57 protein-coding genes (1 of these 57 cut by a window edge) are annotated in these 56599 nt (G+C 72.2%); 37 read left to right on the top strand and 20 right to left on the bottom strand.

The features are described 5' to 3' along the window. The 6 genes from whiA to ACFYPH_RS29175 form a co-directional block, all read left to right on the top strand. Positions 1-230 carry the 3' portion of a DNA-binding protein WhiA gene (whiA, locus tag ACFYPH_RS29200; RefSeq protein WP_354860370.1) on the top strand. 751 nt of this gene lie to the left of the window's left edge, so only the last 230 of its 981 coding nucleotides appear in the window; its start codon lies beyond the left edge, outside the window; its stop codon occupies positions 228-230. A 261-nt stretch (positions 231-491) separates the two neighbouring features. Next, a complete protein-coding gene (gap, locus tag ACFYPH_RS29195) occupies positions 492-1496 on the top strand; it encodes a type I glyceraldehyde-3-phosphate dehydrogenase (protein ID WP_354860371.1) in 1005 nt (334 codons plus the stop codon). Next, a complete protein-coding gene (locus tag ACFYPH_RS29190; RefSeq protein ID WP_354860373.1) occupies positions 1493-2716 on the top strand; it encodes a phosphoglycerate kinase in 1224 nt (407 codons plus the stop codon). The genes gap and ACFYPH_RS29190 overlap by 4 nt, the downstream gene beginning before the upstream one ends. Before the next feature lie 2 nt (positions 2717-2718). After that, the gene (gene tpiA / locus ACFYPH_RS29185; RefSeq protein ID WP_354860375.1) at positions 2719-3510 is read left to right on the top strand and encodes a triose-phosphate isomerase; all 792 of its coding nucleotides are present in this window, start codon (positions 2719-2721) and stop codon (positions 3508-3510) included. A gap of 95 nt (positions 3511-3605) precedes the next feature. Next, positions 3606-3866: a preprotein translocase subunit SecG gene (gene secG / locus ACFYPH_RS29180; RefSeq protein ID WP_354860376.1), complete on the top strand. Its 261-nt coding sequence runs from the start codon at positions 3606-3608 to the stop codon at positions 3864-3866. Positions 3867-4005: 139 nt separating this feature from the next. Then, the gene (locus ACFYPH_RS29175; RefSeq protein ID WP_354860378.1) at positions 4006-4350 is read left to right on the top strand and encodes an RNA polymerase-binding protein RbpA; all 345 of its coding nucleotides are present in this window, start codon (positions 4006-4008) and stop codon (positions 4348-4350) included. 33 nt (positions 4351-4383) lie between these two features. On the opposite strand, the gene pgl is transcribed toward ACFYPH_RS29175, so the two are convergent. The 6 genes from pgl to tkt form a co-directional block, all read right to left on the bottom strand. Further along, on the bottom strand, positions 4384-5154 hold the full coding sequence (gene pgl, locus ACFYPH_RS29170) for a 6-phosphogluconolactonase (RefSeq protein ID WP_387186251.1): 771 nt from the start codon (positions 5152-5154) through the stop codon (positions 4384-4386). Positions 5155-5288: 134 nt separating this feature from the next. Continuing rightward, entirely contained in the window at positions 5289-6305 is a 1017-nt protein-coding gene (locus ACFYPH_RS29165; RefSeq protein ID WP_354860381.1) for a glucose-6-phosphate dehydrogenase assembly protein OpcA, read from the bottom strand. Next, positions 6302-7852 (bottom strand): glucose-6-phosphate dehydrogenase, encoded by a 1551-nt coding sequence (gene zwf / locus ACFYPH_RS29160; protein WP_354860403.1) that lies wholly within the window; start codon positions 7850-7852, stop codon positions 6302-6304. Before zwf ends, ACFYPH_RS29165 begins: the two co-directional genes overlap by 4 nt. A gap of 63 nt (positions 7853-7915) precedes the next feature. Then, complete coding sequence (locus ACFYPH_RS29155; RefSeq protein WP_387186248.1) at positions 7916-9565, bottom strand: glucose-6-phosphate isomerase; 1650 nt, start codon at positions 9563-9565, stop codon at positions 7916-7918. A 37-nt stretch (positions 9566-9602) separates the two neighbouring features. Further along, complete coding sequence (gene tal, locus ACFYPH_RS29150; RefSeq protein ID WP_354860385.1) at positions 9603-10778, bottom strand: transaldolase; 1176 nt, start codon at positions 10776-10778, stop codon at positions 9603-9605. Positions 10779-10793: 15 nt separating this feature from the next. Continuing rightward, positions 10794-12932, bottom strand: a complete 2139-nt coding sequence (gene tkt / locus ACFYPH_RS29145) for a transketolase (protein ID WP_355067608.1) — start codon at positions 12930-12932, stop codon at positions 10794-10796. Positions 12933-13197: 265 nt separating this feature from the next. Between tkt and ACFYPH_RS29140 the strand changes: the two genes are divergently transcribed. The 3 genes from ACFYPH_RS29140 to ACFYPH_RS29130 all read left to right on the top strand — a co-directional run bounded on the left by ACFYPH_RS29140 (position 13198) and on the right by ACFYPH_RS29130 (position 15707). Further along, positions 13198-14151, top strand: a complete 954-nt coding sequence (locus tag ACFYPH_RS29140) for a heme o synthase (protein ID WP_363939308.1) — start codon at positions 13198-13200, stop codon at positions 14149-14151. Between the two features lie 285 nt (positions 14152-14436). Then, on the top strand, positions 14437-14772 hold the full coding sequence (locus tag ACFYPH_RS29135; protein WP_354860389.1) for a hypothetical protein: 336 nt from the start codon (positions 14437-14439) through the stop codon (positions 14770-14772). A gap of 14 nt (positions 14773-14786) precedes the next feature. Next, the gene (locus ACFYPH_RS29130) at positions 14787-15707 is read left to right on the top strand and encodes a RimK family alpha-L-glutamate ligase (protein ID WP_387186245.1); all 921 of its coding nucleotides are present in this window, start codon (positions 14787-14789) and stop codon (positions 15705-15707) included. 142 nt (positions 15708-15849) lie between these two features. Here the strand turns inward: ACFYPH_RS29130 and ACFYPH_RS29125 are convergent, their stop codons facing one another. After that, on the bottom strand, positions 15850-16812 hold the full coding sequence (locus ACFYPH_RS29125; RefSeq protein ID WP_354860391.1) for a COX15/CtaA family protein: 963 nt from the start codon (positions 16810-16812) through the stop codon (positions 15850-15852). A 194-nt stretch (positions 16813-17006) separates the two neighbouring features. Between ACFYPH_RS29125 and ACFYPH_RS29120 the strand changes: the two genes are divergently transcribed. The 10 genes from ACFYPH_RS29120 to ACFYPH_RS29075 all read left to right on the top strand — a co-directional run bounded on the left by ACFYPH_RS29120 (position 17007) and on the right by ACFYPH_RS29075 (position 25600). Continuing rightward, complete coding sequence (locus ACFYPH_RS29120) at positions 17007-17708, top strand: transcriptional regulator (protein WP_354860404.1); 702 nt, start codon at positions 17007-17009, stop codon at positions 17706-17708. Next, on the top strand, positions 17705-19135 hold the full coding sequence (sufB, locus tag ACFYPH_RS29115) for a Fe-S cluster assembly protein SufB (protein ID WP_354860393.1): 1431 nt from the start codon (positions 17705-17707) through the stop codon (positions 19133-19135). Before ACFYPH_RS29120 ends, sufB begins: the two co-directional genes overlap by 4 nt. A 97-nt stretch (positions 19136-19232) precedes the next feature. Further along, complete coding sequence (gene sufD / locus ACFYPH_RS29110; RefSeq protein WP_354860395.1) at positions 19233-20375, top strand: Fe-S cluster assembly protein SufD; 1143 nt, start codon at positions 19233-19235, stop codon at positions 20373-20375. After that, positions 20375-20701, top strand: coding sequence for a non-heme iron oxygenase ferredoxin subunit (locus ACFYPH_RS29105; RefSeq protein WP_234588432.1), 327 nt, complete (start codon positions 20375-20377; stop codon positions 20699-20701). Before sufD ends, ACFYPH_RS29105 begins: the two co-directional genes overlap by 1 nt. Continuing rightward, entirely contained in the window at positions 20701-21474 is a 774-nt protein-coding gene (gene sufC, locus ACFYPH_RS29100) for a Fe-S cluster assembly ATPase SufC (protein ID WP_354860398.1), read from the top strand. Before ACFYPH_RS29105 ends, sufC begins: the two co-directional genes overlap by 1 nt. 20 nt (positions 21475-21494) lie before the next feature. After that, positions 21495-22799 carry a cysteine desulfurase gene (locus ACFYPH_RS29095; RefSeq protein WP_387186242.1) on the top strand — a complete coding sequence of 435 codons (1305 nt, stop codon included), beginning with the start codon at positions 21495-21497 and terminating at the stop codon, positions 22797-22799. A gap of 2 nt (positions 22800-22801) precedes the next feature. Further along, positions 22802-23275, top strand: a complete 474-nt coding sequence (sufU, locus tag ACFYPH_RS29090; RefSeq protein WP_355067651.1) for a Fe-S cluster assembly sulfur transfer protein SufU — start codon at positions 22802-22804, stop codon at positions 23273-23275. Positions 23276-23348: 73 nt separating this feature from the next. Further along, positions 23349-23858 (top strand): metal-sulfur cluster assembly factor, encoded by a 510-nt coding sequence (locus tag ACFYPH_RS29085; RefSeq protein WP_387186241.1) that lies wholly within the window; start codon positions 23349-23351, stop codon positions 23856-23858. Between the two features lie 340 nt (positions 23859-24198). Beyond that, positions 24199-24825, top strand: coding sequence for a LysE family transporter (locus ACFYPH_RS29080; RefSeq protein ID WP_354861723.1), 627 nt, complete (start codon positions 24199-24201; stop codon positions 24823-24825). A 106-nt stretch (positions 24826-24931) separates the two neighbouring features. Further along, positions 24932-25600 (top strand): acVLRF1 family peptidyl-tRNA hydrolase, encoded by a 669-nt coding sequence (locus ACFYPH_RS29075; protein ID WP_354861725.1) that lies wholly within the window; start codon positions 24932-24934, stop codon positions 25598-25600. Between the two features lie 68 nt (positions 25601-25668). On the opposite strand, the gene ACFYPH_RS29070 is transcribed toward ACFYPH_RS29075, so the two are convergent. Next, positions 25669-26583 (bottom strand): neutral zinc metallopeptidase, encoded by a 915-nt coding sequence (locus tag ACFYPH_RS29070; protein ID WP_354861727.1) that lies wholly within the window; start codon positions 26581-26583, stop codon positions 25669-25671. Positions 26584-26829: 246 nt separating this feature from the next. On the opposite strand from ACFYPH_RS29070, the gene ACFYPH_RS29065 reads away from it, so the two are divergent. Next, complete coding sequence (locus ACFYPH_RS29065; RefSeq protein WP_354861729.1) at positions 26830-28434, top strand: ABC-F family ATP-binding cassette domain-containing protein; 1605 nt, start codon at positions 26830-26832, stop codon at positions 28432-28434. A 45-nt stretch (positions 28435-28479) separates the two neighbouring features. On the opposite strand, the gene ACFYPH_RS29060 is transcribed toward ACFYPH_RS29065, so the two are convergent. Continuing rightward, a complete protein-coding gene (locus ACFYPH_RS29060; protein WP_387186236.1) occupies positions 28480-29079 on the bottom strand; it encodes a cadmium resistance transporter in 600 nt (199 codons plus the stop codon). Between the two features lie 212 nt (positions 29080-29291). Here ACFYPH_RS29060 and ACFYPH_RS29055 point away from each other — a divergent pair, with 212 nt between their 5' ends. From ACFYPH_RS29055 to ACFYPH_RS29045, 3 genes are all read left to right on the top strand, one after another. Continuing rightward, the gene (locus tag ACFYPH_RS29055; RefSeq protein ID WP_007462679.1) at positions 29292-29519 is read left to right on the top strand and encodes a helix-turn-helix domain-containing protein; all 228 of its coding nucleotides are present in this window, start codon (positions 29292-29294) and stop codon (positions 29517-29519) included. Between the two features lie 46 nt (positions 29520-29565). Then, the gene (locus tag ACFYPH_RS29050) at positions 29566-30333 is read left to right on the top strand and encodes an enoyl-CoA hydratase/isomerase family protein (protein WP_354861732.1); all 768 of its coding nucleotides are present in this window, start codon (positions 29566-29568) and stop codon (positions 30331-30333) included. A 114-nt stretch (positions 30334-30447) separates the two neighbouring features. Next, entirely contained in the window at positions 30448-32424 is a 1977-nt protein-coding gene (locus ACFYPH_RS29045) for an ABC transporter ATP-binding protein (protein WP_354861747.1), read from the top strand. A 4-nt stretch (positions 32425-32428) separates the two neighbouring features. Here ACFYPH_RS29045 and ACFYPH_RS29040 read toward each other — a convergent pair whose 3' ends face one another. The 7 genes from ACFYPH_RS29040 to ACFYPH_RS29010 form a co-directional block, all read right to left on the bottom strand. Beyond that, positions 32429-32917 (bottom strand): hypothetical protein, encoded by a 489-nt coding sequence (locus tag ACFYPH_RS29040; protein WP_387186233.1) that lies wholly within the window; start codon positions 32915-32917, stop codon positions 32429-32431. A 209-nt stretch (positions 32918-33126) separates the two neighbouring features. After that, positions 33127-33726, bottom strand: a complete 600-nt coding sequence (gene mug, locus ACFYPH_RS29035) for a G/U mismatch-specific DNA glycosylase (protein ID WP_387186229.1) — start codon at positions 33724-33726, stop codon at positions 33127-33129. 152 nt (positions 33727-33878) lie between these two features. Further along, positions 33879-34640 (bottom strand): SDR family oxidoreductase, encoded by a 762-nt coding sequence (locus tag ACFYPH_RS29030; protein ID WP_363936009.1) that lies wholly within the window; start codon positions 34638-34640, stop codon positions 33879-33881. Then, on the bottom strand, positions 34625-35149 hold the full coding sequence (locus ACFYPH_RS29025; protein ID WP_387186226.1) for a hypothetical protein: 525 nt from the start codon (positions 35147-35149) through the stop codon (positions 34625-34627). The genes ACFYPH_RS29030 and ACFYPH_RS29025 overlap by 16 nt, the downstream gene beginning before the upstream one ends. Next, entirely contained in the window at positions 35146-35964 is an 819-nt protein-coding gene (locus ACFYPH_RS29020; RefSeq protein ID WP_354861741.1) for a DUF692 domain-containing protein, read from the bottom strand. The genes ACFYPH_RS29025 and ACFYPH_RS29020 overlap by 4 nt, the downstream gene beginning before the upstream one ends. Then, entirely contained in the window at positions 35961-36893 is a 933-nt protein-coding gene (locus tag ACFYPH_RS29015; RefSeq protein WP_387186223.1) for a TIGR04222 domain-containing membrane protein, read from the bottom strand. Before ACFYPH_RS29015 ends, ACFYPH_RS29020 begins: the two co-directional genes overlap by 4 nt. A gap of 133 nt (positions 36894-37026) precedes the next feature. Beyond that, positions 37027-37599 (bottom strand): TetR/AcrR family transcriptional regulator, encoded by a 573-nt coding sequence (locus ACFYPH_RS29010; RefSeq protein WP_234591495.1) that lies wholly within the window; start codon positions 37597-37599, stop codon positions 37027-37029. A 77-nt stretch (positions 37600-37676) separates the two neighbouring features. Between ACFYPH_RS29010 and ACFYPH_RS29005 the strand changes: the two genes are divergently transcribed. The 3 genes from ACFYPH_RS29005 to ACFYPH_RS28995 all read left to right on the top strand — a co-directional run bounded on the left by ACFYPH_RS29005 (position 37677) and on the right by ACFYPH_RS28995 (position 40388). After that, entirely contained in the window at positions 37677-38537 is an 861-nt protein-coding gene (locus tag ACFYPH_RS29005) for a carbon-nitrogen hydrolase family protein (protein ID WP_355067633.1), read from the top strand. Positions 38538-38602: 65 nt separating this feature from the next. After that, positions 38603-39247, top strand: a complete 645-nt coding sequence (locus ACFYPH_RS29000; RefSeq protein WP_354829501.1) for an HAD family hydrolase — start codon at positions 38603-38605, stop codon at positions 39245-39247. 208 nt (positions 39248-39455) lie between these two features. Then, positions 39456-40388, top strand: a complete 933-nt coding sequence (locus ACFYPH_RS28995) for an RIO1 family regulatory kinase/ATPase (RefSeq protein WP_354861745.1) — start codon at positions 39456-39458, stop codon at positions 40386-40388. Between the two features lie 49 nt (positions 40389-40437). Here the strand turns inward: ACFYPH_RS28995 and ACFYPH_RS28990 are convergent, their stop codons facing one another. Then, positions 40438-40686, bottom strand: coding sequence for a DUF2630 family protein (locus ACFYPH_RS28990; protein WP_354861771.1), 249 nt, complete (start codon positions 40684-40686; stop codon positions 40438-40440). A 465-nt stretch (positions 40687-41151) separates the two neighbouring features. Here ACFYPH_RS28990 and ACFYPH_RS28985 point away from each other — a divergent pair, with 465 nt between their 5' ends. From ACFYPH_RS28985 to ACFYPH_RS28945, 9 genes are all read left to right on the top strand, one after another. Further along, the gene (locus ACFYPH_RS28985) at positions 41152-42489 is read left to right on the top strand and encodes a cytochrome P450 (RefSeq protein ID WP_354861786.1); all 1338 of its coding nucleotides are present in this window, start codon (positions 41152-41154) and stop codon (positions 42487-42489) included. After that, a complete protein-coding gene (locus tag ACFYPH_RS28980; protein ID WP_363936001.1) occupies positions 42486-43403 on the top strand; it encodes a terpene synthase family protein in 918 nt (305 codons plus the stop codon). Before ACFYPH_RS28985 ends, ACFYPH_RS28980 begins: the two co-directional genes overlap by 4 nt. Continuing rightward, positions 43396-45000: a prenyltransferase/squalene oxidase repeat-containing protein gene (locus ACFYPH_RS28975; RefSeq protein ID WP_387186216.1), complete on the top strand. Its 1605-nt coding sequence runs from the start codon at positions 43396-43398 to the stop codon at positions 44998-45000. The genes ACFYPH_RS28980 and ACFYPH_RS28975 overlap by 8 nt, the downstream gene beginning before the upstream one ends. A gap of 123 nt (positions 45001-45123) precedes the next feature. Then, positions 45124-47730 (top strand): nitrate- and nitrite sensing domain-containing protein, encoded by a 2607-nt coding sequence (locus ACFYPH_RS28970; RefSeq protein ID WP_387186213.1) that lies wholly within the window; start codon positions 45124-45126, stop codon positions 47728-47730. A gap of 91 nt (positions 47731-47821) precedes the next feature. Beyond that, positions 47822-48244, top strand: a complete 423-nt coding sequence (locus ACFYPH_RS28965) for a roadblock/LC7 domain-containing protein (RefSeq protein WP_354861787.1) — start codon at positions 47822-47824, stop codon at positions 48242-48244. Between the two features lie 5 nt (positions 48245-48249). After that, complete coding sequence (locus tag ACFYPH_RS28960; protein ID WP_007462630.1) at positions 48250-48636, top strand: DUF742 domain-containing protein; 387 nt, start codon at positions 48250-48252, stop codon at positions 48634-48636. Further along, entirely contained in the window at positions 48617-49228 is a 612-nt protein-coding gene (locus tag ACFYPH_RS28955; protein ID WP_354861778.1) for an ATP/GTP-binding protein, read from the top strand. Before ACFYPH_RS28960 ends, ACFYPH_RS28955 begins: the two co-directional genes overlap by 20 nt. Before the next feature lie 104 nt (positions 49229-49332). Next, positions 49333-49659: a YciI family protein gene (locus ACFYPH_RS28950; RefSeq protein WP_354861789.1), complete on the top strand. Its 327-nt coding sequence runs from the start codon at positions 49333-49335 to the stop codon at positions 49657-49659. 4 nt (positions 49660-49663) lie between these two features. Continuing rightward, positions 49664-50923: an RNA polymerase sigma factor gene (locus ACFYPH_RS28945; protein ID WP_387186210.1), complete on the top strand. Its 1260-nt coding sequence runs from the start codon at positions 49664-49666 to the stop codon at positions 50921-50923. 14 nt (positions 50924-50937) lie between these two features. On the opposite strand, the gene ACFYPH_RS28940 is transcribed toward ACFYPH_RS28945, so the two are convergent. Both ACFYPH_RS28940 and ACFYPH_RS28935 read right to left on the bottom strand, forming a co-directional pair. After that, complete coding sequence (locus ACFYPH_RS28940; protein ID WP_210917330.1) at positions 50938-51126, bottom strand: DUF397 domain-containing protein; 189 nt, start codon at positions 51124-51126, stop codon at positions 50938-50940. Beyond that, complete coding sequence (locus tag ACFYPH_RS28935; RefSeq protein WP_363935990.1) at positions 51117-51884, bottom strand: helix-turn-helix transcriptional regulator; 768 nt, start codon at positions 51882-51884, stop codon at positions 51117-51119. The genes ACFYPH_RS28940 and ACFYPH_RS28935 overlap by 10 nt, the downstream gene beginning before the upstream one ends. 114 nt (positions 51885-51998) lie before the next feature. Between ACFYPH_RS28935 and ACFYPH_RS28930 the strand changes: the two genes are divergently transcribed. After that, the gene (locus ACFYPH_RS28930) at positions 51999-52445 is read left to right on the top strand and encodes a hypothetical protein (protein ID WP_387186207.1); all 447 of its coding nucleotides are present in this window, start codon (positions 51999-52001) and stop codon (positions 52443-52445) included. Between the two features lie 212 nt (positions 52446-52657). On the opposite strand, the gene ACFYPH_RS28925 is transcribed toward ACFYPH_RS28930, so the two are convergent. After that, complete coding sequence (locus ACFYPH_RS28925) at positions 52658-55510, bottom strand: aconitate hydratase (protein WP_387186204.1); 2853 nt, start codon at positions 55508-55510, stop codon at positions 52658-52660. A 283-nt stretch (positions 55511-55793) separates the two neighbouring features. Between ACFYPH_RS28925 and ACFYPH_RS28920 the strand changes: the two genes are divergently transcribed. After that, positions 55794-56450, top strand: coding sequence for a DedA family protein (locus ACFYPH_RS28920; RefSeq protein ID WP_363942367.1), 657 nt, complete (start codon positions 55794-55796; stop codon positions 56448-56450). Positions 56451-56599: the final 149 nt, after the last annotated feature.

Below are 56599 nucleotides of genomic sequence, written 5' to 3'. Positions count from 1 at the left end.
AGATCCTGGCCGAGGAGGCGCCCAACCACCTGACCGACGCCGGGCGGCTGCGCCTGGAGCACCGGCAGGCGTCGCTGGAGGAGCTGGGCGCGCTGGCCGAGCCTCCGCTGACCAAGGACGCCATCGCCGGACGGATCCGCCGTCTGCTGGCGCTGGCCGACAAGCGGGCCCGGGACCTCGGCATCCCGGATACCGAAGCGGCCGTCACGCCCGACATGCTCGTGGTCTGATAGGACGGTGGGGCCGTACGGTGCGCCGGGAGCACGACCCGGCGCGGCGTGGTCTCACGCGCTCGGATAAGGTCGCTGAGTACGGCAAGGGGGCCGACACGGGCACTCCTCGTCGTGCTTACCGCCTCGGGCGGTCAGGTCCTCAGACCGCGGCGGGGTGCCGAGACGAACCGTCAACGGCCGGCTCCAACGGTCGGCGCACACCACTCCGCCGGCCCGTTGTCTGAAGCCGGCAGACCAGAACGCGAGGAGATGGGACCTGTGACCATCCGGGTTGGCATCAACGGCTTCGGCCGAATCGGCCGGAACTTCTTCCGGGCAGTGCTGGCGTCCGACGCCGACATCGAGGTCGTGGCGGTGAACGACCTGACCGACAACGGCACGCTCGCCCACCTGCTCAAGTACGACAGCATCCTCGGTCGCCTGCCGTTCGAGGTCAAGGCCACCGCCGACGAGATCACCGTCGGTGGCAAGACCATCAAGGCGTACGCCGAGAAGGACCCGGCGGCGCTGCCGTGGGGTGAGGTCGGCGCGGACGTCGTCATCGAGTCGACCGGCTTCTTCACCGACGCCACCAAGGCCAAGGCGCACGTCGACGGCGGCGCCAAGAAGGTCATCATCTCCGCTCCGGCGAAGAACGAGGACGTCACCGTCGTCATGGGTGTCAACCACGACACCTACGACCCGGCGAAGCACACCATCATCTCCAACGCCTCGTGCACCACCAACTGCCTCGCGCCGATGGCGAAGGTCCTGCACGACACGTTCGGCATCCAGCACGGTCTGATGACGACGATCCACGCGTACACCCAGGACCAGAACCTGCAGGACGCCCCGCACTCCGACCTGCGCCGCGCCCGGGCCGCCGCGCTGAACATCGTGCCGACCTCGACCGGTGCCGCGAAGGCCATCGGCCTGGTGCTGCCGGACCTGAAGGGCAAGCTCGACGGGTACGCGCTGCGGGTGCCGATCCCGACCGGCTCGGTCACCGACCTCACCGTCACCGTGGGTCGTGAGACCACCGTGGACGAGGTCAACGCCGCGCTGAAGGCCGCCGCGGACGGCCCGCTCAAGGGCATCCTCGTCTACAACGAGGACCCGATCGTCTCCACCGACATCGTCACCGACCCGGCGTCGTGCATCTTCGACGCGCCGCTGACCAAGGTCGTCGGCAACCAGGTCAAGGTCGTCGGCTGGTACGACAACGAGTGGGGCTACTCCAACCGCCTGGTCGACCTGGTCAAGCTGGTCGGTTCGTCGCTGTGAGCATCCGGACCCTCGACGACCTGCTCGCCGAGGGGGTGTCGGGTCGGCGCGTGCTGGTGCGCGCCGACCTGAACGTCCCGCTCGACAAGCAGACCGGTGCGATCACTGATGACGGACGCATCCGCGCGGTGCTGCCGACGCTCGGCGCGCTGGTCGAGGCCGGCGCGAAGGTGGTCGTCTGCTCGCACCTGGGCCGCCCGAAGGGCACGCCGGACCCGCAGTTCAGCCTGAGCCCGGTCGCCGGGCGGCTCGGTGAGCTGCTCGGCGCTCCGGTGCACTTCGCCACCGACACGGTCGGCGACTCGGCCCGCTCCACCGTCGCGGGCCTGGCCGACGGCCAGGTCGCCCTGCTGGAGAACCTGCGTTTCAACGCCGGTGAGACCAGCAAGGACGAGGCCGAGCGGGGCGCCTTCGCCGACCAGCTCGCCGCGTTCGGCGACGCGTACGTCGACGACGCGTTCGGCGCCGTGCACCGCAAGCACGCCAGCGTGTACGACGTGCCGGCGCGGCTGCCGCACGTGGCCGGCCGGCTGGTGCTGCGCGAGGTCGAGGTGCTCGGCAAGCTGGCCGGCGACCCGGAGCGCCCGTACGTGGTGGTGCTGGGCGGTTCCAAGGTCTCCGACAAGCTGGCGGTGATCGAGGCGCTGCTGCCGAAGGTCGACCGGCTGCTCATCGGCGGCGGGATGTGCTTCACCTTCCTCAAGGCCCAGGGCCACGAGGTGGGCACCTCGCTGCTGGAGGAGGAGATGGTGGAGACCTGCCGCAACCTCCTGGAGCGCTCCGAGGGCAAGATCATGCTGCCGGTCGACGTGGTGGCCGCGACCGCCTTCTCCCCGGACGCCGATCACGACGTCTTCCCGGCGGACGGCATCCCGAGCCACCGGATCGGGCTGGACATCGGCCCGGAAACGGTCGCCGGCTTCGCCGCCGCCCTGAAGACCTCCGCGTGTGGAGATCCCGGGAACGCGCGGACGATCTTCTGGAACGGGCCGATGGGCGTGTTCGAGATGGCGCCCTTCGCCGCGGGCACCCGGGGCGTCGCCGAGGCCATCGCCGATTCCGACGCGTTCAGCGTGGTCGGCGGCGGTGACTCGGCGGCCGCGATCCGGCTCCTCGGCCTGGATGAGAAGGCGTTCGGGCACATCTCCACCGGCGGTGGCGCCTCCCTGGAGTACCTGGAGGGCAAGACCCTCCCCGGCATCGCGGCCCTGGAGAACTGAGCATGGCGAGCACGACCCGCCGGCCGTTGATGGCCGGCAACTGGAAGATGAACCTCAACCACCTCGAGGCCAACCTGCTCGTGCAGAAGCTGGCCGCGAGCCTCACCGAGAAGCAGCTCACCGAGGTCGAGACGGTCGTGCTGCCGCCGTTCACCGCCCTGCGCACCGTGCAGACGGCGGTGGACGGCGACAAGCTGCTGATCGGCTACGGCGGGCAGGACCTCTCCCCGCACACGGCGGGCGCGTACACCGGGGACATCTCCGGCGTGATGCTCGCCAAGCTCGGCTGCACGTACGTGGTGGTCGGGCACTCCGAGCGGCGGGCCTACCACCACGAGGACGACGGGTTGGTCAACGCGAAGGTGAAGGCGGCGCTCACGCACGGCCTGACCCCGATCCTCTGCGTGGGGGAGGGGCTGGACATCCGCGAGCAGGGCACCCACGTGGCGCACTGCGCCGACCAGCTCGACGGGGGCCTCGCCGGGCTCACCGCCGAGCAGGTGCGCCAGGTCGTCATCGCGTACGAGCCGGTCTGGGCGATCGGCACTGGCAAGACCGCGACGCCCGAGGACGCCCAGGAGGTCTGCGGTGCGGTCCGCCAGCGGCTGGCGGAGCGCTTCGACGCCGAGACCGCCGACGCGGTTCGGATCCTCTACGGCGGGTCGGTCAAGGCGTCCAACGTCGCCTCGATCATGGCTCAGCCGGACGTGGACGGGGGCCTGGTGGGCGGCGCCAGCCTGGACGCGGAAGAATTCGCGCAGATCTGCCGGTTCCCCGAGCACATCGCTCGCTGATCGCTCGCTATCCTGGACACCGCCCGTCCACCGGCCGGTGCCACCGTGCCCGACCTGTCCGGGCGAGGATCGCTACGAGAGGACTCCCCCCAGCCATGCCGATCTGGTTCGCATACACGTTGATCGTGTTGCTGGTCATCACGAGCATCCTGCTCACCATGCTCATCCTGCTGCACCGCGGTAAGGGTGGCGGGTTGTCGAGCATGTTCGGCGGTGGCGTCAGCTCCAGCCTCGCCGGCTCCTCGGTGGCCGAGAAGAACCTGGACCGTTACACCGTTCTGGTGGGTGTCGTCTGGTTCGCGGCGATCGTCGGGCTGGGGCTCTGGCTCCGTCTCCAGTTGAACAGCGGCTCCTGAGCAGGCCCGCGAAGTCGTACAATCTGCGCGCGGTCCGTCACTCGACGGGCCGCGCGCAGTCTTTTCTCCGCTGCACCGCGTCGCCCGCCGCCCATCCCCGACGGCGGCGGGTCCCCTCCGACGACAGGAGCGAGCAGCCGTGCCCAGTGGCAACGTCATCCGCGGCGCCCGCGTCGGGTCCGCACCCATGCGCCCGGACGAGCGGCACCAACCCGCACCCCGACAGGACGTCACCTACTGGTGTCGCAACGACCACCAGACCGACATCCGGATCGCGGCCGACGCCACGGCGCCGCCGCTGTGGGACTGCCCCCGCTGCGGGCTCCCCGCCGGTCTGGACGCGCAGAACCCGCCCGGACGGGTCCGCGCCGAGCCCTACAAGAGCCACCTGGCGTACGTGAAGGAGCGGCGTACCGCCGAGGAGGGCGAGGCGCTGCTGGCGGAGGCGCTCGCCGCGCTGCGCCGCCGCCGGGGCGAAAGTTAGGCAAGGGCCCCGCGTGGGGGCCCTTCCCGTCGTTCAGCGCAGGCTACGCAGCCGGGCGGGCACGTCAGCGGCCGCCGCGCGGTCCAGCAGCCAGCGGGTACGGTCCACGCCGTGCACCCCGGCGGCCGGCAGCTGCACCGGGCCGGCGCCGGCCAGCGCGATGCCCACCGCACGTGCCTTGTCGGCGCCGCCGGCCACCAGCCAGACCTCCTCGGCGGTGTTGATCGCCGACAGGGTGAGCGTGGTCCGCACCGGCGGCGGCTTCGGGCTGCCCCGCACCGCGCTGACCGGCCGCGTCTCGTAGTGCACCGGGTGCCCGGGGAAGACCGACGCGACGTGCCCGTCCTCGCCGACACCCAGCATCAGCACGTCGAAGTGCGGCAGCGCGGCGTGCCCCGGCCGGGCGGCGCGGGCCAACTCGTCGGCGTACGCGGCGGCGGCCGCCTCGGGGTCGTTGCCGGCCGGGCCGTCGGAGGCCGGCATGGGATGCACCCGGGCCGGGTCCAGCGGCACCACGTCCAGCAGGGCGGCGCGGGCCTGGGTCTCGTTGCGCTCCGGGTCGCCGGCGGGCAGGAACCGCTCGTCACCCCACCACACGTCGACCCGGGACCAGTCCACCGCGTCGCGGGCCGGCAACTGCGCCACCGCCCGGTACACGGCCGCGGCGACGCGCCCACCGGTGAGCACCATCGCGGCCTCGCCCCGGTCGGCCTGGGCGTCGAGCAACTTCACCAGCAGCCGGGCCGCCACGGCCTGCGCCAGCAGGTCGGCGTCGGCGTGGACGGCGACACTCGCCTCACTCATGGGTTGTGCCTTCGTTTCCCGACCGCTGGGCGGTCGCTGTCGCGTCGTCTCCGGGCCGGTACGCCCAGAGGTGCTCCGGTGGAGGGCCGGAACCATCCCGGCCCTCCCGTTCGTCGTGCTGCGGACGTTCCGGCTCAGCTCTCGCCGCTCGTGCCGGTGTGCGCGGTGACCCCGGCCTCGGCGCGCTGGGCCGTGGCCGGATCCTTCCAGACGTGCACCCGCTGCGGGGGGCGCTGTTCCAGACCCCGCAGCCCGGCGGTCGCGCCCAGCGCCTCCGCGTACACCTGGTCCGCGTCCAGCCGGCGCAGCTCCTCGGCCAACTCGTCGCCGAGCGGCCGACGGACCAGCGGCAGGGCCCGGTCGTCCTGACCGGTCCGCCGGAACACCGCCAGGCTGTCCTCGCGGGTCAGCGTCAGGCGGTCGCCGTTGGCGCAGGTCAACTGCACCTCCCGCATCCGGGGGAACTCGTTGGTGTCGACCCGGCGCGGGGTGATGCCCAGCCGGCTGGACAGCCAGCCGACCATCAGCGCCGCCGTCGGGTCGGTGGGCGGCGCGACGACGGTCGCCTCGGTGACCTTCGCCTCGGTGGTGTCGAACGCCCCGGCGACCAGGGTCCGCCACGGGGTGATCCGGGTCCACGCCAGGTCGGTGTCACCCGGGGCGTAGTCCCGGGCGCGCTGCCGCAGCGCCTCCACCGGGTCCGTGGCCTGCGCGGTGTCGGTGATCCTCCGGTCGGCGACCACCCCGAGGAAGTCGGTGGCGATCTCCGCCGGCGGTTCGCCGTGCCACCAGGTGACCACCGGCACGTCCGGCACCAGCAGCGGCATCACCACCGACTCCGCGTGCAGGGCGAGCCGCCCGTACAACCGGGTGACCACCGCCTCGCAGGGGCCGAGTCGGCCACCGACCACGATCTCCGCGTCCAGTCGGTTGCGTTCCCGCTCGATGTCGGAGCGGACCACGACCACCAGCCGGCACGGGTGGGCGGCGGCGGCGATGGTCGCCGCCGCCTCCGCCTCGCGGACCCGCTTCTCGTCCACCACCACGATGAGGGTGAGCGCCATGCCGCTGGCCACACCACCGGCGCTGCGCCGCTCGGCAGCCAGCGCCTTGACCACCTCGTTGCCGGTGGTGTCCCACAGCCCGATCATGCTCTTCTCCAAGCGCGGCCCTCGCGGGCCAGCATCTCGTCGGCCGCCCGCGGCCCCCACTCGCCGGCGCGGTACGGCTCCGGCGTGGTGCCCTCCCAGGCGTGCTCCAGCGGGTCGATCACCTGCCAGCTCTGCTCGACCTCGGCCGCGTCCGGGAACAGGGTGCGGTCCCCGATCAGCACGTCCAGCACCAGCCGCTCGTACGCCTCCGGGCTGGACTCCGTGAACGCCTCGCCGTACTGGAAGTCCATCGCGATGTCGCGGACCTCCATGGTGGTGCCCGGCACCTTCGAGCCGAACTTGAGCACCACGCCCTCGTCCGGCTGCACCCGGATGACGAGCTGGTTGTTGCCCAGCGACTCCATGTCGGCGTCGTTGAACGGCAGGTGCGGCGCCTTCTTGAACATGATGGCGACCTCGGTGACCCGCCGGGGCAGCCGCTTGCCGGCCCGGATGTAGAACGGCACCTCGGCCCAGCGCCGGTTCTGGATGCCGAGCCGCACCGCCACGTACGTCTCCGTGGTGGAGTCGGGGGGTACGCCCTGCTCCTCCCGGTAACCGACCGCGCGTTCGCCGCCGACCCAGCCGGGCAGGTACTGGCCGCGGACGGTGTCCCGGGCGACGTCCTTCGGCAGGGTGATGGCCTTGAGCACCTTCAGCTTCTCGGCGCGGATCTCGTCGGCGTCGAAGCTCGTCGGCTCCTCCATGGCCACCAGCGCCAGGAGTTGGAGCAGGTGGTTCTGCAGCACGTCACGGGCGGTGCCGACGGTGTCGTAGAAGCCGGCCCGGCTGCCGATGCCGACGTCCTCGGCCATGGTGATCTGCACCGAGTCGACGTACTTCGAGTTCCACAGCGGCTCGAACAGGTTGTTGGCGAACCGCAGGGCCAGGATGTTCTGGACGGTCTCCTTGCCCAGGTAGTGGTCGATCCGGAAGACGTCCTGGCGGGTGAACACGTCGTCGACGAGGTCGTTGAGCGCCTTCGCCGACGGCAGGTCGTTACCGAACGGCTTCTCCACCACCACCCGGCGCCAACCGCCGGACTTCTCGTTGTCGGCCATCCCGGTGCGGGCCAGTTGCTTGAGCACGACGGGGAACGCGGCCGGGGGGATGGAGAAGTAGAACGCCGCGTTGCCGGCGATGCCGTGACTCTGCCGCAGGTCGTCCAGCGTCGAGGCGAGCTGGTCGAAGGCCGCGTCGTCGTCGAACGACCCGCCGACGAACTTGATGTTGCCGGCCAGTCGCGCCCACACCTCGTCCCGCCACGGGGTACGGGCGTGCTTCTTCGCCGCCTCGCACGCGAGGGTCTCGAAGTCGCCGTCACCCCAGTCGCGGCGGGCGAAGCCGAGCACCACGAAACCGGGCGGCAGCAGGCCCCGGTTCGCCAGGTCGTAGACCGCCGGGAGCAGCTTCTTGCGGGCCAGGTCGCCGGTCACCCCGAAGATCACCAGAGCGCACGGCTCGGGGATCCGGGGCAACCGGCGGTCCTGCGGGTCGCGTAGCGGGTTCGTCGAGCCACCTTCGGTTCGCGCCTCCGGGGCTCGCAACCCCGGTTCACTCCTCGCGCTCACGGTGCTCCCTCGCTTCCGCTTCTGTCACAGCGTCCATCCTCACGCCCGCAGCTCACCGGCCGCGTCTAGTAGTTGGGCGACGCCGGTTGCCCGGTCGGTCAGGTGCAGCCGCAGCAGCGGCCGCTTCCGACCCGCGAGGGCCTGCCGGTCGCCGGCGGCCTGTGCCGCCTGCAACTCACCGAAGGTGTACGGCTTGCCCGGCACCGCCAGGTCCTCGGTGACCGCGCCGGTCACCTGCAGGAAGCTGCCCACCTGCGGGCCGCCCTTGTGGTACTGGCCGGTGGAGTGCAGGAACCGCGGCCCCCAGCCGAAGGTGACCGGCCGACCGGACGCGCCGGCCAGCAGCGGCCGCAGCCGGGCCGCGTCGGCGTCGGCGAAGCGGTCCAGGTACGCCATGACGGCCAGGTAACCGTCGTCGCCGAGACCGTCGAGCAGCCAGCGCAGCACGCCGGCCAGGTCACCGGGCGCGCCCTGCGGCGCGTACACCTCGATCGCGCCCTCGGTGAACGACGGCGCCTGGACCGGCAGGCCCGAGGCCAGGATCTTGTTGGTGTTCTCCTTGGACTCGGTGACGTTCGGCTGGTTGAACGGGTCGATGCCGAGCACCACGCCGGCCACCGCGGTGGCGTACTCCCAGGCCAGGAACTGCGCGCCGAGCGGGCCGTTGACGGCCACGTCCGGGTCGGCGCCGCCGCCCGGCACGTCACCGGGGGCCAGCGCGCCGCCGTAGCTGACGGTCAGCACGTCCGGCCCGGTGGCGCCGGGGCTCTGCGGGGACTCGACCACGACGGGCAGGATGCCCACCCCGGCCTTGCCGGTCGACTCGGCGATCAACTGCTCGGCCCAGTCACCCAGGCCGTCGATGCCGGTGCCGTCGGACACCAGGGCGACCTTGTCGCGGGCCAGCGTGGCCGCGGCGCCCAACGCGGCGCCCAGCGCCAGCGCCGGGTTGTCGCGGTCGGAGCCGAGCGACTCGGCCAACGCGTCGGCCTGGTCGATCAGCTCGGCGACCTCGACACCGGCCAGCGCGGACGGCACCAGCCCGAACGCGGTCAGCGCCGAGTACCGGCCGCCCACGTTCGGGTCGGCGAGCACGGTGAACGCGCCCATCTCGGCCGCGGTGGCCTCCAGCGGCGAACCCGGGTCGGTGACGATGACGAAGTGCCGGCCGGCCTCCGCCTCGGTCATCCCGGCGTCCAGGAACGCCTGCCAGTAGGCGCGACGGTGGCTGTCGGTCTCCACCGTCGAGCCGGACTTGCTGGCGACGACCACCACGGTGCGCTCCAGCCGGTCACCCAGGGCCGCCCGGACCTGGCCCGGGTCGGTGGTGTCCAGCACGGTCAACGGCCGGCCCAGGGTCCGCGTGATCACCTCGGGGGCGAGCGACGAGCCGCCCATACCGGCGAGCACCACGTGGTCCAGGTCGGCCAGCTCCGCGGTCAGCTCGGCGAGCTGCACCAGCAGCTCCCGGCTGCGCCGGTGGGTGTCCACCCAGCCGAGCCGGACCTTCGCCTCGGCCTCGGCGTCCGGGCCCCACAGGCTTGCGTCCTTGGCGGCCAGCCTGCCGGGGACGCCGGCCTTGACCAGCGCCTCCCGGGTCGAGGCGGGCGCGGACTTGTCGACCGCGTCCGCGCCGTACACAGCGAGCCCGGCGGCTGCCTCCACCGGCCCTGCAAGAAGATCGCTCATGCCGCCACTCCGCTTCGCTGCGTGCCGATTCGCTCGCTCACGCGCCACCCGCCTTCGCGGCGGCGTTCGCGTTGCCCTTGGCCGCCTTGTTCGGAGCACCCTTGCCGCTGCCGGCCGCCTCCAGCGACTTGCGGACGCCGTCGAGCAGCTCCTGCCAGCTCGCCTCGAACTTCTCCACGCCCTCGCGCTCCAGGGTGGCGATCACGTCGGCCATGTCCACCCCGACCGACTCCAGGTCCGCGAAGACCTTCCGGGCCGCGTCGTAGGCGCCGGTGATGGTGTCGCCGCGCGTCTCGCCGTGATCGGCGTACGCGTGGATGACCGACTCCGGCATGGTGTTGACCGTGCCGGGGGCGATCAGCTCCTCGACGTAGATCACGTCCCGGTAGTCCGGGTTCTTCGTCGAGGTGGAGGCCCACAGCGGCCGCTGCGGGTGCGCTCCGGCGGCCTCGAGCGCCTTCCAGCGGTCCGAGGAGAAGACCTCGGTGTAGCGCTCGTACGCCAGCTGGGCGTTGGCGATCGCGGCCTTGCCCTTCAGCGCCTTGGCCTGGTCGGAGCCGATCTTCTCCAGTCGCTTGTCGACCTCGGAGTCGACGCGGGAGACGAAGAACGACGCGACGGAGCCGATCTTCGACAGGTCGTGCCCGTTGGCCTTGGCCTGCTCCAGACCGGTCAGGAAAGCCTCCATGACCGCCGAGTAGCGGTCCAGACCGAAGATCAGCGTCACGTTGACGCTGATCCCCTCGGCGAGCGTGTCGGTGATCGCCGACAGGCCCTCCTCGGTGGCCGGGATCTTGATGAAGAGGTTGGGCCGGTCGACCAGCCACCACAGCGCCTTGGCCTCGGCGACCGTCTTGTCCGCGTCGTGCGCGCTGCGCGGGTCCACCTCGATCGAGACCCGGCCGTCCACGCCTGCGCTGCCGTCGTACGACGGGCGCATCACGTCGCAGGCCCACCGTACGTCGTACGTGGTGAGCATCCGTACGGCCTCTTCCACGTCCACGCCACGGATGGCCAGGTCGCGCAACTGCCAGTTGTACTCGTCGGCGTCGCTCAACGCCTTCGCGAAGATCGTCGGGTTGGTGGTGACGCCCGCGACGTGCTTCTCACGGCGGAGCTTGTCCAGCCCGCCGGAGCTCAAACGTACCCGGGAAAGATCATCGAGCCACACCGCCACACCCGCGGCGGTGAGCTCATTCAGCTTGTCCGTCATGCCGTCCACGCTCCCTCAGTTGCCGGTCGTGAAACCGGTGATGTCGCCCACCCGGGCCAGCGAGGCGTGTGCCGCCGCCACGATCCGGTCGGGGGTGAACCCGAACTGCTCGAAGAGCACGGTGTGCGGGGCGCTCGCCCCGTAGTGCTCCAGGCTGACGCTCTCGCCGAGGTCACCGACGATGCCGCGCCAGGACATGGCGATCCCGGCCTCCACGCTCACCCGTGCCTTTACCCCACGCGGGAGCACCGACTCCCGGTATGCCTCATCCTGCTCGTAGAACCACTCCTGGCAGGGCATCGAGACGACCCGGGTCGGCGTGCCGTCGGCCTCCAGCCGCTCCCGGGCGGTCAGGGCGAGCTGCACCTCGGAGCCGGTGCCGATGATGATCACCTGGGGCTTGCCGTTGGACGCCTCGGCCAGCACGTAGCCACCCTTGGCCACGCCGGCCACGTCACCCAGGACATCCCGGTCCAGGGTCGGCAGCGGCTGGCGGCTCAGCGCCAGCGCGGTCGGCCGGTCGGTGTGCTCCAGCGCCTGCCGCCAGGCCCACGCCGTCTCGTTCGCGTCCGCCGGGCGGACCACGTCCAGGCCCGGGATGGCGCGCAGCGCGGTCAGGTGCTCCACCGGCTGGTGGGTCGGGCCGTCCTCGCCCAGGCCGATCGAGTCGTGCGTCCAGACGTACGTCACCGGCAGCTTCATCAACGCGGCCAGCCGCACCGCCGGGCGCATGTAGTCGCTGAACACCAGGAACGTGCCGCCGTACGGGCGGGTGCCGCCGTGCAGCGCGATGCCGTTGAGGATGGCGCCCATGGCGTGCTCACGGATGCCGAAGTGCAGCGTCCGGCCGTACTCGTGGCCGGGGAAGTCCTTGGTGGCGTGCGCGGCCGGGATGAACGACGGCTCGCCCTTCATGGTGGTGTTGTTGCTCTCGGCCAGGTCGGCCGAACCGCCCCACAGCTCCGGCAGCACCGGCGCGAGCGCCTCGAGCACCTTGCCGGAGGCGGCCCGGGTGGCAACACCCTTGGCGTCGGCGGGGAAGACCGGCAGCGCCTTGGTCCAGCCGTCCGGCAGCACCCGGCCGGCCATCCGCTCGTAGAGCGCCGTGCGCTCCGGGTTCGCCTTCTTCCAGGCGTCGAACGCGGCGGTCCACTCCTGCTCGGCCTTGTCGCCGCGGCCCATCACCGTGCGGGCGTGGCCGAGCACCTCCTCGTCGACCTGGAAGGTCTGCTCCGGGTCGAAGCCGAGGATCCGCTTGGTGGCCTTCACCTCGTCGGCGCCGAGCGCCGAGCCGTGGATCTTGCCGGTGTTCTGCTTGTTGGGCGCGGGCCAGCCGATGATGGTGCGCAGCGCGATGAAGGAGGGACGACCGGTCTCGGCCTTGGCGGCCACCAGCGCGCGGTACAGCGCCTCGGCGTCCTCGTGGTAGTCACCCTGGTCGGCGTCACCGCTGCGCCAGTCGACGGTCTGCACGTGCCAGCCGTACGCCTCGTAGCGGGCCGCCACGTCCTCGCTCTTGGCGATGCGGGTGTCGTCCTCGATCGAGATCTCGTTGTCGTCGTAGATCACCGTGAGGTTGCCCAGCTGCTGGTGCCCGGCGAGGGCGCTGGCCTCGTGGCTGATGCCCTCCTCGATGTCACCGTCGGAGACGATGCACCAGATGTTGTGGTCGAAGACCGACCTGCCCGGCTCGGCCTCCGGGTCGAACAGGCCACGCTCGCGACGGGCCGCCATGGCCATGCCGACCGCGTTGCCCAGGCCCTGCCCGAGCGGGCCGGTGGTGGTCTCCACGCCCGGGGTGTGACCGTGCTCCGGGTGACCCGGGGTCTGCGAGCCCCACTGGCGCAGCGACTTCAGGTCGTTCAGGCTCAGCGGGTAGCCGGAGAGGAACAGCTGGATGTAGAGGCTCAGGCTGGAGTGCCCGGCGGAGAGCACGAACCGGTCCCGGCCGGGCCAGTTCGGGTCGGCCGGGTTGTGCCGCATGACCCGGTTGAAGAGGAGGTAGGCCGCGGGCGCCAGGCTCATCGCGGTGCCCGGGTGGCCGTTGCCGGATTTCTCGACGGCATCCATGGCCAGGACGCGGACGGTGTCGACAGCCCGGCGATCGAGGTCGGACCAGTTGAGTTCGGAGTGCTCGGGTCGGTTGGCAGCCACGATGGTTGTGCTCCTCGGCAGATGGGCGGAACCCTCACTGATGACCCTATCGAGCGCGACTAAACGTGCGCCCGGGGATCTCCGCATGGTGTGCAGTACGTGACTCTGCGCCCAGACGTTCAACCCGGTGGTGTGACGGCCCGCACCGTTGTCGGGTCGGCCGGGCAGCCAAAACGACAACGCGTAGTGTGTGGGTCGGTGTGCGGCCCCCGAGCGGGCGCGGCCGACTCGATCTCCCCGTGCCGATGCCGGAAGGTGGCAATCCGTGAGCATGATCACCGAGCGCCCCGCGAGCAACCCCACCGGGCAGCCCCCGGTACGGGCGGCCGAGGGTCCGGTGGCGCGGCGGGACGTGCGCGCGATCGTGTCGGCGTACGTGGCGCTCACCAAGCCGCGCATCGTCGAGTTGCTGCTGGTCACCACCGTCCCGGCGATGATGCTCGCCGACGGCGGACTGCCGTCGCTGTGGCTGATGGCCGTGGTGCTCATCGGTGGCTCGCTCGCCGCGGGGGCGGCCAGCGTGCTCAACTGCTACATCGACCGGGACATCGACCAGTTGATGCGGCGGACCAAGCGGCGTCCGCTGCCGGCGCACACGGTGTCGCCGCGCAGCGCGCTCGTCTTCGGTCTGGTGCTGGCGGCGATCTCGATCGTTCTGATGGCGTTGTTCACCAACCTGCTCGCCGCCGGGCTGACGCTCGCCGCGATCGTCTACTACGACGTCGTCTACACCCTCTGGCTCAAGCGCTCCACCTCGACGAACACGTTCTGGGGTGGCGCCTGCGGTGCCGCTCCGGTGCTGATCGGGTGGGCGGCGGTCACCGGCGGGCTCGCCCCGGCGGCCTGGGGCCTGTTCGCGGTGGTCTTCTTCTGGCAGATGCCGCACTTCTACCCGCTCGCGATGAAGTACAAGGACGACTACGCCCGCGCCGGCATCCCGATGCTGCCCGTGGTGGCCTCCACCCGCCGGGTGAACGCCGAGATCCTGATCTTCGCGTGGCTCACCGTGCTCACCTCCCTCGCGGTCTGGCCGCTGGGCCTCAGCGCGATCTACGGCGTACCGACGCTGGTGGTGGGCGCGATCTTCCTGGTCGAGGCGCACCGGCTCTGCCGGCGGGCGACCCGCGGCGAGGCGGTCAAGCCGATGCGGCTGTTCCACTGGTCGACGACGTACCTGACCATCGTCTTCGTGGCCGTCGCGCTCGACGCGCTGATCTGACCCGCGTCGCGGGACGTCCCACGACGCTGCGGAAATCCGCAGACTAATCATGGTCGTGGATGAGTTGTCCGGGTTTAATGTCACATGAGAGTAACTTTCGGCATGAGTCGGATCGACTCAACCTGCGGGCACTGGACCCTGATTTGCCCGAGTGGTTAGTGCGGGAAAGTCCGGATATAACCGGACAGGAAGCCTGTGGCCTTCCTGAAACCTAGAGGTAATTGGCATCACAAAAGGTTCATGGTTCTCGCACGCGTGAGTGCAACTCTGCTTAGGCTTCGCGTCATGGCAGATGGTTCCGATACGACGCTGACGGCCGAGCAGACCGCCGGCGAGCAGGCCCCGCACGGCCTGGTCGCGGGCCTCCGGTCGTTCGCCGCCGGGCACGGCGGCGCGAAGGCCGTCATCGAGTACGTCGGTAAGCGCGGCGCACGGATCGTCCTCGTGGGTGCCGATGGTGAGTGGGGCGACCAGTTCGCCGAGGACACCGTCACCGCCCGGGAGGCGTGCGCCAAGGCGGGAGTCACCGTCGAGAACGCCTGGGAGCGTGAACTGATGGACCAGATGCGACCGAGCAACGACCTCTGGCGGTCGATGGCCCGGCGCACGATGGCCCGTTGAGATAGAGAGCTGAATTGACCAACCACCACCAGTCGACCCGGGGGGAACCCCGGGTCGCTCTCGTCACCTGCGCCGATCTGGTCGACCTCGACCCAGACGACCGCCTCGTCCTCGACCCGCTCACCGCCCGGGGGATCGCCGCCGAGGCGGTCGTCTGGGACGACCCCGACGCCGACTGGTCCTCGTACGACCTCGTCGTGCTCCGCTCACCGTGGGACTACGCCCTGCGCCGCGACGAGTTCGTCGCCTGGGCCGCGTCGGTGCCCACCCTGGTCAACCCGGCCGACGTGGTGCGGTGGAACACCGACAAGCGCTACCTGGCCGAGCTGAGCGCCGCCGGGGTGCCGACCGTGCCGACGTCCTGGGTCGAGCCGGGCGAGAGCTGGTCGCCGCCCGCCGAGACGGGCGAGTACGTGCTCAAGCCCTCGGTCAGCGCCGGCAGTCAGGACACCGGCCGGTACGACCTGGCCGACCCGGAGCACCGCGACCTGGCTCACGCCCACGTACGCCGCCTCTCCACCGCCGGCCGGACGACCATGGTCCAGCCGTACCTGAGCGCCGTCGACAGCGAGGGTGAGACCGCACTGCTCTTCCTGGCCGGCCCGGACGGGCTCGCGTACAGCCACGCCATCCGCAAGGGTCCGATGCTGACCGGCCCGGATCTCGGCCCGGACGGCCTCTACAAGGCCGAGGAGATCAGGCCCCGCGCCCCGCGGCCCGAGCAGTTGGCGGTCGCCGAGCGGACCCTCGCGGCGGTGCCCGGTGGCACGCGTCAACTGCTCTACGCCCGGGTCGACCTGATCCCCGGCCCGGACGGCGACCCGGTCCTGGTGGAACTGGAGCTGACCGAGCCGTCGCTCTTCATCGGGTACGCCGACGGCGCCCCCGACCGCCTCGCCACCGCGATCGCCACCCACCTGGCCCGCCGAGCCTGACCCGCCGAGCCTCCGCGCCGACGTCTGCGCACCATCATGGAAGTAGTGGCATCGGCGTGCTGGCGATGCCACTACTTCCTGGATCGAGCATGATCGTGACAAGCGCACCGCGACATCTCCGATGTCGCGCGGGCGCGGGGGTTCAGGCGGTGACCGGGACGGCTTCGGCCTCGGTCGCGGTGGCCTGCGGCGCCGGGGCGGCCGGGCGGCGTTCGCGGGTGGACCACTGCACGGCGAGGGCGGCCAGCAGCACCAGGCACGAGCCGAGCATGTGCGCGCCGACCAGGACCGCCGGCACCTGGGTGAAGTACTGCACGAAGCCGATGAGCCCCTGACCCAGCTCCACCGCGAGCAGGACGACGGCGGCCCGGGTGGCCCGGGCCGCGCCGACCGCGCGGAACGCGAAGATCAACGCCACCGACAGGCCGATCAGCAGGAAGACGCCGTCGGCGTGCACCTGGGAGATCGACTCCGGGTCCAGTCCGTTGCGGGCCGCGCCGTGGTCGCCGGCGTGCGGGCCGCTGCCGGTGACCCAGGTGCCGATCACCAGCACCGCGACGGTGACGCCCGTGGTGACCCGGGCCAACGTGCGCAGGGGCGAGGGCACCACGGCGACCGTCGGGGCGTCCGGTTCGTCGACCCGCCGCCAGAGGGCGTACGCGGCGGCGATCACCGCCATCGAGGCGAGGAAGTGCAGCCCGACCACCCACGGGTTGAGGTTGGTGAGCACCGTGATGCCACCGATCACCGCCTGGGCGGGAATGCCCAGGAAGACGGCGACGGCGAGGGTCAGCAGCCCGCGGCGGCGCGGCCGGTGTGCCAGGACCGCCAGCACGGTGGCCAGCGCGATCAGGCCAACCGCGAAGGTCAGCATCCGGTTGCTGAACTCGATCACCCCGTACACGCCCATCTCGGGCGTGGTGACGTACGAATCGTCGGTGCACCGGGGCCAGGTGGGGCAGCCGAGGCCCGAGGCGGTCAGCCGGACCGCCCCGCCGGTGACGACGATGCCGACGTTCGCGATGATCGAGGCGAGCGCGAGGCGGCGCAGCAGGAGACCGGAGACCGGACGGACGATGCGGTTCACGGCGCAAATCCTACGCACCGTAGTGATCGAGGTTCGTCCGACTCCGCAGGGTCGGTGGTTCGGATCACCGGGGCCCGGGTTTGCCACCCTCCGGGTAATTACGTAACGTTGGTGTTGTGAAAAACGCGGCGGCGCTCTCCGGGCACCAGCCGACGGCTGCCCAGGCCGTCGGCGCGTCCGCGTCCGCCCTCGTCGGGGCCTCGTCGTCCGCGCTGGGCGGCGCCGCGACAGAGATCTCCACCCGGGACCGCGTCACCCAGCTGCTGCTGGAGCGGGGCGCGACCACCGCCGCGCAGCTCGGTCTGGCGCTCGGCCTGAGCCCGGCGGCGATCCGCCGGCACCTGGACGCGATGCTCGCCGACGGTGACGTTGTCGCCCGCGAGCAGACGGTGCAGGGCAGCCGCGGTCGGGGGCGTCCGGCCAAGGTCTTCGTGCTCACCGAGGCGGCCCGGGTCCGCTGTGGCACACACCACTACGACAACATGGCCACCGCCGCGCTGCGCTGGATCGCCCGCAGCGGAGGCCCGGACGCGGTCGAGGCGTTCGCCACCGAGCAGGTGTCCGCGCTGGAGTCGCGCTGCCGCGCCGCCATGGAGGACGCCGGCGACGACCCCCTCGCGCGAGCTGAGGCACTCGCCGGAGCGCTCACCGCCGAGGGTTACGCTGCCAACGCGACCACGATCGCCTCCGGCGGCCAGCTCTGCCAGCACCACTGCCCGGTGGCGCACGTGGCCGCCGAGTTTCCCCAGCTGTGCGAGGCCGAGACCGCGGTGATCTCCCGTCTGGTCGGCACCCACGTACAACGCCTGGCCACCATCGCGCACGGCGACGGGGTGTGCACCACGCACATCCCGACCCAGCCGGGCCGCGCCCAATCCGGTAATCCCGTCACCACTGTGAGGACAGATAGATGACCGAGCAGATCGTCCAGCCCCTGACCCAGGAAGAGCAGCTCGCCGCCCTGGGTCGCTACGAGTACGGCTGGTCCGACCCGGACGCCGCCGGGGCGGTCGCCCAGCGCGGCATCAACGAGGCGGTGGTGCGGGACATCTCGGCCAAGAAGAACGAGCCGGCCTGGATGCTCGACCTGCGCCTCAAGGGTCTGCGGCTGTTCGGCCGCAAGCCGATGCCGGCCTGGGGCGCGGACCTCACCGGCATCGACTTCGACAACATCAAGTACTTCGTGCGGTCGACCGAGAAGCAGGCCACCAGCTGGGAGGACCTGCCCGAGGACATCAAGAACACCTACGACCGGCTGGGCATCCCGGAGGCGGAGAAGCAGCGGCTGGTCGCCGGTGTCGCGGCGCAGTACGAGTCCGAGGTCGTCTACCACAAGATCCGTGAGGACCTTGAGGAGCAGGGCGTCCTCTTCCTGGACACCGACACCGCGCTGCGCGAGCACGAGGACGTCTTCAAGGAGTACTTCGGCACGGTCATCCCGGTCGGCGACAACAAGTTCGCCGCTCTGAACACCTCCGTGTGGTCCGGCGGCTCGTTCATCTACGTGCCGAAGGGCGTGCGCGTGGACATCCCGCTGCAGGCCTACTTCCGGATCAACACGGAGAACATGGGCCAGTTCGAGCGGACGCTGATCATCGTCGACGAGGGCGCGTACGTGCACTACGTCGAGGGCTGCACCGCGCCGCTCTACTCCTCGGACTCGCTGCACAGCGCGGTCGTGGAGATCATCGTCAAGAAGAACGCGCGCTGCCGGTACACGACCATCCAGAACTGGTCGAACAACGTCTACAACCTGGTCACCAAGCGCGCCGTCTGCCACGAGGGTGCGACCATGGAGTGGGTCGACGGCAACATCGGCTCCAAGGTGACCATGAAGTACCCGGCGGTCTACATGACCGGCGAGCACGCCAAGGGCGAGGTGCTCTCGGTGGCGATGGCCGGCGAGGGCCAGCACCAGGACGCGGGCGCCAAGATGGTGCACGCCGCGCCGCACACCTCCTCGACGATCGTGTCGAAGTCGATCGCCCGTGGCGGCGGCCGCACCTCGTACCGCGGTCTGGTGCAGGTGCTGGAGGGCTCGCACCACAGCCGGAGCACGGTCAAGTGCGACGCGCTGCTGGTCGACACCATCTCGCGCTCGGACACCTACCCGTACGTCGACATCCGCGAGGACGACGTGTCGATGGGGCACGAGGCGACCGTCTCCAAGATCAGCGACGACCAGCTCTTCTACCTGATGAGCCGGGGCCTGAGCGAGGACGAGGCGATGGCCATGATCGTTCGTGGCTTCATCGAACCGATCGCCAAGGAACTCCCGATGGAGTACGCCCTGGAGCTGAACCGCCTGATCGAGCTTCAGATGGAGGGCGCGGTCGGCTGACGCCGCCGCCGCCCGGCCACGGACGGGCCCGGACCCGGTACGCCGGGTCCGGTCCAGCCCGCTTTGACCCTCCGATTCATGACAGACCAAGGAAGACATGACTACCCAGGCTTCCGCGCCGCCCAGCACCAAGTCGCAGGCGCTGCGCTCGTACGACGTCGCCGACTTCCCGGCCCTCACCGGCCTGGAGGAGGAGTGGCGTTTCACCCCGCTCAAGCGGCTGCGCGGCCTCAGCGGCGACGCCCAGGCCGGTGCCGGCACGGTCCGGCACGAGTACGGCGAGCTGCCCGAGGGCGTGGCCATCGAGCGCATCGGCACCGACGACCCGCGGGTGGGCAGCGTGCTCACCCCGGTCGACCGGGTCAGCGCGCTCGCGTACGGCGGCGCCGGGCAGGCGCTGCTGCTCTCGGTGGCGAGCGATGTCGTGGTGGGCGCCCCGGTGAGCGTGCGGGTGGTCGGCGACGGCGGCGAGGGTCTGGCCTTCGGGCACACCTTCGTCGAGGTGGGCCGATTCGCGGAGCTGACGCTGGTGCTGGAGCACGTCGGCTCGGCGACCCTGGCCGACAACGTCGAGGTGTCGGTGGGCGACGGGGCCAAGCTGACCCTGGTCACCGTGGCCGACTGGGCGCCGGACGCGGTGCAGGCGCAGCACCTCAAGTTCAAGCTCGGCCGGGACGCCCGGGTGACGCACGTGCAGGTGAGCCTGGGCGGTGACCTGGTGCGCCAGTTCACCAGCGTGGAGTACACCGGCCGGGGCGGCGAGGCCGAGCTGTACGGGGTCTACTTCGCCGACGGCGGCCAGCACCTGGAGCACCGCCAGCTGGTCGACCACTCCGTGCCGGACTGCCGCAGCTACGTCGGCTACCGGGGCGCCCTGCAGGGCGCGGACGCGCACACCGTCTGGGTGGGCGACGTGCTGATCCGGGCCGAGGCGACCGGCACCGACACGTACGAGATCAACCGGAACCTGCTGCTCACCGACGGCGCGCGGGCGGACTCCGTACCCAATCTGGAGATCGAGACCGGCGAGATCGCCGGCGCGGGCCACGCCAGCGCGACCGGCCGCTTCGACGACGAGCAGTTGTTCTACCTGATGGCCCGGGGTATCCCGGAGAGCGAAGCCCGCCGCCTGGTGGTCCGCGGCTTCTTCGCCGAGCTGATCAACAAGATCCCGGTGGAGTCGCTGCGCGAGCGCCTGGGCGACGCGATCGAGGCCCGGCTGGCCAAGGCGGGCGCTTGATGATCCGGATCTGCTCCACCGAGGACGTGCCGAAGGGCACCGCGATCAGCGCGGACGTCGACGGCACCCCGATCGCCCTGGTGCACGGCGAGGACGGCGAGTTCTACGCCGCCTACGACGAGTGCTCGCACGCCGCGGTCGCCCTCTCCGAGGGTGAGGTCGACGGCTGCACGCTGGAGTGCTGGCTGCACGGCTCGCGCTTCGACCTGCGCACCGGCGCGCCGACCGGCCTGCCCGCCACCGAACCCGTCCCCGTCTACCCCGTCGAAGTCCGCGACGGCGACATCTACCTCAGCCTGACGCCGAGTAATGGAGTGACCCGATAATGAGCACCCTGGAGATCCGCGACCTGAAGGTGTCGGTCAAGCTGCCCGAGGGTGAGCTCAAGCCGATCCTGCATGGGGTAGACCTGGAGGTGAATTCCGGTCAAACCCACGCGATCATGGGCCCGAACGGCTCCGGCAAGTCCACCCTGGCGTACTCGATCGCCGGCCACCCCAAGTACGAGATCACCGGCGGCTCGGTGACCCTCGACGGCGAGGACGTGCTGGCCATGACGGTCGACGAGCGCGCCCGCGCCGGCCTCTTCCTGGCCATGCAGTACCCGGTCGAGGTGCCCGGCGTCTCGGTGGCCAACTTCTTGCGCACCGCCAAGACCGCCATCGACGGCGAAGCGCCCAAGCTGCGCACCTGGGGCGGCGAGCTGCGCGGCGCGATGGAGCGCCTCCAGATGGACCCGGCGTTCGCCCAGCGCAACGTCAACGAGGGCTTCTCCGGCGGTGAGAAGAAGCGGCACGAGATCGTCCAGCTCGAGCTGCTCAAGCCGAAGATCGCGATCCTCGACGAGACCGACTCGGGCCTCGACGTGGACGCGCTGCGCGTGGTCAGCGAGGGCGTCAACCGGGTCCGCGACACCGGTGACACCGGCGTGCTGCTGATCACCCACTACACGCGGATCCTGCGCTACATCAAGCCGGACTTCGTGCACGTCTTCGTGGCCGGCCGGATCGTCGAGCAGGGCGGCCCGGAGCTGGCCGACAAGCTCGAAGCCGAGGGCTACGAGCGGTACGCCGCCGGGGCCGGCACGGCCAAGGCCTGAGTGGGGAAGGCGCTGCCGAGATGACCAGCATCGCGATCCCCGAGGGGATGCCGCAGTACGACGACGTGCCGCGTTTCGACGTGGCCCGGGTACGCGCCGACTTCCCGATCCTCGATCGGGAGATCAACGGCCACCCGCTGGTCTACCTCGACAGCGCCAACACCTCGCACAAGCCCCGTCAGGTGCTCGACGTGCTCGACGAGCACTACGCGCGGCACAACGCCAACGTGTCGCGCTCGGTGCACACCCTGGGCACCGAGGCCACCGAGGCGTACGAGGGGGCGCGGGCCAAGATCGCCGCGTTCATTCACGCGCCGAGCGTCGACGAGGTGGTGTTCACCAAGAACTCCACCGAGGCGATCAACATCGTGGCGTACGCCTTCTCGAACGCCTCGCTGCGCCCGGACGGTGACCCCCGGTTCCGGCTCGGCCCCGGCGACGAGGTGGTGATCTCCGAGATGGAGCACCACTCGAACATCGTCCCGTGGCAGCTGCTGTGCGAGCGCACCGGCGCGACCCTGCGCTGGTTCCCGGTCACCGACCAGGGTCGGCTGGACGAGTCGGGCCTGGAGGACCTGGTCACCGAACGGACGAAGATCGTCTCGCTGGTGCACACGTCAAACATCCTCGGCACCGTCAACGCCACCTCCCGGATCACCGCGCGGGTCCGTGAGGTGGGCGCGCTGCTGCTGCTGGACTGCTCGCAGTCGGTGCCGCACCTGCCCATCGACGTGGTCGACCTGGACGCCGACTACATCGTCTTCACCGGGCACAAGATGTGTGGCCCGACCGGGATCGGCGTGCTCTGGGGCCGGGGTGAGCTGCTGGCGGCGATGCCGCCGGTGATGGGTGGCGGCTCGATGATCGAGACGGTCACCATGGCCCGCTCGACGTTCGCCGCGCCGCCGGCCCGCTTCGAGGCGGGCACCCCGCCGATCGCCGAGGCGGTCGCGCTCGGTGCGGCGGTCGACTACCTGACCGGCGTCGGGATGCGGGCCATCCAGTGGCACGAGAAGGAGCTGACGGCGTACGCGCTGGACGCTTTCGGCTCGGTGCCCGACCTGCGGATCTTCGGCCCGACCGTGCCGATCGGGCGCGGCGGCACCATCTCGTTCGCGCTGGGTGGCGTGCACCCGCACGACGTGGGTCAGGTGCTCGACTCGCTCGGCGTGCAGGTGCGGGTGGGCCACCACTGTGCCAAGCCGGTGTGCAGCCGGTTCGGCGTCCCGGCGATGACCCGGGCCTCGTTCTACCTCTACACCACCACCGAGGAGATCGACGCCCTGGTGGGCGGTCTGGAGCAGGTGCGGAAGGTGTTCGACTGATGGTGCAACTCGACCAGCTCTACCAGGAGATCATCCTGGACCACTACAAGCATCCGCACGGCCGTGGCCTGCGCGACGCCGACGATGCGGCCGATCAGGTCGCGGAAGCGCACCACGTCAACCCGACCTGCGGCGACGAGATCACCGTCCGGGTGGCCACCGACGGCGACGTGCTGCACGACATCTCGTACGACGGGATGGGCTGCTCGATCAGCCAGGCGTCGGCGAGCGTGTTGCACGAACTGCTGCGCGGTCGGGGCACCGGGGAAGCATTCGAGGTGCACGAGGCGTTCGTCGAGTTGATGTCCGGACGTGGCCAGGTCACGCCCGACGAGGACGTACTCGGTGACGGGGTGGCCTTCGCGGGCGTCGCCCGCTACCCCGCCCGGGTGAAGTGCGCGCTGCTGCCGTGGATGGCGTTCAAGGACGCCGCGGCACGCGCCGGCGTGGGCGTGGGCCCGGAGGTGAAGGCGTGAGCGAGCGTCAGCGAGCGATTTCCAGCAGCACTGTGGTGCCGGGTGGCATCACGAAGCGAACCGGAGGGACGGCATGAGCGAGAACACCGCTACCGCGGCGACGCCGGAGGCCGGTGACGCCACCGCGGCGCCGCAGACCGACGCCGTGACGACCGACGGAGCCGCGACGACCAACGCCGCGCCGACCAACGCCGCTGCGACCGACGGCGCTGCGGCCCCGGGTGCCGGCGACGCCGCCACCTCGGCGGGCGGCGTCAGCAAGGCGATGATCGCCGACATCGAAGAGGCGATGAAGGACGTAGTCGACCCCGAGTTGGGCATCAACGTGGTCGACCTGGGCCTGGTGTACGGGGTGCACGTCGACGACGAGAACGTCGCGACCCTGGACATGACGCTCACCTCGGCGGCCTGCCCGCTGACCGACGTGATCGAGGACCAGGCCCGGCAGGCGCTGACCACCGGCCCGGGCGGCGGCCTGGTCAACGACATCCGGATCAACTGGGTGTGGCTCCCGCCGTGGGGACCGGACAAGATCACCGACGAGGGTCGGGACCAGCTCCGTTCCCTGGGCTTCAACGTCTGACGCACCGATCCTCGAGGGCGCGGCACCCACCCGGGTGCCGCGCCCTCGTTCCGTCGGGGTCAAGCGGCCAGCTCGACAGCTCGCACGTTTCTGCAGCTAGCAGGAGTGTCGCCTTGGTGGCAGCAGAGCAAAGCGTCCGACGCGGGCGGTCGCCTGCCGGACGAAGGTCACCAGACGTCACCGGTCCTCCCAACGAAAAACCGCTGGTCCGATCGGGCCGGTCGGCGCACGATGGGCGGGTGATCGAGGCGTACCCGAAGCAGGCTCCTGTCCGTGCGGCCACCGCCGCACGCCGACAGCGGACCGGCTCCGGGCGTGCCTCGACCCGCTACCGACCGTCGTGACGGCCGCGTTCCTCGCTGGGCTGGTCGCCGGCTACGGCGTCGCCGTGCCGGTCGGCGCGATCGCGGTGCTGGTCCTCGGGCTCAGTGCGCGTACGTCGTTCCGGGTCGGCGCCGCCGGCGCGCTCGGTGTGGCCACCGCCGACGGGTTCTACGCCACCATCGCGGTGCTCGGCGGCGCGGCGATCGCCGGGCTGATCGCGCCGGTCGCCGGGCCGCTGCGGGTGGTCGCGGCCGTGGTGCTGCTTGCGCTCGCTGCGCACGGCGCGTGGCGGGCGCTGCGCCCGAGGCCCACCGCCACCGCGCCGAGCGTCGGGCGGGGGATGGACACGCCGGTCCGGGCGTACGCGGGCGTGCTGGCGCTGACCCTGCTCAACCCGGCCACCGTGGTCTACTTCGCGGCGCTGGTGTTCGGCCGCGGCGACACCGCCGAGGCCGGGCCGGTGGCCGCGGCGCTCTTCGTGCTCGGCGCGTTCGTCGCCTCGGCGAGCTGGCAGCTGCTGATCGCGGGCGGCGGCACCCTGGTCGGGCGGCTGTTGGCCGGCCCGCGTGGGCGGCGCGCGACGGCGCTGGCGTCCAGCATGATCATTGCTGGCCTTGCGGTCGTCGTCCTGCTGGGTCGATAGCGGCCCGACCTCCGTCGTTTTCCCGGCCGCACTGGATCTGCCCGCCTCACCGGGACCAGGTGCGGGGCGACCGCCTCCGGCCGGCGCCGTGCCGTACGGTCGGATCATGAGCAGCCGACCCGCAGCCGGCGGCGGCCGGTGGGTCGAGGTGGCCCCCGGCCGGATCGCCCGCTGGGTCGAGGGCTTCACCGACCGGCACGGCCCGCCCACCACGACCGTCGAGGGGTACGGGCTGCGGCTGGCCGCCCCCGACGGTGCCACCGCCGAGCTGCACGCACCACCGGGCGCGCCGTCCGCCGCCGACCTGGCCGGATTCGTCGCCGCGGCGACCGCGCCCCGCCGGCTCGGGCTGCTGCTGGCCCGCAAGGGTTCGGTGGCGGTGGGCGTCGCGGCGGGGGAGGAGCTGGAGGTGTCCAAGGTGGACACCCGGTACGTGCAGGGACGCACGGCCGCCGGTGGCTGGTCGCAGCACCGCTTCGCCCGGCGGCGGGACAACCAGGCGAAGGCGGCACTCGGTGAGGCGGCCGACCTTGCCGTACGGCTCCTGCTGCCGGAGGCCCGGACGCTGGCGGCGCTGGTCTGCGGCGGTGACCGGCGGGCGGTGGACACCGTGCTGGCCGACCGGCGGTTGGCCCCGCTTGTCGCGCTGCGCGCGGAGCGACTGCTCGACGTGCCCGAGCCCCGGCACGCGGTGCTGGTGGAGGCGATCGCCGCGGCGCGCGCGGTCCGCGTCCTGGTCCGCGACTCCGACCCGGCGGCCCCACCGCCGGGCTGATTCGGGCGGGGACGGCGGCGGCCGCCGGGCGGGTGCCCGGCGGCCGCGGTGGCGCGTTGGTGCGCCGGTCAGAGGTTGCCCGCGAAGGTGTCGCAGGTCTTCGGGTCGCCGCTGTTGTAGCCCTGCTCGAACCACTTCTGCCGCTGGGCGGCGGTGCCGTGGGTGTACGAGCTCGGGTCGTTGCCCCGGCCGGACTTCTGCTGAATGGCGTCGTCGCCGATCGCGCCGGCGGTGTTCACCGCGTCCTGGATGTCCTGCTGGCTGATCGACTTGAAGATCGCCTGGTTGTTCTTCGACTTGGTCTCGGTGGCGTGGTTGGCCCAGGCGCCCGCGAAGCAGTCCGCCTGCAACTCCAGCCGGACCGAGCCGGAGGTGGGCCCGGTCTTGCCGTCCTGCGCCTTGGCCTCGGTGCCGAGCAGGTCCTGCACGTGGTGGCCGTACTCGTGCGCGAGAACGTACGGCTGGGGGAACTCGCCGTTGACGCCGAACTCGGACTTGAGCGTGTCGTAGAAGGTCAGGTCGATGTAGACGTGCTTGTCCGCCGGGCAGTAGAACGGGCCGACACCCGAGTCGGCCTGACCGCAGCCGGTGTTCACGCTGTCGCTGAAGAACCGGGTGGTGACCGGTTGGTACTGGTCGCCGAACGCCTTCGGCATGGCGTCCTTCCAGTAAGCCTGGATGGAATTGATGTAGAGGGTGTTGCGGCAGTCCTCGGTCTTGGTCGCGCTCGCGGAGCACTCGGCGTCCAGGCTGGAGTTGTCGGCCGGCTGGTCGCTGCCGCCTCCGCCGCCGAGCTGGCTGAGCCCGAACCCGCCACCGGCCAACGCCAGCACGACGGCGATGATGATGCCGATCAGGCCGCCGCCCCGGCCGCCGCCCCCGGGGATCGGGATCCCGAGGCCTCCGCCCCCGCCGCCTCCGCCGGATCCACGCATGTCCTCTACCTGACTGGTGTCGACCTGCGCGTTCTCGTTCAGCTCCATCGTGACCTCGATCGCGTGAAATGTCCTGTGATACGCCGTCAGCGCCGGACCGGGTCCGGACGGCGTTCCGGTACCCGATGATCTTGATTGGTAATCCAGCCCGGCCGCTCGACCCGCGCCCCGGTACACTTGTCCCCGTGCCGCGCTGCGAAGGCTGAACCGCCCCGCGCCGACGGGCCCACCGCCCGCCGGCGCTTTCGCGTGCCCTGAGTCAGCCTTCCAGACCCCGAGAGCGAGTCCCACGAGATGATCACTGCCACCGGCCTGGAGCTGCGTGCCGGCTCCCGGATCCTGCTGTCCGACACCACGCTGCGCGTGCAGCCCGGTGACCGGATCGGCCTGGTCGGCCGCAACGGCGCCGGCAAGACCACCACCCTGAAGGTGCTCGCCGGCGAGGGGCAGCCGTACGGCGGGCAGATCGACCAGCGCAGCGCCATCGGCTACCTCCCGCAGGACCCGCGCACCGGCGACCTGGAGGTGACCGGCCGCGACCGGGTGCTCTCCGCCCGCGGCCTGGACGTGCTGATGGCGCAGATGAAGGAGATCGAGGCCCAACTGGCCGAGGACGCCAGCGACAAGCTGGTCCGCCGCTACGGCGCGCTGGAGGACCAGTTCGCCGCCCTGGGCGGGTACGCGGCCGAGGCCGAGGCCGCCCGGATCTGCGCCAACCTGGGGCTGCCGGACCGCGCGCTCGCCCAGACCATCGGCACCCTCTCCGGCGGTCAGCGCCGACGCATCGAGCTGGCCCGGATCCTGTTCCGCGACGCCGGTGAGAACGGCGGCGGCATCCTGCTGCTCGACGAGCCGACGAACCACCTCGACGCGGACTCGATCACCTGGCTGCGCGGCTTTCTCGCCAACCACAAGGGCGGCCTCATCGTGATCTCCCACGACGGCGCGCTGCTGGAGTCGGTGGTCAACAAGGTCTGGTTCCTCGACGCCACCCGAAGCGTGATCGACGTCTACAACCTGGGCTGGAAGGCGTACCTGGAGGCCCGCGAGACCGACGAGCGCCGCCGCCGCCGGGAGCGGGCCAACGCGGAGAAGAAGGCCGGCGCGCTGATGGCGCAGGCCGACAAGATGCGGGCCAAGGCCACCAAGACCGTCGCCGCGCAGAACATGGCCCGCCGCGCCGAGAAGCTGATTTCCGGCCTGGAGGAGGTGCGCGTCGCCGACCGGGTGGCCAAGGTGCGCTTCCCCAGCCCCGCCCCGTGCGGCAAGACGCCGCTCACCGCGACCGGCCTGTCCAAGTCGTACGGCTCGCTGGAGATCTTCACCGACGTCAACGTCGCGGTGGACCGGGGTTCCCGGGTGGCCATCCTCGGGCTCAACGGCGCCGGCAAGACGACGCTGTTGCGGATGCTCGGCGGGCTGCTCACCCCGGACACCGGCGAGGTGCACGCGGGGCACGGGCTGCGGTTGGGCTACTACGCCCAGGAGCACGAGACGCTGGACGTGGAGCGGACGGTGCTGGAGAACATGCGGGCCGCCGCCGTCGAGCAGTCCGACACCGACCTGCGCAAGATCCTCGGCGCGTTCCTGTTCTCCGGCGACGACGTGAACAAGCCGGCCGGGGTGCTCTCCGGCGGCGAGAAGACCCGGCTGGCGCTGTCCACCCTGGTCTGCTCCGGCGCCAACGTGCTGCTGCTCGACGAGCCGACGAACAACCTCGACCCGGTCAGCCGCGAGCAGGTGCTCGACGCGATTGCCAACTACCCGGGCGCCATCGTGCTGGTCACGCACGACCCGGGCGCGGTGCTCGCGCTCAAGCCCGACCGCGCGATCCTGCTGCCCGACGGCGACGAGGACGCCTGGAGCGACGACCTCCTCGAACTGGTCGAGTTGGCCTGACCGGCCCGGCTCGGGCCGCCCGCGGCGGCAGGGGGCGGGTCCGCCTCAGCCGAGCAGGTCCACCAGCCGGCCGAGCACGCCGGAGCTGACCAGGATCACCACGCCGATGGCGACGAAGATCGTCGGCACCAGCCAGTGGCCGGCGCGCTCCACCAGCCGGACCACCCGGCGGTGCCCACCCAGCCAGGCCGCGGCGGCGCACCACAGGCCGACGAGCACCACGAAGACCAGCAGGAAGACCGCGCTGTCGCCGGGGCCGAGAGCCCGGAACACGGGTACGTAGACGGCCACGTTGTCGGCGCCGTTGGCGATGGTCACCCCGGCCACGCCGAGTGTCCCGGTGACGACCGTTGTCGGCTCGTCGTCGTCCGAGCCGCGCAGCGCGCGGACGCCCAGCGCGATCGGCAGCAGGCCGAGCAGCCCGGTCCACGGGTCCGGCACGACCAGCAGCCCGGCGGCGATCACCGCGCTGGCCAGGGCGAGCGCGCCGATGCCGAGGTACTGGCCGGCGACGATCTGCCAGGTGCGGGGCCGGCCGGTGGTGCGGGCCGCCACAAAGAACAGCGTGAGGATGACGATGTCGTCGATGTCGGTGGCGGCGAAGACCACCGCCGCTCCGGCCGCCGTACCCAGCAGGTCGATCACGCCCGGGAGCGTACGGGCCGAGGCGTCGCCGCTCGGCGGTGGCCCTTCCGGACGGTGTGCCGGGACCGATCGCGAGGATCACTCTATCGGGAAGCTGACATTGCATAGCGTGTCGGTTGGCGAAGAGTTGATATCTGGCGCATGATCGTCCGAGGCGGTCTAATAGGTGGGACCGTATCCGAACCGCACAGTCTGGGACGTGAGGACACAGCATGGCAGCCACTGGCACAGCCACCAGCACTGAGAAGGGTCGCCGGATCGTCGGAGCCGAGCGTCAGACGCTCGCCAAGGACCTGGTAAAGCGGTACACCTCGGGGGAGAGCATCCGCGCACTGGCGGCCTCGACCGGCCGTTCCTACGGGTTCATTCACCGAGTGCTCACCGAGTCCGGGGTTCAGCTGCGTCAGCGCGGCGGTGCCCGGCGCCGCAAGAAGGCGTGACCCGCCCCTTCGCGTCGTTCACCAGCGCCGCGCCCCGGGCAGCCCGGTGACCGCCGAGGCGACCGGGGTTCGGCTGACCTGCGACGGGCCGGTTGCCACGGTGACGTTGTGCCGGCCCGACGTGCTCAACGCCCAGACGCCGGCGATGTGGCGCGCGATGAGCGACTTCTCCCGCGACCTGCCCGGCGACGTCCGGGTGGTGGTGGTGCGTGGCGAGGGGCGTGCGTTCTCCGCCGGCCTCGACCTCGCGGTTGCTGGCGCCTCCGGCCCGGGGTCGTTCGCCGAGTTGGCCACGCTGCCCGAGCAGGAGTGCGCCGACCAGATCGCGGCGTTCCAGGCCGGCTTCACCTGGCTGCACCGGCCGGACGTCATCTCCGTGGCCGCCGTGCAGGGGCACGCGATCGGCGCCGGTTTCCAACTCGCGCTGGCCTGTGACCTGCGGGTCCTGGCCGCCGACGCGAAGTTGTCGATGGCCGAGGTGACCCTCGGGCTGGTGCCCGACCTGGCCGGCACGAAGCGCCTCGTCGAGCTGGTCGGCTATTCCCGGGCGCTGGAGATCTGCGCGACCGGCCGCCGGCTGGACGCCGCCGAGGCGGACCGGATCGGCTTGGCCACTCTTGTCGTACCACCGGCCGAGCTGGACGGCGCGGTCCGTGACCTGACCGCGGGCCTGCTGGCCGGGGCCCGCGACGCGGTGGTGGAGATCAAGGCCCTGCTCGCCGGCGCTGCGGGGCGGTCGCACGCCGACCAGCAACGCGCCGAGCGGGAGGCGCAGACCCGCCGCCTGCGGGATCTGACCGGCCGAGGAGAATAGTAAGGACCGTACGGGAAGATCCGGGTTACGACCGAGGTTGTCAGAGTCGTCGGGAGAATTGACCTGACGTGTGTGGTCCACCCGACGACCCGGAGGTGAGCGGTGTCCAACCCGATGTCCGGCGGTGGCATGGCCGGGTGGAGCATGCTCCGGTCGATGCGTAACCGCGACGAGGTCTCCACCCACCGGCTCAAGCACGGCGTGGCCCGCCGCATCGTGGCCTTCGCCCAGCCCTACCGGCGCGACATCATCGTCTTCCTGGCCACCGTGGTGCTCGCCGCCATCATCGGCGTGGCCACGCCGGTGCTCGCCGGTGACGTCATCAACGCGATCAACCGGGGCGGCAGCGAGGCCGGCCGGCTCGTGGTCCAGCTGGCCCTGTTCATCGCCGGGCTGGCGGTCGCCGACGCGCTGCTGTCGCTGGCCCAGCGGTGGTATTCGGCCCGCATCGGCGAGGGCATCATCCTCGACCTGCGTACCCGGGTCTACGACCACGTGCAGCGGATGCCGCTGCAGTTCTTCACCCGCACCCAGACCGGTGCCCTGGTCAGCCGGCTCAACAACGACGTTCTGGGCGCCCAGCGGGCGTTCACCTCCACCCTGTCCGGTGTGGTCAGCAACGTCATCCAACTGGTCCTCACCGCCGCGGTGATGTTCACCCTCTCCTGGCAGATCACCGCGCTCTCGCTGGTGCTGCTGCCGATCTTCATCATCCCGGCGCGACGGGTCGGGCGGCGGCTGGCCGACATCACGCGCGAGGCGTACAACCTCGACGCCAAGATGAGCGCGACCATGACCGAGCGGTTCGGGGTGGCCGGCGCGCTGCTGGTGAAGCTGTTCGGCCAGCCCGAGATCGAGGCCCGCCGGTTCGCCGACCGGGCCGAGCGGGTGCGTGACATCGGCATCCAGTCCGCCATGTACTCCCGGACGTTCTTCGTGGCGATGCTGCTGGTCGCCTCGCTGGCGCAGGCGCTCACCTACGGCCTCGGCGGTTGGCTCGCCGTCACCGGCGGCGTCAGCGCGGGCACCGTGGTGACCCTCGCGCTGCTGCTCACGCGGCTGTACGGGCCGCTCACCGCGCTCTCCAACGTCCGGGTGGACGTGATGAGCGCGCTGGTCTCCTTCGACCGCGTCTTCGAGGTGCTCGACCTCGAACCCGGCATCGTCGAGAAGCCCGACGCGGTGCCGGTGCCCCGCGGCAACGGTCGCGTCGACTTCCGCGACGTCCGCTTCCGCTACCCGAGCGCCGCCGAGATCTCCCTCGCGTCGCTGGAGGAGGTCGCCACCCTCGACCGGACCGTCAACGAGCCGGTGCTCAAGGGCGTCTCGTTCAGCGTCGAGCCGGGGCAGATGGTCGCCCTCGTCGGCCCGTCCGGCGCCGGCAAGTCGACGCTGTCCATGCTCATCTCCCGCATCTACGACGTCACCGACGGCCAGGTGCTGGTCGGCGGGACGGACGTGCGCGACGCCACGCTCGCCTCCCTGCGCGACGAGATCGGCGTCGTCACCCAGGATTCGCACCTGTTCCACGAGACGATCGCCGAGAACCTGCGGTACGCCAAGCCGGACGCCACCGACGACGAGATCTGGGCGGCGCTCGCCGGCGCCCAGGTCGCCGACCTCGTCCGGTCGCTGCCCGACGGGCTGGACACCACGGTGGGCGAGCGCGGCTACCGCTTCTCCGGCGGCGAGAAGCAGCGCATCGCCATCGCCCGCCTGCTGCTCAAGGCCCCGTCGATCGTGATCCTCGACGAGGCGACCGCACACCTGGACTCGGAGAGCGAGGCGGCCGTGCAGCGGGCGCTGTCGGTGGCGCTGGCCGGGCGTACCGCCCTGGTGATCGCGCACCGGCTCTCCACCGTCCGCGACGCCGACCAGATCCTCGTGCTCGACGGCGGGCGGATCGTCGAGCGGGGCCGCCACGACGAGCTGGTCGCGGTCGGCGGGCTCTACGCCGAGCTGTACCGCACCCAGTTCGCGGTCGCCGACTCGCCCCGGCCCTTCGTGGACGCGACCGGCTCCGAGCCGGTGGTCATGCCCCTGGGCACGTACGTCGCCGACGAGGCGATGCCACCCGCCGCCGCCAACTGACCCGTCAGGTGCCGATCGGGGGGTGCGGCGAGTCGATCGTGCGCACGCCCCGCGAGCGCAGCAACGCGTTGACCCGGTCGGTGATCTGCCGGTCGGGCTTGCGCAGCATCCAGATGCGACCCACGAGGACCGCGCTGTTGGGGCCGGGCACGTCCCACGGCCCGCCGTTGGGGTAGACAGCCAGGGCGACCTGACCGAAGCCCGGCCGGGTCAGGCCAGCTTCGCGGATCTCCTCCCATCGGTAGCGGCGAGTGACCCGGCCACGGCGCCGAATCCACAGTCCGGTCTCGTCGGCCAACAGGGCGTCGCCCCGCTGTCGCCAGGCCACCACCACCGTGGTGAGCAGAAGAGCGACCGGTACGAACGGGAAGGTGGGCGCCAGCCAGATGCCAGCGGCGACCAGCGCGGCGAGCGCACCGAGCGGGACGAGGACCGCGGGCCACAGCCGCGAGGCGAGCAGCTCCTCCAGCCCAGGCTTGCAGTCGTCGGCCATGTGGCGTTCGTCCCCAGTCCACGATGGAACGAACCTGTCGATCATGGTGGGGGGACCAGTGGAAGCGGCAGCCCAGGAGTGGGTTACTCGGCTACGAACACACCCACGCCCCCGAGCGTTGATCGACTCGGGTTCCTGGAATCGGGGGTGTCCCGGTCGCGTCGACAGCCCGACTTCCATGAAGTCGAGTCGATCAATGGCCGGGTGCGTCAGTCCGGGCGACGGTCCGGCAGGCCGGTCGCTTCGCGTAGCTCGGCGAACGCGGCCCCCAGCGTGACCGGCGTGAAGTGCGCGTTCAGGCCACTCGGGTTCGGCAGCACCCACAGCCGCGCCCCGGCCAGCGACTCCGGCTGCGGCCCGAAGGCGGCCTTCGGCCGCTGAAAGCCGATCCGGTACGCGGTCACCCCGACCACGGCCACCCAGCGCGGCCGGTACCGGGTCACCTTGTCGGTCAGGATCACGGCGCCGTCCAGCAGCTCCTCGGCGCTCAGCTCGTCGGCGCGGGCGCTGGCCCGAGCCGCCATGTTGCTGATGCCGAGCCCGAGGGCCGGCAACTCGCCCTGCTCGCTCGGGTGCAGCAGCCGGGGAGTGAACCCGCCCAGGTGCAGTGCCGGCCAGAACCGGTTGCCAGGCCGGGCGAAGTGCCAGCCGGTGGCGGCCGACCAGAGGCCCGGGTTGATCCCGACGAAGAGCACCGACAGCTCGGGCGCGAGCACGTCGGGGATGGTCCGGTCGGTGGCGGCGGCCAGGTCCGCCTTGCTCGGCCGTGGATGCGCGGCACCCGCACGACCTCCCAGCGCGGGCGGCACATCCCCGCCTCGGCCGCCCCCGCCGGGCGTCGAAGCGCCGGCTCGCCCGCCGGGTGCGGGAGCGCCGCTTCGCCCGCCGGGTGCGGGAGCGCCGCTTCGCCCGCCGGGTGTCGAAGCGACGGCCCGGCCGCCGGGTGTCGGAGCGCCGGGTGTCACAGGCCGCGCAGCGCGCCGCCGTCGACCGGCACGGTGAGGCCGGTCAGGTAACTGGCGGCGGGGGAGAGCACGAACGCGGCCACCCGGCCGAACTCGGCCGGGTCGCCGAGGCGTCGCAACGGGATGCTCGCCTCCGCCTCGGCGCGGGCGCGCTCCGGGTCACCGGTGGCGGCGAACAGCTCCCGGTTGCGGTCGGTCAGGATCCGGCCGGGCAGCAGGCCCACCACCCGTACGCCACGCGGGCCGTAGTCGTCGGCGATGTCCTTGGCGACGCCGACCAGGCCGGGCCGCAGGCCGTTGGAGATGCCCAGGCCGGGCACCGGGCCGCGGGCCGAGGTGGAGAGCACCAGCCCGATCGCGCCCCCGTCGGGCAGCGCGGCGGCGACGGTGCGCGCCGCGCGGACGGTGCCCAGAAAGACGGTCTCGAAGGAGTGCCGCCACTGCTCGTCGGTGATCGACGCCGCATTACCGGCGGGTGGGCCACCGACCGAGATGAGCGCGCCGTCGATCCGGCCGAAGTGCTTCCGGGCCGCCGCGACGAGCCGCTCCGGGGTCTGCGGGTCGGCCAGGTCGGCGGTGACGCCGACCGCCCGGTCCGGGCCACCCAGCGCATCGGCGGCGGCGTCGACGGCGTCGGCGTCGCGGGCCGAGAGCACCACCCGCGCGCCGTCGGCGACCAGGCACTGCGCCGTCGCGTAGCCCAGGCCGCGGGAGGCGCCGGTGAGCACGTACACCCGGTCGGTCAGTCCGAGATCCATGTCGCCGATCCTGCCGCATCCGGCTCGGGCCCGCCAACGTGGGCGGGCGGACGCGCGGCGGGGCGCACCAGGCGTACCCAACCGGCGATCTGCACCGCGACGGCCCCGCCGGCGCGGGCCACGGCCGGCAGCCGGCGCGGACGCGGCGCTTGACGCCCGTCGTAGCGCAGGCCCGCCTCGCGGACGGCCAGCTCCTCGGCGCCGGCCGGCGGCAGCGCGTCGCGGTCGCGCAGCGCCCGGGCCAGGTCCCAGCCGTCGCGCAGGGACCCGGCGGTGGGGCGCTCGGCGGCCCAGTCGGCGAAGGTCGCCGGCCAGGCCGTGCCGAGGCCGGCGGCGAGCAGCGGCCAGTGCCGGGCGACCTCACCGGCCCGTTTGCGTCGCAGCGCCGCCCGGGTGGCGGCCAGCGGCCCGGCCGCGAAGCCCGCCGGCGGCGGACCTCCGGCGACCAGCGTCGCCACCAGCTCCGCCTGCCGCGCGGCGAGCCCGGCGCGGGGGTCGGTGCCCGTCACGTCACGGCCGGGAAGCCGGCGGCGGTGGCCAGGGCGTCCAGCTCGGCGCGCAGCTCGGCGGCCGGTGGGTAGCCGCCGTCGCGTTCCAGCAGGAGCGCCGGTGGCCGCTGCCGGGCGCAGAGCGCGCGGACCAGCTCCAGCACCTCCGGCGGCACCGGATCGGTGTGCGTGTCGTGGTAGAACCCGCCGTGCTCGGCCCCGCCGGCCACGTGCACGTAACCGATCCGGTCCAACGGCAGCCGGTCGAGCAGCGCGAGCGGGTCGCTGCCCCGGTTGCGGGCGTTGGCGTGCACGTTGGCGATGTCCAGCAGCAGCAGCGCGCCGGTGCGGTCGAGGATCTCGGTGAGGAAGTCCGCCTCGTCCAGCTCGTCGTCGGGCCAGTCGAACAGGGCGGCGATCGGCTCCAGCGCGATCGGCACGGGCAGCTCGGCCTGCGCCCGGGCCACGTTGGCGCAGACCGCGTCGACCGCCTCCCGGCTGCGCGGCAGCGGCAGCAGATGCCCGGCCTCCAGCCCGCCGGCCCGCACGAACGCGATGTGCTCGCTGACGAGCGGGGCGTCCATCCGCTGCGCGACGGCGGCCAGGTGGGCGACGCGGGCCGGGTCGACCGGCTCGGCGCCGCCGAGGGAGAGCCGCACCCCGTGCGGTACGACGGTCACGCCGCGCTCGGGCAGCTGCGCCAGCCCCGGCGGCAGCGGCCCGGTCGCCGGCACCGACTCGGCCACCACCTCGACGAAGCGCAACCCGGGCAGCTCGGCCACGAAACCGGCGATCTCGGGACGCCAGCCGATGCCGACGCCGTACGGGGCGGTCATCCGCCGCACCCACCGCCGCCGCATCCGCCGCCACCACCGCCACCGCCACCGCAGGAGCTGCCGCCGCCACACGAGCTGCCGGCGGTGCCCGATGACCCGGTGCTGGTGCCCGAGGACCAGCCGCTGCTGGCGATGGCCTGCCGCTGGATCTCGGCCTGCTCGGCGAAGCCCGGGTCGATCGCCCAGAGGGACGCGGTGCCGTACAGCGCCACGCCCATCGCCGCGCCCGCCGCGCCGTAGGTGGCGTACGCGGGGGACGAGGCGGGGGCCAGGTGGGTGTGCCGCTTGCGCAGGTCGCGCAGCGCGGCGCGACCGGCCCGGCTGGTCTGCGGCACCCGCCAGAGCAGCAGCACCGCCACCAGCACCCCGACCAGGGTGAGCAGCAGGTAGCCCACGGGCCGCCCGTTGGCCAGGCCGGCGAACAGCCGCACCACGCCGAGCACCAGCAGCGCGGCGAGGAGGAGCCTCCACTGTCGTGCGGAGGCCTGCTGCGCCTGGCTCACGCGCAGTCCCCGCCCTTCGAGGCTGACGCCGAGCTGGTCGAGCGCGGCGGCCACGCGCTGGTCCTGGGCGAGGTCCCGGGCCCGGGCGCCCTGGTGGGCGGCCCAGTGGATCGCCTGTTCCAGCGGGGTGAGCCCGGTCGGGGTCGGGCCGGTGGTGAAGAGGCGGCGATCCGGACCGACGTCGATCGCGCCGCTGCCCCGGAGGCCGCCCAGCGCGGCGTGCACCGCGAGGGCCGGCCCACCGTTGAGGTAGGCGACCTCCTGGGGACCGAGCGGCTCGGCGACGAGGGGTTCCGCGCCGGTGGCGAGGCGTACCCGGTGCAGCACCGCGAGGGCGACCACGACGGCGGCCGCCACGAGGTAGAGCCGGAGGAAGGTCGGGCCGGGGATGCCCCAGGTGTCGCCCGACGCGGCGTGGACGATCATCGGCTGCTCCTGTCGCCGGAGGGATCGGCGGCCCCATTGTGGAGCACGACCGCCACGGTCCCCGTCCCGGTGCGCGGCCGGGATTCAGCGGCGGCGGACGGCCTCCTCGACCAGGCGACGGTGCGGCCGGAGTTCAGCGGCGGCGGACGGCCTCTTCGACCAGGTCGAGCACCGGGCCCAGGTCGCCGGCCGGTCGGCCCATCGCCAGGTGCAGCACCAGGCCGTCGTAGGCCAGCTCCAGGAACTGGGCCAGCACGTCGATCGGTACGTCCTCGCGCAGCACCCCGGCGTCGCGTTGGCGGGCCAGCCGGTCGCGGGTCGCCTCGGCGATCGCGGCGGACCGTTCGGCCCAGCGCTTGGCGAACGCCGGGTCGGTGCGCAGCCGGCGGGAGACCTCCAGTTGACTGCCCAGCCAGCCGGTGGTGTCGGGGGAGACCGCGCGGGCCAGCAGATCGCGCATCACCTGCACCAGACCGTTGCGGGCCACCGTCTCGACCATGGCGGCGGCGTCGTCCTCCGCGACGGCGAGGAAGAGCGAGTCCTTGTCCCGGAAGTGGTGGAAGATGGCGCCCCGGGACAGCCCGGTGGCCTCCTCGAGGCGGCGGACGGTCGCCCCCTCGTAGCCGAGCCGCGCGAAACACGCCCGCGCGGCGGCGAGGATCTCCTGCCGGCGCGCGTCGAGCTGGTCCTGGCTTACTCTGGGCACACGTCGATCGTCGCAGGTCACCCCGGCCTATGCAAACCGTACGTACGGCTTGGTGCGGTGCCGTTTACCATCCTCCGGTGACCCCGCCTCACCCCACGCCCACCGCGGCGCTGACCGTCGCCACCGTCCAGGCCACCCCCGTACCCGGTGATGTCGCCGGCAACGCGACGGCCGCCGCCGAGTTGGTCCGTCAGGCCGCCGGACAGGGCGCCCGGGTGGTCGTCCTCCCCGAGCTGTACCTGTGCGCGTACCACCCGCCGACCCTCGCCGCCGACCCGGTCGGCACCGACGTCGTGGCCGACCCGGCCGGGGTGGTCGCCGACGGTCGGCTCGACCCGTTGCGCGCCGCGGCGCGGACGGCCGGGATCACCGTGGTGGTCGGGGCGGCGGCGCGGCACCCGGACGGTCGGCGCACCATCGCCGCCCTGGTGGTCGACCGCGCCGGCGCGATCCGGGTCGGGTACGACAAGCAGCAGCTGTGGGGCGACGAGCGCGAGCTGTTCAGCCCCGGCGGTCGGGGCGCCACGCTGCTGGTCGACGACTGGCGGCTCGGGTTGGGCATCTGCTACGACGGCTGCTTCCCCGAGCACGGCCGGGCCGCCGCGCTCGACGGCGCGCACGCCTACCTGTGCCCCAGCGGCTACCTGGCCGGCTCCGAGCACCGCCGGGACCTGTACTACGCCGCGCGGGCCCTGGACAACACGATGTTCGTGGTCTTCGCCAACGCGGTCGGCGGCGGCGACCCGTGGCGGTTCAACGGCGGCGCGGCGATCTACGACCCGCAGGGACGTACGCTCGCCCGGGGCGCTGACGAGGGCACGGCGGTGCTGGTGGCGACCCTCGATCCGGCCGCGCTCACGGCCACCCGGTCGGCCCATTCGATGCTCGCCGATCTGCTGCCGAGCCAGGGCGGCCCACGGGTGTCGCTGACCGGTTGAGCCCACCGTCAGGTCGACACCCGCGGGATCTGTTGGCGGACACGTCGGTCCCGTAGGGTGCCCGAGTGCCACTGCTCCTGCTGGACCTGGACAACACCCTGCTGGATCGGGCCGGGCCGTTCCGCCGCTGGGGTGAGCGCTTCCTGGACGGTATCGGCGCGCCCCCCACCGACATCGACTGGCTGCTCTCGATCGACGCGGACGGGTTGACCGACCGCTGGGACCTGGCCGACGCGATCCGGGACCGCTACGAGCTGCGGATCCCCTCGATCGACCTGGTGGAGGAGCTGCACGACGGAGTGGTGGCGCAGACCCGCCTCGATCCGCTGACCGCCTGCGCGCTGCGGATCGCCGACGACGCGGGCTGGGTGCCGGTGGTGGTCTGCAACGGCACCGTACGCGTCGAGGACGCCAAGATCCGCCGTACCGGCCTGGACCGGTACGTCGCCGACTGGGTGATCTCCGAGGAGGCCGGGGTCAGCAAGCCCAACCCGCGGATCTTCGCGCTCGCCGCGCAGCGGGTCCGGATGCCGCTGCGCGGCGCCTGGGTGGTCGGCGACAGCCCGGAGGCGGACATCGGCGGCGCTGCCGCCGTCGGGTTGCCCAGCGTCTGGCTGCACCGGGGACGGACCTGGTCGGACGTCCGGTTCGCGCCGAGCCGCACGGTGGACGGGCTGATCGCCGCGGTCGCCACGGTGCTCGCGAGCTGACGCGGTTCGCCGCCGCCGGACGCGGCGCGCACCGGCCGGGCGGCGGCAGCGGTAATTCGATTGACCGGCCGTCGGGGCGACGGCAGCATGGGCGGCGCATCGTGCACCCGGGCGTACGCCCGGTCGAGGAGAGGGGGTTGGTCATGGCCGTCTTCGCAGGTCGCTTCCAGCTGCCTAACTCAGCCTCGACCAAGGGAACCTCACCACAGTGCGCGATCATGACCTGCCGGCGCTGGAGCGCCGCAGCCGCGGCAAGAGCCGCTTCGACGACGACGAACCGCAGTTTCTGAAGCGCGGGCGGCCCACCGAGCCGCTCGCCGACCCCGACGGCGATCCTGACCCGGCCACCGGCGAACGCTGGTCGTCGTGGGACGACGCCGTGCACGGCCCTGCGCCGCATCCGCAGTGGCTGGTCACCGAGCTGGCCGCCAAGGACACCGAACTGGGTGTGTTGAAGACCGGTAAGGAGGCGGACGTCCACCTGGTCCGCCGGGCGGTACCGGACACGGACCGCTCCTGCCTGCTGGCGGTCAAGCGATACCGGGACGCCGAGCACCGGCTGTTCCACCGCGACGCCGGCTACCTGGAGGGGCGCCGGGTGCGGCGGTCCCGGGAGAACCGGGCGATGGCCGGCCGGACGGCCTTCGGCCGGCAGATGATCGCCGGGCAGTGGGCGGCGGCCGAGTTCGCCGCGCTGGCCCGGCTCTGGGAGATCGGCGCCGGGCACGACCGGATCGCCGTGCCGTACCCCGTGCAGTTGCGGGGCACCGAACTGATGTTGGAGTTCGTCGGCGACGCCGAGTCGGGGCTGGCCGCGCCCCGACTGGCCCAGCTGCGGCCCGGCCCGGCCGAGCTGCGCGACCTGTGGGGTCAGCTGGTCGAGGCGCTGCGCGTGCTGGCCCGGGCCGGCTACGCCCACGGCGACCTGTCGCCGTACAACCTGCTCGTGCACTCCGGGCGGCTGGTCGTGATCGATCTGCCGCAGGTGGTCGACGTGGTGGCGAACCCGCAGGGGCCCGAGTTCCTGGCCCGCGACGTGCGGGTGGTCAGCGCCTGGTTCGTGGCCCGGGGGCTGGGCGCCGAGCAGGTCGACCCCGGTGCTCTGACGGGGGAGCTGCTGCGGGAGGCGGGCATCCGCTGACCGGAGCGGGTCGGGCGGCCCGAGCGGCCGCCCGACCCGCCCGTACCCGTCACTGCAGGTAGCGCTCGACCTCGGGCTTGGGGCGTTCGCCCTGGGAGTCCGGGTCGCCGTGGGTGGTTCGGGCGGCCCGACGGCGGCGTAGCAGGTCCCAGCACTGGTCGAGGGACTCCTCCAGGGCGCGCAGCCGCTCGCTGGCCTCGCCCTCGGTGCCCGACTCGTGGGCCTGGGCGTCCGCGCGCAGCCGGTGTTCCTCGTCGACCAGCTCGGAGATCCGGTTCAGGATGGTCTTGTCGTCCATGCCACAGAGCCTGGCACAGGGTGCCCGACATCGCCCGGATTCGCAGGTACCGGTGCGTCCTGGCGCGCCCGCGCCGCCCGCCCTCTGGGATCGCCCGGGTGCGACCCGGCGGGCGGGCCCGCTGGCCGAGCAGCCCACGGACCCGCCGTCCCGTGGGCTCGCCGGCGGCTGCGACCTCAACGTGCACGGGTGCGACCTGCATCGGTGCCGCATCCTGACTATCCACTCAGGACTCAGGCCGGCCATCGCCATCGATGTCCGTTGGGCGTGTCGGTGGAATCTCACCGGTCACAGGTCTAGAGGTGCCCCCGAATTGGTGAGATGCTTCCGTCGCCCAGAAGGTGAAAGTTCCACAGTCCCGACCGGCCGAAGTGGACAACCCAGGCCGGCGGAACGACGAGGAGACGTTGCATGTCCCAGGTGTCCGATGCCGGCCCCACCCCCGTCAGCACCGAACCCCGGATGATCCCGCTCCGTCGCGCCCTGCCCGCGCTGGTCCGCGACCCGCTCGGCGCGCTGGTCGGCTTCGCGGACGCCGCTGGCGGCGAGGTCGTCCGGCTGAACCTCGGCTCGTTCCGCCCCTACCTCGTCAGTCACCCGGAGCACCTGCAACGCGTGCTGAGGGACAACGTTGCCAACTACACCCGCGACGGCGACGGACTGCTGTGGCGGCCGGTCCGCCGGATCGTCGGCGACGCCATCCTGGTCGCCGAGGGCGAGATCTGGGAGTCCAGCCGCGGCGCGCTGCAACCGCTGTTCACCGCGAAGCGGGCCGAGACGCTCGTCGACCGGATGGCCGAGGCGATCAACGAGGCCGTCGACGAGTGGCTGGAGCCCGCCCGCGACGGCCGCCCGATCGACGGCGGCGCCGAGCTGACCCGGATCGTGCTGCGGACCACCATGCGGGTGCTCTTCGCCGACCGCATCTCCGTGCCGGACGCGCTGCGGATCAGCGCCGCGCTGGACACCGTCACCACCGCGATGCTCCCGCGCCTGCTGGTGCCCTTCGTGCCGTACGCGGTGCCGATGCCCGGCGACCGACGCTTCTCCGAGGCCGTGCGGACCATCGACGAGGTGGTGCTGCCGATCATCCGGGAGGCCCGGGCCCGGCCCACCGACGGCGACGACATCATCTCCACCCTCTGCCGGCCGCGCGCCGACGGCAGCGAACCGGACGAGTACGCGATCCGCGGCGACGTGGTGGCGATGTTCTCCACCGCCACCGAGACCACCATCGCCCTGCTCTCCTGGCTGTGGCCGGTGCTGGCCTCCCGGCCCGACGTGGCCGAGCGGATGACCGACGAGATCGAGCAGGTGGTCGGCGCGGAACGGGTCGGCCGCGAGCACCTGCCGCAGTTGCGCTACGGCCGCATGGTGCTCGACGAGATGCTGCGGCTCTACCCGGCCGGCTGGATGATCCCCCGGACCGCGGTCGGCGACGACGTGCTGGGCGGTGTGCGGATCAAGGCCGGTGGCACGGTGCTGGTCAGCCCGTACGTCACCCAGCGGATGTCGACGTTCTGGAACGACCCGACGCTGTTCGACCCGGAGCGCTTCGCGCCGGAGAAGCCCCGGCGGCGCTACCGCTACTCCTACTTCCCGTTCGGCGGCGGCCCGCACCAGTGCCTCGGGCAGTACCTGTTCCTGCTGGAGGCGCAGCTCATCGTCAGCACCGTGCTGAGTCGCTACCGCTTCCGACTGCGCGAGCCCGTCGGCCTGACACCCCGGCTCGGCGCCTCGCTGCAACCCAAGCAGCGGGCCGAGCTGATCGTCACTCCGGTCGAGCGGCCGGTCGTGTCATGACCGGGGTCCCGTGGCCGGTGCAGGCCGGGCCCGACGCGGTCGCCGAGCAGGGCCGGGTGTGCGCGCTCGCCGTGCGTGGCGTCCGCGACCTGCAGGGCGTCACCGCCGCCCACCCGGAACTCTTCGACGCCGCGCCGTTCGACGCCGCGCTGCTCAGCTCGGTGGCCACCGCGATCGCGTTCACCGCGCCCTGGCACACCGCCGCCGAACTGCGGATCACCACCCGTACCCTGCTCTGGGTCTTCGCCGCCGACTGGCAGGTCGACTACCTCGCCCGGTCCGCCGACGACGTCCGGGCGATCGTGACCGACTGCCTGGCGGTCGCCGACGGCGCCGCGCCCCCGCCGGGCCGGCACCTGGCGCGGCTGCTGGCCGACCTGCGCGACGAGTTGGCGAGCGTCCCGGCGTTCACGCGGCTGCGCCCGATCTGGCGCGACGAGCTGGCGCGGATGCTCGCCGCCGTGTCGCGTGAGTGGGACTGGAAGAACCTGCCGACCGACCCGACCACCGGGCGGCGCCTGCCGGACCTGGACCGCTATCTGGACAACGCCGACAACCTCGCCTGCTCCTTCGTCAACGTCACGCACTGGATCGCCACCGGGGACGAGCGGACCCTCGCCCAGTTGACCGACCTGCTGGACGCCGGACGTGGCGTGCAGCGGGTGCTGCGGTTGGTCAACGACCTCGCCACGCACGGGCGGGACGCCGAGTGGGGTGATCTGAACGCCCTGCTGCTTGTCGACGACCCGGCGCGGGTGCACGCCCGGCTCGCCGAGCTGACTACCCGGTCTCGCGGCGACCTGGCCGCCCTCGCCGAACGCTGCCCCCGCCAGGCGGACTACCTGCACCGGCAGATCTCCTTCACGGGTGGCTTCTACCAGCTGTCGGACTTCTGGGGGGCACGCGGTGAGTGAGGGCTCCCCGCGCGTACTGGCCGAGCCGGCCACCGACGCCGCGCGCGAGCTGATCGCCGGCCTCGCGCTGCGGCCGTGGGGGCAGGTCGCCGCCTCGGTGTACGAGAGCGGCCGGCTCGTCGCCGGTGCGGCCTGGCTGCCGGGACACCACCAGCGGATCGGGTTCCTGCTGCGCGAGCAGCGCCCGGACGGCGCGTGGGGCCCGCCCGAGGGGTACGCCCTGGTGCCCACGCTCAGCGCCACCGACGCTCTGCTCGCCGCGCTGGCCGACGGCGGGTGGTCCGGGCCGGACCTGCTCGCCCCGGTGGCGCGCGGGCTCGACGCGCTCACCGGCCGGCTGCTCGCCACGCACGCGCGGGCGTTGCCGGACACCCCGGCGCTGGACCTCATCGTCCCCGCGCTGGTCGAGTCGATCAACGACCGGCTGACCCGGCTGGACCGGGCGACCGCCGACCGGCTGCCCCACCCGCCGCTGACCCTGCCACCGGGGCTCGGCCCCGACCGGTTGCGCGCGGTACGGGCCGCGGTGGCCGCCGGGGCGGCGCTGCCGACCAAGCTGGCCCACTTCTACGAGGTGCTGGACGCGACACCGGCCGACGCCGGGCCGACGCTCACCGCCGTCGGCGCCTCACCCGCTGCGACCGCCGCCTGGCTGACCGCCGCCGGCCCGGACGCCGGCCCCGCCGCGCACGCCTTCCTGCGGGAGTTGATCCGCGAGGGCGACGGGCCGGTGCCCTGCCCGGCCCCGATCACCGTCTTCGAGCGGGCCTGGGTGCTCGGCGGGCTGCGCCGCGCCGGTGTCGCGGTCAACCCGCCGGCGACCGTGCTGCGCACCCTGGCCGCCGCCACCGCCGCCGAGGGCGTCGCCACCGGCGAGGGCCTGCCGACCGACGCCGACACCACCTCGGTCACGCTGGACGCGCTGGCCCGGCTCGGCCATCCCGCCGACCCGGCCAGCCTGTGGGCGTACGAGATGGCAGACGGTTTCTGCACCTGGCCGGGGAGCGAGGACGGCTTCTCGGTCACCACCAACGCGCACGTGCTGGACGCGTTCGGCCAGCACGTGGCCGCGCACCTCGGCGCGGACACGCGCTACCACCGGGCGATCGAGCGGCTCAGCATCATGCTGCCGGCACACCAGCTCGCCGACGGCCCCTGGCAGGACCGGTGGCACGCCTCGCCGTACTACGCCACGGCCTGCTGCGTGCTGGCCCTGGCGGAGTTCGGTCGCGGCGGCGTGGCGGCCGAGGCGGTGGACCGGGCGGCCCGTTGGGTGCTGGACAGCCAACGCGCCGACGGCTCGTGGGGGCGGTGGGGCGGAACGGCCGAGGAGACCGCGTACGCCCTGCAGGTGCTGCTGGCCGCACCGACCGGAGCGCCCCGGGTCGACGACGCGGTGGCGCGCGGCCACGCCTACCTGCACCGGCCGTCCGGTCGGGTCGACCCTCCACTGTGGTACGGCAAGGAGCTGTACTGTCCTACCGCGATCGTCCGCGCGGCGGTGCTGGCCGCCTGCCGGTTGGCCTCCGTCCATCTGGCGGATGCCGACCGTTCGGTGGTGGATTGTGGTTACGCGGCAACAAAAACAACAACTTGAGGGGTTGTGTGGACACTGCTAGCGTACGCAGAGCCTCAGCCCCGTTCGCCCCGCCGTGGCGGGACGTCGTCTGCCATGATCACCCGTTGATGAGCTGAGTCAACCCCGGCCTGGGACGGTTCAATGCGTTCTCGCGGTACGAGTATCCGCACCAAGGTTGTCGCCCTGCTGCTCTCCCTGGTCGCGCTCTGGATGTTCGCGGCATGGGTGACCCTGCGGGACGGTTTCAACCTGCTCGGTGTCCAGCTGCTCAACAGCAGGGTCTACACGCCCAGTGAGCCGTTGCTGCAGGAGCTCCAGTTGGAGCGGCGGCTGACCCAGGCGTACCTGAGCAACCCCGACGCCGAGCAGCGCGCGACGCTGGAGGCCGAGCAGGGCAAGGCCGCGCGGTTGGCCGAGGACTTCGCTGCCTCGGTCCGCAACTGGCAGGTCGACGTGGCCGGCAGCTCGGCGCTCGACGCCCAGCTGGACGCCACGATCGCGCAGGTCGACGGGCTGAAGCAGACCCGCGCCGACGTGCTCGCCCGCAAGGTGGACCGGATCTCCGCCGCCGACGCCTACACCGACGCGATCGAATCGATCTTTCGGATCTACGACGTCACGGGCAGCCTGGACGACAAGGAGATCGCCGCCGACGCGGCGGCCCTGATCCAGCTCAACCGGATGAAGGAGCTGATCTCCCAGGAGGACGCGCTGCTCAGCGGCCTCTTCGGCAACGGCCGGATCAGCGGCCCGGAGTACGCCCGCTACGTCAGCCTGGTCGGCGCCGAGCGGTTCCTCGGCGAGGAGACCCGGGCCCGGCTCGCCGACGCCGACCAGCGCCGCTACCGGCAGCTCGTCGAGGGCGAGGCGTTCACCCGGCTACGCGCCGTACAGGACAGCATCATCCGCGAGGGCCGGCCGGCCACCCAACTGCCGGTCAGCGCCGAGCAGTGGCGCGGCACCGTCGAGCCGGCGCTGGCCGAGGTGAACGACGCCGTAACCGACGGCGGCGAGGGCATCGTCGGCCGGGCCACCGGCGTGGCCGTGATGGTCGTCGTCCGGCTGGTGCTCGCCACCGGCCTGGGCCTGCTCGCCGTCATCGCCTCGGTCGTCGTCTCCATCACCACGGCCCGGACCCTCCTGCGCCAGCTCGAACGGCTGCGGCAGGCCGCCTGGCAGCTCGCCGACGAGCGGCTGCCCCGGGTGGTCGAGCGGCTCGGTCGCGGCGAGGAGGTCGACGTCGCCACCGAGGCGCCCCCGCTGGAGTTCGGCACCGACGAGATCGGCCAGGTCGGCAAGGCGTTCAACGCCGTCCAGGAGACCGCCCTGAGCACCGCCGTCGAGCAGGCCGAGCTGCGCCGCAACGTCCGCGAGGTGTTCCTCAGCCTGGCCCGGCGTACGCAGGCGCTGGTGCACCGCCAGCTCACCCTGCTCGACGCGATGGAGCGGCGTGAACACGACGCGGAGGAGTTGGAGGACCTGTTCCGGGTCGACCACCTGGCCACCCGGATGCGGCGTAACGCGGAGAACCTGATCGTGCTGTCCGGCTCCACCCCGGGCCGGGCCTGGCGGCGCAACGTCCCCATGGTGGACGTGGTGCGCGGCGCGGTCGCCGAGGTGGAGGACTACACCCGGGTCAACGTGCTGCCGCTCGGGCCCGTCTCGCTCGCCGGCCGGGCGGTCGGCGACATCATCCACCTGCTCGCCGAGCTGATCGAGAACGGCCTGTCGTTCTCACCGCCGCACACCACCGTCGAGGTCCGTGGCCAGCTCGTGGCCAACGGGTTCGCCATCGAGATCGAGGACCGGGGCCTCGGCATGAGCGAGGAGGACCTGGCCGCGGCGAACCACCGCATCGTCGACCAGTCCGAGCTGAACCTCGCCAACGCCGCCCGACTCGGCCTCTACGTGGTGAGCCGGCTGACCGAGCGGCACGGCGTGCGGGTCCGGCTCAAGGAGTCGGCGTACGGCGGCACCACCGCCGTCGTGCTCATCCCGCTGGACTTGGTCACCTCGAACGGGACCGCCCCGGAGACCTCCGGCGCGTTGCCGGTCGGGCCGACGGCCATCGCGCTGCCCTCGGGGCCGCCCGCCGGCGGTCCCGCCGACGGCGGCCGTTCCGCCAGCCTCTCGTCGGTCGCGGTGGCCGCCGCGGCGACGGACACGAGCGGTCCGGGCGCGGCGCAGCCGGTGACCCCCGGCGCCCCGGTGCCGGCCGAGAGCAGCACCCCGACCGAGCAGCAGGTGGACGGAACCGACACCGACGTCGTACTCCCCACCCGGCAGCGCACGACCCTGGGCGCCTCGGCGGCGGAGCTGCCCACCCGGTCCCGGCGTGGCCTGGGCCAGCCGGCCCTGGAGGGCCCGACGGTGCCCACCGGCCTGCCCGCGGTGGACCGGGGCGGCCCGAGCGGCGGCGGCAGCGAGCCGGGCGGCGAGGGCGAGCCGGGCGGCGAGGGCGGGCCGATTCCGGCGCGGGCCGAGACAGACCGGACCGGCTCGGGCCTGCCGGTCCGCGTTCGCCAGGCGAACATCGTTCCCGAGCTGCGCGACGACCCGGCGGCGGCAACCGAGTCCGACGAGGAGGACGTGGCACGGCCGCCGGAGCAGGTACGCCGGATGATGAGCTCGTATCAGACCGGCACCCGGCGCGGTCGGACCGACGCGGCGCGACTGCTCGGTGGCGCGTCCGACGCCTCGTCGAGCGGCACGTCCGAGCCGACCGACGAGGAACCACAAGCCACCTGACCGAGCGCCGGTGCTGCGGGTTCCCGCGCGGTGTGACGGTCAAGCCCAAGACGAATACGGCGCAACTGCCGGGCGAGAAGAGGACGACGAAGTGGCCCAGAAGACGGCTTCGAGTGCCGACCTGACGTGGTTGCTGGATGATCTGGTGGGCCGGGTGAAGCAGGCCGAGCATGCGGTCGCGCTCTCCACCGACGGGCTGTTGATGGCTTCCTCACAGGGGTTGAGCCGCGACGACGGCGAGCACCTCGCGGCGATGGCGGCCGGCATCCAGAGCCTGGCCCGGGGCGCCGGCAAGCGCTTCGGCGGTGGGCAGGTGCAGCAGACCATCATCGAGATGCAGTCGTCGTTCCTGTTCGTCACAGCCGCCGGCCGCAACGCCTGCCTGGCTGTTCTCGCCAGCGAGGACGCCGACGTCGGTCTCATCGCGTACGAGATGGCGATGCTCGTCACCCGGGTCGGCAAGTACGTGGCCTCCCCGTCGCGGAGCGCCGAACAGTCGGCTGGCGAGAGGTAACGGCCATGACGGTGCAGGGGGAGTCCGCAGAGCATCAGTGGGTGGATGACCATGCGGGCCCGGTGGTGCGCCCGTACGCGGTGACACGCGGGCGTGCCCGTCCGGTCACCGGCACGTTCGACCTGATCTCCCTGGTCACCGCGACCCGTGCCGACGTGACGCCGGAGGTGGGTCTCGGTCCCGAGCACCTGGCGATCGTCGGCCTGTGCCAGCGAATACAGTCCGTCGCCGAGATCGCCGCCCACCTCGACCTGCCGGTGGGGACCATCCGGGTGCTCCTCGGCGATCTGGCGGCCCGCAACCTCGTGCAGGTACGCGAACCGCAGACCACGGCCGGTCTTCCCGACAACAGCATCTTCGAGGCGGTAATCAATGGACTACGGGCACTCTGAGCGGCCGGCGGGAGCGACGCCACTGCCCACCGCGATCAAGATCCTGGTCGCCGGTGGTTTCGGCGTGGGCAAGACCACCATGGTCGGCGCGGTGAGCGAGACCCGGCCGTTGCGCACCGAGGAGGTGCTGACCGAGACCGGCGTCGGCATCGACGACCTGTCCGGGGTGGAGGGTAAGACCACCACCACCGTGGCGATGGACTTCGGTCGGATCACCATCAGCGACGACCTGGTGCTCTACCTGTTCGGCACACCGGGGCAGGACCGGTTCTGGTTCGTCTGGGACGAGCTGGCGCTGGGCGCGATCGGCGCGGTGGTGCTTGCCGACACGCGCCGGTTGGCCGACTGCTTCCCGTCGATCGACTACTTCGAGGGTCGGGGCACCCCGTTCGTGGTGGCGGTGAACTGCTTCGAGGGCGCCCGCCAGTACCGGCTCGACGAGGTGCAGACCGCGTTGAACCTGGACCCGGGCGTGCCGGTGCTGCTCTGCGACGCCCGTCAGCGCGAGTCCAGCAAGGAGGTGCTCGTGACCCTCATGGAGCACGCCATGAAGACCCGCGAGGCTCGCCGGCGCGCCGCCAGCGGGGACTGACCGACGGTCGGGGCAATTTTCCGGGCACCCGTGTCCGGATCGGCCCCGGCCGTTCGTCATGCTGGCGACACCCGGAAAACCCGAGGGAGCGCCAGATGAAGTTCATGATGTTCGTTTGCAGCGACACCGCACCGGACACCGACCCGACCGAGCTGCCCGACATCCACACGTGGGTGGCCGACAACGACACCCGCGGCCGTCGCCTCACCGGCAACGTGCTGGCGCCGACCACGGCGGCCACCACCGTCCGGGTCCGCGACGGCGAACTGCTCGTCTCCGAGGGGCCGTTCGCCGAGACCACGGAGGTCATCGTGGGCTTCGACCTGCTCGACTGCGCGGATCTCGACGAGGCGATCGAGGTGGCGCGTACCCACCCGATGGCGCGGGAGGGGCGGCTGGAACTGCGCCCGTTCGGTGCCCTGTCGGACTGATCGGATGGCTCGCACCGACACCACGACCGGTGCGCCCGACGACGTCGGCGCGGCCGTGGCGGCGCAGGCCGTCGCGGCCGCTGGCGTCGACGCGTACCCCCGGATCGTCGCGACCCTGATCCGGGTGACCGGGGACTGGGCGTTGGCCGAGGACTGCGCGCAGGAGGCCCTGGCCGTCGCGCTGGAGCGCTGGCCCGGCGACGGCGTGCCGGCGAACCCCGGCGCCTGGCTGCTGACCGTCGCCCGCAACCGCGCGATCGACGTGCTGCGCCGGACCGCCGTCGAGCGCCGCAAGCTGCACGAACTGGCGGTCCTCGCGCCGGACGACGCGTGGCCCGAGACCCCGGCGGGGGAGGACGTGGTGGACGACCGGCTGCGGCTCATCTTCACCTGCTGCCATCCCGCGCTCGCGATCGAGGCTCGGGTGGCGTTGACCCTGCGGAGCGTCTGCGGGGTGCCGACCGCCGACATCGCCCGGCTCCTGCTGGTCAGTGAGTCGACGATGACCCGCCGGCTGACCCGCGCCCGGACCCGCATCGCGCAGGCCGGCATCCCGTACCGGGTGCCGAGCGGGCCGGCGCTGGCCGAGCGGCTGCCCGGGGTGCTCGCCGTGCTGTACCTGCTGTTCACCCGGGGCTACGTCGTCGACGGCGAGCCGGCCTTCGCCGACGAGGCGGTCCGGCTGGCCCGGCTGCTCGACCGGTTGATGCCGGAGCAGTCCGAGGTGGCCGCGCTGCTGGCGCTGCTGCTGTTCCAGCACTCCCGCCGGGACGCCCGTCGCGACGCCGCAGGCAACCTGCTCACCCTTGAGCGGCAGGATCGCGCGCGGTGGGACCGCGCAGCCATCGCCGAGGGCCAGGCCGCCCTTGCTCGGGTACGCCACGACGGGCCGTACGCGTGGCAGGCCCGGATCGCCGCCTGCCACGCCACCGCGCCGTCCGCGGAGGCCACCGACTGGCCGACGATCGCGCGGGCCTACGACGCGCTGGCCGACATCCGGCCCTCACCGGTGATCGCGCTCAACCGCGCGGTCGCGCACGGCTACGCGTACGGGCCGTACGCCGGATTGGGCCTGCTCGACGCGGCGCAGGCCGGGGGAGGGCTGGACGGTAACCCGCTCGCCGTGGCGGTGCGGGCCGATCTGGTCGCCCGGCAGGGTGACCGGCTGCGGGCCGCCGCGCTGTTCCGGGAGGCCGCCGGGATGGCCGGCTCGGCCGCCGAGCGCCGTGCTCTGCTCGACCGGGCGGACGACCTCGCGAGGTAGCCGGATCCTCCGGGTCAGCCGCGCTTGGCCAGCACCAGGAAGCGGGTCCAGGCCGCCGGGTCGAAGGCGAGCGTCGGACCGGCCGGGTCCTTGGAGTCGCGTACGCCGATGACGCCCGCGAGGTTGTCGGCCACCTCGACGCAGTCGCCGCCGTTGTTGCCACTCTTGCTGCTCTTGCGCCACCGAGCGCCGGTCAGGTCCATGATGCTGCCGCTTCTCTGATGAGGTTAAGGGACTGCGCACGAGACAGGGCTGCATCGCGGATGCGCTCCCACCGTCGGTCCAGCGTAGCAACGTCGGCCGCCTTGTCGATGAGCTGCGCTTGCGCCTGACTGTCGACGTGGGCGACCCGCGCCCCGTCCGGCATCTCGGCCACGGTGAACGGCCCACCGAGGCCCGGATACATGCCGACGTCGGCGGGCACGACGAACAGCGACACGTTCGGCAGAGCGGCCAGTTCGGCCAGCCGCTCGCACTGCTCACGCATCATGGCCCGATCGCCGTCGATGGTGCGCCGGAGGATTCCCTCGTCCAGGACCGCGACGATGAGCGGCGGGCGTTCCCGGCGCAGGATGGCCTGCCGGCTCAGCCGCGCCTCGGCGAGATTGTCGGCTTCGGCCGGTGTCAGCGCCTCGCCGACCAGCGTCGCCAGCGCGTACGCCTTCGTCTGAAGCAGGCCCGGTATCCACGCGAGCTGAAACGACCGCAGCGACAGCGCCTCGCGCTCGATCTCGGCCCAGGGTCGGAACCAGGCCGGCGTTCGACGCTTCAGCGCGTCCGGCCACAGCTCCTCGACGTTCCGACCGAGCAGCTCGGCGACCCGGGCACGATGACGAGTCTGGGGAATTCGATCCCTGCTCGCCCACTTTGCCGCCGTCTTCGGATCGACACCAATCTGAGCAGCGAGACTGTCCGCTGTGTAGCCCTTTTCGACCATGGCCGCCTGTACGGCTCGATTCATCTCCGCACTCTCCAGAACGTTCCAGACGTCGGAGGTAAATACTTCTACGCGGTGTAATTGTTTGGCAACCCTCGGCAGGGTGCTGTGTAGACAGCATCGACGAGGGAGCGCAGGATGCCCGAGGAAAAGCCGCGAGAGCACGCGAAGCCGACCGTCGGTCCGTTGCCGTCCCGGCCGAAGCAGCCGCGCAAGAGCGCGCCCCGCCCCATCGAGCGGCTCATTCCTCCGCACCGTGGTTCCGGTCGCGCCGCCAACGTCGTACCCGAATCACGCTGGCGACCCCGGTGCGGCCCGCCGGTCGGGCACACCGCCGACGGTCCCCTCTGGATGTGCGACGCCTGCGGGCGGGACTGGCCCTGCCCGGCGCTGCGAGCGACCCCGACGGACGCTGCTCGCCGCGCGACCCTTATCCCCGAGTTCTCCCGGATCACCCGGCGGGCGATCCGGGACCTGCGCGGCCAGCCGGGCGGCCCCGATCCGGTGGCCATCGTTCGCCGTTTCCTCTGGTTCCTGCCCCTCACCGACGAAGAGGCCCGCGCGGTCGCGCTGCGACTGCGCTGAGCGGGACCTGGTCCGGATCCTTCGCTGGCCGTACCACGTTCTTGCCCTTTGCTCTGCTTCAACGGGCGCAACGGCACCGCACGGTCAGTGTTGCGCCGAGTGAAGCAGAGCAAAGGGCGCGAGACAGCTACCCGGGGCATGGGAAGGCAGAGACGGGGAAGGGCCGCTCCCCGCCAGCGCGGGAAGCGGCCCTTCGCAAATGTCGTACGCGATCAGTTGGCGATCATGCGGCGCAGCACGTACTGCAGGATGCCGCCGTGGCGGTAGTAGTCCGCCTCACCCGGGGTGTCGATCCGCACCACGGCCTCGAACTCCACGCCGGTGTCGGTCGTGACCGTCACCGTACGCGGGGTGTCGCCGTCGTTCAGGGCGGTCACACCGGTGATGGTGAACATCTCGGTGCCGGTCAGGCCGAGCGACTCGGCGGTGACGTCCACCGGGAACTGCAGCGGCAGCACGCCCATGCCGATGAGGTTGGAGCGGTGGATCCGCTCGTACGACTCGGCGATGACCGCCCGCACGCCCAGCAGCATGGTGCCCTTGGCCGCCCAGTCCCGCGACGAGCCCGACCCGTACTCCTTGCCGGCAAGGATGACCAGCGGGATGCCGGCCTCCTGGTAGGCCATCGAGGCGTCGTAGATGGAGGTCTGCTCGCCGGTGAGGTGGTTGACGGTGAAGCCGCCCTCCACCCCGGGCACCAGCTGGTTGCGCAGCCGGATGTTGGCGAAGGTGCCTCGGATCATCACCTCGTGGTTGCCCCGGCGGGAGCCGTACGAGTTGAACTCGTGGCGCGGCACGCCGTGCTCGGCGAGGTACGTGCCGGCGGGGGAGTCGGCCTTGATCGAGCCGGCCGGCGAGATGTGGTCGGTGGTCACCGAGTCACCCAGCTTGGCCAGCACCCGCGCGCCCGAGATGTCGACGACCGGGCTCGGCTCCTGCTGCATGCCCTCGAAGTACGGGGGCTTGCGCACGTAGGTCGAGTCGCTGTCCCAGGCGAAGGTGTCGCCGGTCGGGGTGGGCAGCGACTGCCACCGCTCGTCGCCGGCGAAGACGTCGGCGTACGCGGCGCTGAACCCGGTCGCGCCGATCGCCTGGGCGATGACGTCCTGGATCTCGGCGCTGTTCGGCCAGATCTCGCGCAGGAAGACCGGGTTGCCGTCGCTGTCCTCACCGATCGGCTCGTTGGCCAGGTCGATGTCCATCGTGCCGGCGAGGGCGTACGCGACGACCAGCGGCGGGGACGCCAGGTAGTTCATCTTGACGTCCGGGTTGATCCGGCCCTCGAAGTTCCGGTTGCCGGAGAGCACCGAGACGACCGACAGGTCGTGCTCGTTGACCGCCGCCGACACCTCCTCGGGCAGCGGGCCCGAGTTGCCGATGCAGGTGGTGCAGCCGTACCCGACCAGGTTGAAGCCGAGCTTGTCCAGGTAGGGGGTGAGGCCGGCCCGCTCGTAGTAGTCCATGACGACCTTGGAACCCGGGGCGAGGGTGGTCTTCACCCACGGCTTGCGGGTCAGGCCCTTCTCCACGGCGTTGCGGGCCAGGAGCGCGGCACCGATCATCACCTGCGGGTTGGACGTGTTGGTGCAGGAGGTGATCGCCGCGATCACCACGGCGCCGTGGTCCAGCTCGTACTCGACGCCGTCGGCGCCGGTGACCCGGATCGGGTTGGTGGCCCGGCCGCCCGCGCCCACCGCCGCGGTCTCCAGGTCGCGCGGCTCGTCGGCCGGGTCGCTGAACTCGTTGGCGGGCGGGTCGCTGGCCGGGAACGACTCGGCGCTGGCCTCGTCGGCCGGCCCGTTCGCGCCGCGCGGCAGCTCCTCGCGGGGCACACCCGGCTTGAGGTCACGCTCAACGTCGGATTCCTCGGCGACGTAGTCGGTCAGCGCCGAGCGGAACAGCGTCTTGGCGGCGCCCAGCGGCACCCGGTCCTGCGGACGCTTCGGGCCAGCGAGCGACGGCTCGATGGAGCCCAGGTCCAGCTCCAGGCGCTCCGAGTAGTCCGGCTCCGCCTTCGGGTCGTGCCAGAGGCCCTGCTCCTTGGCGTACGCCTCGACGAGCGCGACCTGCGCGGCGTCGCGGCCGGTCAGCTCCAGGTAGCGGATCGTCTCGCCGTCGATCGGGAAGATCGCGACGGTGGAGCCGTACTCCGGGGACATGTTGCCGATGGTGGCCCGGTTGGCCAGCGGCACGGCGCTCACGCCGGGGCCGTAGAACTCGACGAACTTGCCGACCACGCCGTGCTTGCGCAGCATCTCGGTGATGGTGAGCACCAGGTCGGTGGCGGTGGTGCCGGCCGGCATCTCGCCGGACAGCTTGAAGCCCACCACGCGCGGGATCAGCATGCTGACCGGCTGGCCGAGCATCGCGGCCTCGGCCTCGATGCCGCCGACGCCCCAGCCCAGCACGCCCAGGCCGTTGACCATCGTGGTGTGCGAGTCGGTGCCGACCACAGTGTCCGGGTACGCTTGGCCGTTGCGCTCCATGATGGTGCGGGCCAGGTACTCGATGTTGACCTGGTGCACGATGCCGGTGCCCGGGGGGACGACCTTGAACTCGTTGAACGCGGTCTGGCCCCAGCGCAGGAACTGGTAGCGCTCCCTGTTGCGCTCGTACTCCAGCTCGACGTTGCGGGCGAACGCGTCCTCGCGACCGAACAGGTCGGCGATCACCGAGTGGTCGATGACCAGCTCGGCGGGGGCGAGGGGGTTGACCTTGGTGGCGTCGCCGCCCAGCTCACGTACCGCCTCGCGCATGGTGGCCAGGTCGACCACGCACGGCACGCCGGTGAAGTCCTGCATGAGCACCCGCGCCGGGGTGAACTGGATCTCCACGCTCGGGTCGGCGGTCGGGTCCCACCCGCCGAGCTGGCGGATGTGGTCGGCGGTGATGTTCGCGCCGTCCTCGGTCCGCAGCAGGTTCTCCAGGAGGATCTTCAGGCTGTACGGCAGCCGATCGTGGCCGTCCACCTTGTCGATCTTGAAAATCTCGTAGCTCGCGTCTCCGACGCGTAGCTGGGTCTTCGCACCGAAGGTGTCGAGGCTCGCCACGTCGTACTCCTTCACACCAGCGACCGTGAGTAGTCCTGAGCAGTGTGTCGCACCGACCGGGGTGCCGCCGAGGTTAGGTGACACTTACCGACGATTCCGCTCTCAAACAAAACCGTACGTCCGTCTTGCTAGTTTCGCAACTCGGCGCACGGTTCGCCCATCCCTCCATCCCTAGCCTCCTAGGATGGATAGGGGGTGTGCGCGTGGCCGCACCGCCCGCCGCCGGGTCTTCGTCGAGGGGCCGGCCGGGCAGGCCGCCGCGGGTAGGGTTCGAGGTCCGGTCGGAGGAGGGTCAACCGTGTTCGACGTCCAGCACTGGCTCGTGTCGCTGCCGCCGATCGCGGTCTACCTGCTCGTCGCCGGGGTGATCGGCGTGGAGAGCATGGGGGTACCCCTGCCCGGTGAGATCGTCCTGGTCAGCTCGGCCCTGCTCGCGGCCACCGGAGTGGTGGAGCCGGAGTGGGTGGCCACGGCCGCCGCTACCGGAGCGATCGTGGGCGACTCCATCGGGTACGCGGTGGGTCGCCGCGGCGGCCGCCCGCTGCTGGCCCGGCTGGGCCGACGCTTCCCCCGCCATCTCGGCCCCGCCCAGCTAGCCCGGGCCGAGCAGAGCTTCGCCCGGCACGGCGTCTGGGCGGTGTTCTTCGGCCGGTTCGTGGCGCTGCTGCGGATCCTGGCCGGCCCGCTCGCCGGGGCACTGCACGTGCCGTACCGGCGGTTCCTCCTGGCCAACGCCGCCGGCGGGCTGGTGTGGGCGTTCGGCACCACGTACCTGCTGTTCACCGTCGGCCGGGCCGCCGAGCACTGGCTCAAGGACATCTCCTGGGCCGGCCTGGTCCTCGCGGTGCTCGCAGGGCTGGCCAGCACGTGGTGGCTACGCCGACGGGCCCACCGCGTGAGTGCGGCCGAGCCGGCGCAGTCCGCGGAGCCGGCCCGCACCGGCAGGGATCGCTGACCCGGGGCATGCCGAAAGGGCCGGGCCCCGTGGTGGGGTCCGGCCCTTGTCGGTGGTGGTGCTGGGGTGGGGTCAGCTGGTGGCGTAGCCGCGGGTGGCGATCCAGTCGGCGAGGTGCTCGACGGTGATGTCGTAGGAGGCGGTGTTCG

Source organism: Micromonospora sp. NPDC005252, from assembly GCF_042872475.1.
Taxonomy (GTDB): domain Bacteria; phylum Actinomycetota; class Actinomycetes; order Mycobacteriales; family Micromonosporaceae; genus Micromonospora.
The sequence above is the reverse complement of the archived record's forward strand: the minus strand, read 5'-3'. Positions and strand labels throughout refer to the sequence as shown.

Coding starts and splice junctions, on each gene's coding strand:
- ACFYPH_RS29045 (WP_354861747.1), top strand. CDS start 30,448: ATGTCCGGCGGTGGCATGGCCGGGTGGAGCATGCTCCGGTCGATGCGT.
- ACFYPH_RS29165 (WP_354860381.1), bottom strand. CDS start 6,305: ATGATCGGGCTGTGGGACACCACCGGCAACGAGGTGGTCAAGGCGCTG.
- pgl (WP_387186251.1), bottom strand. CDS start 5,154: ATGAGTGAGGCGAGTGTCGCCGTCCACGCCGACGCCGACCTGCTGGCG.
- ACFYPH_RS28955 (WP_354861778.1), top strand. CDS start 48,617: ATGGACTACGGGCACTCTGAGCGGCCGGCGGGAGCGACGCCACTGCCC.
- ACFYPH_RS29070 (WP_354861727.1), bottom strand. CDS start 26,583: ATGGAGCTGAACGAGAACGCGCAGGTCGACACCAGTCAGGTAGAGGAC.
- tpiA (WP_354860375.1), top strand. CDS start 2,719: ATGGCGAGCACGACCCGCCGGCCGTTGATGGCCGGCAACTGGAAGATG.
- ACFYPH_RS28990 (WP_354861771.1), bottom strand. CDS start 40,686: ATGGACGACAAGACCATCCTGAACCGGATCTCCGAGCTGGTCGACGAG.
- sufB (WP_354860393.1), top strand. CDS start 17,705: ATGACCGAGCAGATCGTCCAGCCCCTGACCCAGGAAGAGCAGCTCGCC.
- ACFYPH_RS28970 (WP_387186213.1), top strand. CDS start 45,124: ATGCGTTCTCGCGGTACGAGTATCCGCACCAAGGTTGTCGCCCTGCTG.
- tal (WP_354860385.1), bottom strand. CDS start 10,778: ATGACGGACAAGCTGAATGAGCTCACCGCCGCGGGTGTGGCGGTGTGG.
- ACFYPH_RS29085 (WP_387186241.1), top strand. CDS start 23,349: ATGAGCGAGAACACCGCTACCGCGGCGACGCCGGAGGCCGGTGACGCC.
- ACFYPH_RS29015 (WP_387186223.1), bottom strand. CDS start 36,893: ATGATCGTCCACGCCGCGTCGGGCGACACCTGGGGCATCCCCGGCCCG.
- ACFYPH_RS28940 (WP_210917330.1), bottom strand. CDS start 51,126: ATGGACCTGACCGGCGCTCGGTGGCGCAAGAGCAGCAAGAGTGGCAAC.
- ACFYPH_RS28935 (WP_363935990.1), bottom strand. CDS start 51,884: ATGAATCGAGCCGTACAGGCGGCCATGGTCGAAAAGGGCTACACAGCG.
- ACFYPH_RS29075 (WP_354861725.1), top strand. CDS start 24,932: ATGAGCAGCCGACCCGCAGCCGGCGGCGGCCGGTGGGTCGAGGTGGCC.
- ACFYPH_RS29105 (WP_234588432.1), top strand. CDS start 20,375: ATGATCCGGATCTGCTCCACCGAGGACGTGCCGAAGGGCACCGCGATC.
- ACFYPH_RS29040 (WP_387186233.1), bottom strand. CDS start 32,917: ATGGCCGACGACTGCAAGCCTGGGCTGGAGGAGCTGCTCGCCTCGCGG.
- secG (WP_354860376.1), top strand. CDS start 3,606: ATGCCGATCTGGTTCGCATACACGTTGATCGTGTTGCTGGTCATCACG.
- ACFYPH_RS29155 (WP_387186248.1), bottom strand. CDS start 9,565: ATGAGCGATCTTCTTGCAGGGCCGGTGGAGGCAGCCGCCGGGCTCGCT.
- ACFYPH_RS28950 (WP_354861789.1), top strand. CDS start 49,333: ATGATGTTCGTTTGCAGCGACACCGCACCGGACACCGACCCGACCGAG.
- ACFYPH_RS29135 (WP_354860389.1), top strand. CDS start 14,437: ATGGCAGATGGTTCCGATACGACGCTGACGGCCGAGCAGACCGCCGGC.
- ACFYPH_RS28930 (WP_387186207.1), top strand. CDS start 51,999: ATGCCCGAGGAAAAGCCGCGAGAGCACGCGAAGCCGACCGTCGGTCCG.
- ACFYPH_RS28960 (WP_007462630.1), top strand. CDS start 48,250: ATGACGGTGCAGGGGGAGTCCGCAGAGCATCAGTGGGTGGATGACCAT.
- ACFYPH_RS28945 (WP_387186210.1), top strand. CDS start 49,664: ATGGCTCGCACCGACACCACGACCGGTGCGCCCGACGACGTCGGCGCG.
- ACFYPH_RS29095 (WP_387186242.1), top strand. CDS start 21,495: ATGACCAGCATCGCGATCCCCGAGGGGATGCCGCAGTACGACGACGTG.
- sufD (WP_354860395.1), top strand. CDS start 19,233: ATGACTACCCAGGCTTCCGCGCCGCCCAGCACCAAGTCGCAGGCGCTG.
- ACFYPH_RS28980 (WP_363936001.1), top strand. CDS start 42,486: ATGACCGGGGTCCCGTGGCCGGTGCAGGCCGGGCCCGACGCGGTCGCC.
- ACFYPH_RS29020 (WP_354861741.1), bottom strand. CDS start 35,964: ATGACCGCCCCGTACGGCGTCGGCATCGGCTGGCGTCCCGAGATCGCC.
- ACFYPH_RS29055 (WP_007462679.1), top strand. CDS start 29,292: ATGGCAGCCACTGGCACAGCCACCAGCACTGAGAAGGGTCGCCGGATC.
- sufC (WP_354860398.1), top strand. CDS start 20,701: ATGAGCACCCTGGAGATCCGCGACCTGAAGGTGTCGGTCAAGCTGCCC.
- ACFYPH_RS29065 (WP_354861729.1), top strand. CDS start 26,830: ATGATCACTGCCACCGGCCTGGAGCTGCGTGCCGGCTCCCGGATCCTG.
- ACFYPH_RS29030 (WP_363936009.1), bottom strand. CDS start 34,640: ATGGATCTCGGACTGACCGACCGGGTGTACGTGCTCACCGGCGCCTCC.